This window comes from Streptomyces sp. NPDC028635, assembly GCF_040637635.1.
Classification (GTDB): domain Bacteria; phylum Actinomycetota; class Actinomycetes; order Streptomycetales; family Streptomycetaceae; genus Streptomyces.
The window spans coordinates 1-55,639 of sequence record NZ_JBEZWX010000021.1 but is presented as its reverse complement, the minus strand read 5'-3'; the positions used below and the strand labels follow the sequence as shown (position 1 = coordinate 55,639).

Genomic DNA, 55,639 nt, shown 5'->3' with positions numbered 1-55,639 from the left:
AGGGAACAGGCCAGCACGATCGCCATCGCGACCGCGACCAGGGCGCCCGGAGACGGTACGGCGCCGAAGAGGGCGAAGACCCACGGCGCGGCCAGGTAGGCGACGGTGGTGTTGCCGAACATCACGGCGAACTGCCACACCCAGCCGCCCAGCCAGCCGAACCGTGGGCCGATGAGCCGCCGGCCCCACTGATAGGGCCCGCCGGCCAGCGGCCACTGGGAGGTGAGTTCGGAGTAGACGTTGACGACCAGGCATTGTCCGGCGAGGACGACCGGGAGCGCCCAGACCCAGGCGGGCCCGGCGATCATCGTCGCGATCATCGAGACGGCATAGAGGGCGACGACCGGGGACACCACCGCGAACCCCATGGAGATGTTGCCCAGGATGTTCAGGCTACGGCGGAGTTCTTGCCGGTAGCCGAGCGCTTCCAGGCGGACGGCGTCGCTGTCGTCGGGGGGCAGGGGATGGGGCATGGGCGTACCTCGCCTTGTCGCACGAGCTAAAACTAACTTTGTTAGGCGGCGAACGTAGAGGCGTGACCGGCGTTTGGGAAGACCTTCCGGGTGAGTAACCTTGCGGGGTTGCCGAGATCGTGAGGGGGCGGGTCGTGGGCCGGCCACATCAGGCGGTACTGAACCGGACCGCCATCGCGCGCGCCGCGCTGGACTTCATCGACGACCACGGTTACGAGGCGCTCACCATGCGCGCCCTCGCCGACCGGCTGGGCGTGCGCGGCGCCTCGCTCTACCACCACGTCCGCTCCAAGGACGACATCCTGGACGCCGTCGGGGAACTGCTCGACGCCGAGATCGACGTCAGCCCGCTGCGGGACCGGCCCTGGCAGGAGGGCATCACCGCCTATGCGCGCGGATACCGCCGCGTCTTCCTGCGGCACCCCAACGCGATCTCGCTCGTCGCCCGGCGCGGGGTGCGCGGCACCGACGCGCTGCGCGAGTACGACACCTTGCTGGGCACCCTGGTCCGGGCCGGCTGTGAGCCGGCGCAGGCCCTCGAGGTCGGTGCGGCCATCGACTTCCTGGTGCTGGGCTCGGCCCTGGAGACCTACACGGCCGGCTTCACCCGCCCGCCCGGGGAGTACCGGCCCGCGTATCCGGCGCTCGCCGACTCCCTCGAGGCCGCGACCCGGGTGGACCCGGATCCGGCGGCCCTGGACGACCGCGGCTTCGAACGGGGCCTCGCCCTGCTCCTGACCGGCCTGTCCCACGAACTGCCGCCCCGCTGAACGACCGGGCGGTCGCCCCGCCCCACAGGGCCGGGGGCCGGTGCCGTCGCCGCCCTGCAAGCAGGGGGCGCCGCACATGCGTGCGGCGCCCCCGGTTCAGGGCGATACGACTGGCTGCGCCTCCGCACCCGCGGTCAGATGAGCCCTGGCCCGGGTGACGGCACGCTGCCTCAGAGGACCGCGGTGGTGGTCTCCTCCTGCGTGCCGAAGGCACCGTTCTCGTCCCAGTAGAAGACGGTGACCTTCACCTTGTCGCCCTTGACGAAACCGGTGCCGGCCGCGCGAAGCGGCATCCGCACCGTGCGGCTGACGTAGTCGCAGGTGACCTTGGAGGCGTCGATGGTGCCGGTCGCGTTCCGCTTTCCGGCGGCCGACTGGGTGACCTTGGAGGCGTAACCGGTCATCTGCAGGTCCACACCGGTGTCACAGGAGTACGTGATGTCGAGCCGCAGCCCGGTCTTGTCGAGCGAGACCTTGGTGATGTCCAGCAGATTGGCCTTGGCCGTGGCCGTCGGCGCCGTGGCGACCGTACCGGCGACGGCCAGCGCGGCGACGGCGGCGGCGACGCCGGCGCCGCGCCGGACGCGGGATGCCTTCATGTGGTGTTCCTTCCCCCTGGGCAGTCACCTCGCGGCGACTGCAACAGTTGTTCGTTTTTGGTCAGGGAGAACCTTACGCGATCTTTCGAGAGCACCCTGAGTCACCGAGCCGCGTGAGGCCACCGTGGTTTCGAGGTGAACTGCCCGCGCTGCGGGGAGAGGTGAGGAAGCGTCACGCACACACCGCGGACCTCGAGAAGAGCTTCCCGGTCGAGACGGGAGGCGCCGTGCTGCGCCCGACCGGACGGGGCAACCGGGTGGCGTCGTGGGGAGTGGCGTCCGGAAGCCATCAATGCAGACAGTGAGGGTAAGCGGTAGTGACCCCGACCGCCCGCAACGAAAGCAGGTGCCCCGCCATGTCCCAAGCGCAGGACGTCGTCGAGCTCATCCTTCAGGACCACCGGCGCATGGAGGACCTGTTCCGGCTGATGCGCAGCGTCGAAGCCGACCGCGCCGCCGCGCTCCAGGAGTTCGCCGACCTGCTGATCGCCCATGCGCTGGCCGAGGAGGCCAAGGTCTATCCCGCACTGAAGAGGTACAAGAACATCGACGACGAAGAGGTCGAGCACGGCGAGCACGAGCACGACGAGGGCAACGAGGCCCTGCTGGCCCTCCTGGAAGTGGAGGAAGTCGGCTCCGACGAGTGGGACTCCAAGCTGGAGGCACTGGTGGAGGCCGTCACCCATCACGCGGACGAGGAGGAACGCACCATCCTCAACGGGGCGCGTGAGAACGTGGCCATGGAGCGGCGTGAGGAACTGGGGGCGGCGTTCCTGGAGGAGCGCGAGCGCCGGCTGAAGGCCGGCTGCGGCTCACTCGACAACGTGCGCCGCATCGTCAAGTCCTGACCCCGTCCCGGTGCCCTCGGCCCGGGCCCGCACCCAGGACAGCGGGCCCGGCCGACGCCTCGGCCCGGGCCGCGCCCGGACACCGGGCCCGGTCGAGGGCGGTCCGGACACGCCGTCGCTGCGCCGGCGCGGCGGACGCGTCGTGCTGCACCACGTGCCGAAGCGCCGCGACGGCGGTGTGCCGGCAGAGCGCGCGACTGGCGCACCCCATGGTGCGCCTTCGGGCGCGCCGCGGGAGGCTGGCTCCATGTTCACGGTGATCATCTATCCGCCGGACAACCAGGGCGGCCGACGCGTGCGCGCGGACGGCACGATCCTCGGACGCGCGTACCGGCTCCGGGACGTCGTCGCGTTCTTGCAGGAGGCCGGCATGGAGGGGATCGACGACCTCGACGTCATCCGGTCCGACGACATCGAGTGGCGCGGCGGTGGGCCAGAGGTGTGGGCCCACTGAACGCCTGAGCCGCCGGTTCAGGGAACAGCACACCGACCCGGCACACATGGGCTGCCCGAGCGCGGTGGTCGCGGCGATGCGCTGTCGGCGCCGCTACGGGCTCACGCTGCCCGCGACCTCGTGGGCCTGCCCGGCGTCCTGGCCGGCCCGGATCTCCTGGCGGTCGGTGATGCCGGAAGCGACGTCTCGGCGACGCGCCTCGGTGGCGGCCGCCGGGGCCGTGCTGCGCTCCGTCTCGTCCTGCACGAGCAAGGACAGCAGGGAGGCCACGGGGAGCCCCGCTTCGGCCGGGTGGCGCAGCACCTTGTCGGGCTCGATGCGGTAGGTGTTCGTGCGTCCCTCGCGGGTGTGGGAGAGGTAACCGTCCCGCTCGAGATCGGAGATGATCCGCGCCACGGCCCGCTCGGTGAGCCGGCAGTGGGCGGCGAGGTCACGGATGCGGACGTTCGGGTTGTCGGCGATGGCCGCCAGGACACGCGCGTGGCTGGTGATGAACGTCCATCCGGAGTGCGACTCAGGTGCTCCAACCATGCCCGTCATTTTAGAGGACGGTTGTTGCAGGAACCCACTTACATGACATAGTTTTCATGCAATGCCTGACGTAGGCTCCTGCCGGGAGCCACAGAGAGGAGCCCGAAGGTGGTGTGGGACGAGGCCCTGAGGCCGGCCCTCATGAGCGACACCGGCGCAACGCCGCCGGCGGATCAGGCCACCGGGCGTGCCTCGCACGGCGGTGACCTGCAGCAGTACGAACGGCGTGGAGCCTGGGTGATCGCCGCTCGCGGCGCCTACGACATGCAGTCGATCACGCCCTTGGCGAAGGCGCTGGAGTCGGCGGCCAAGGACCATCCCAAGGTGGTCCTGGACGCCTCCGGAGTCACCTTCGCGGACTCGACCTTCCTGAATCTGCTGATCCTGACCCACCAGGCGGGCACCCTGCGCCTGGTCGCGCCGTCCGCCCCGGTCAGGCGGCTGTGCGAAATCACCGGAGTCGACCGACTCCTGGAGATCCGGGACACACTCGACGAGGCCGCCCTGTCGTGACGGGCGCCAGGGCGGTGCGCCTCTACAGGGGTGAGCGTCCGGAGACCGCACCACCGGGGTCGTCGGCCAGGGCGAGACGGGCCGTGACACGTTTGCCGACCGGCTCCCGCTGGGCCTCGAAGCCCTGGGCGACGGCCATCACGATCTCCAGACCGTGCTGACCGACCCGGCCGACGTCCGCGGCCCGCGCCACCGGCAGCACCGGATCGGAGTCCCACACCGCCACCTCGACCAGGTCGCCGCGGATACGCAGGTCCAGCAGCACCGGGCCCGGGGCGTACTTGCGGGCGTTGGTGACCAGTTCGCTCACCACGAGTTGCGTGAGGTCCATGGCTCGCTGCGAGACGGGCAAGCCGTGGTCGGTCTGCACACGGGTGAGGAAGTCCACGGCCAGCCGACGGGCATGGGCGATGTCCGTTCCGTCGCCGTCGAGGGCGACCGCGGTCTGCATGCCCCGTTTGTCGGGCATGGTGCTGTCCTCACCCACAGGTGCTGTATCCGTCCAAGGCGCGTTCACTGACCCGTTCACGGCCCGCGCCTACCCGATTCCCCGCGAATGAGTCCTGAGATCTGCTGTTGGCTGCACCACGCCCGGCTCTGCCCGCACCCCGGCGGAAGTCGGCGCCGACCCCGTACCCGAGTCCCGCCGACCCCGTGCCCGGGTCCCGCAGAGCCGGTGCGCGTCCCCTACGGGGCCATGAAGCGGGCGGTCATCGGGCGGTTCTGCGGTGGCGGGTGAGGACAGCGGCGCCGACCTGCTCGGCTGCCAGGCACTCCAGCTCGGTGTGCGGACCCTCGGCCGGGAAGAGCCGCCGGCCGGTGCCGAGGACGGTCGGGAAGGTGAGCAGCCGGTACTCGTCGACCAGGTCGGCTGCCATCAGCCGGTCCACGACGCTCAGGCTCCCGGTGACGACCACGTCCCGTCGTTCACGCTTGACGGCGTCCACCAGGTCACCGTCGAGCAGCTGGGAGTTCGCCCAGGCCGAGGTGTCGGTCAGGGTGCGGGAGGCGACCAGCTTCGGCACGGCGTTCATCCGCGCGGCGAACGGATCGCCGCGGCCCGGCCACAGCCGGGAGAACAGCTGCCAGGTGGCGCGGCCGAGCAGCAGCACCCCGTCGTCCAGCGTGCGGCCGAGCCGGAACTTGTCCCCGCCGACCGCCTCCGGGCCGTACCGGAAGGCCCAGCCGCCCAGCGGTGTGCCGGCGGATCCGTCCGGGTCGGCCACGACCCCGTCCAGGGTGATGAACTCGATGACGATGACACTCACGATGAGATTCCCTTCGGTTCGGTGTTCACCGGTACGTACCGGCCGCACCGCCCGGACTCATCGCTCCCGGCGGAACTCTTCCGCGGGCATCTCGCGCGGCAGCTCGAAGGCGTCGAAGACACGCGGATCGGCGAACACGACGTTGTGTGCGACACGGCCGTCGCCGACGGCGAGGACCTGCACGGTGTGCAGGCGGTGCCCGCCGCTGGGCTCCGGCGCGTACGCGGCGAACGCGGCCTGCCCGTTCGCCGTGAGCCGGCGCAGGCGCCAGCCCGTGCCACGCATCGCGAACACTCGTTCCATGAACCGTCCGTAGTCCCGGCTGCCCCGGTACCACAGCGGCACGGGCGGCATCTCCAGCACCGCGTCGTCGGCGAGCAGCCTCACCAGCGCGGGGACATCCGCCGCCTCGAACGCCTCCATGTACCGCTGGACGACGGCCCGTGCCTCGGGATCGTCCGGCTCGGTGACCGTCCCGGCGTCGCCCACGTCGGCCAGGGCGGCACGGGCGCGCTGCAGCGCGCTGTTGACCGCCGCGACCGTGGTTCCCAACTGCTCGGCCACCTCGGCGGCGCTGAACGCCAGCACCTCGCGCAGCACCAGCACCGCCCGCTGCCGCGCGGGCAGCACCTGCACCGCGGCCACCCACGCGAGCCGCAGATCGGCCCGGGCGTCGATGTCGTAGCGCGTGCCCGGGAACGGCTCGAGCCAGGGCACCTGGAGCGCCGGCACCAGCGGCGCCCCGGGATCGTCGCTCGGCGCCCCCAACCCGGACGGCAGCGGCCGCCGTGCGCGTCCCTCGAGCGCGGTCAGACACACGTTGGCCGCGATCCGGTACAGCCAGGTCCGCACCGACGCGCGTGCCGCGTCGTACCGGTCACGGGCCTTCCAGGCGCGCAGCAAGGTCTCCTGCACCAGGTCCTCGGCCTCGTGGTACGAACCCGTCATCCGGTAGCAGAACGCCACCAGCTCGCCCCGATACGGCTCGACATCCACGGGCCCATCATGCCCCACCCCGGGCCGGCGGGGTGCGGGGCAGGACCGTCACAGCGGGGCGGATCCGCCGCTCCCCGTCTTCCATCCGTTGCCTGCGGGGCGGCCGTGCCCGTCCCACCGGTTGACCTGACACCGTCGTGCCCGGGCATGTGTCGTTACGCCCACAGCTCGCTGCTGGCACACACGTGGGCGCCCATGTTCCGCTCCATCATGCGCAGCGCCGCGTCGGCGAGGTCGGCATGGATATGGGCCACCGCGTCACGGGGAATCACGACATGGAATCCGCGGATGTGGGCGTCGAGTGCCGAGTAGAGCACGCACTGCTCCGTCACCTGACCGCACAGCACCAGCTGGTCGAATTGCTGTTCCCGCAGCAGGTAGTCCAGCGGCGTCTCGTAGAAGGCCGAATGGCGGGCCTTCACCACGAAGAGGGACGAGTCATCTGGCCGCAGGGGCCGCACCAGGCCGGCGTGCGGACCGGAGAGGGCTTCTTCGAGGAGTTCGCCGTGGTGAGAGCGCCACTCTCCGAAGTTGTCGTTCACGTAGATCACGGTGATGCCGGTGCGCCGCGCCCGCTCCAGCAGGTCGGTGAGCACCGGCACCACCGACTCGACCGAGGGAATCAGCAGCTCGGCGTCAGGGTGGTCGTACGTGTTGATCATGTCGATGACGATCAGTGCGGTCTTGCCCATGGCGCCCAGGTTCCCATCGCCCGGCATTCGAGGCCCGCAACCGGGCCGCGACTCCCGGCGGCCGGGGTGCCGGCCACGCCCTCGGCGCCACGCCGGTCCCCTCCGCGCTCCCCCGGCCGGCCTACCGCATGAGAACGTCGCGGATCGTGAGGCCGTAGTGGACGCGGAGCCGGTGCAGTTCCCACAGGCCGACGGCGGTGACCGACACGGGGGCGCCCAGCACCAGCACGGCGCGCAGCGGACCGGGCACACCGGCGTACGCCCCCGTGAACAGGTCGATGAGCGTCATCTCCCACACCACGATCATCGCGAGCAGGGGCGGGACGGTCTCATGAATGTCGGCCGTGCGGAAGACGTGTACGAGGGCCAGTCCTACGCCCCAGACGATGAACGGCAGGACCCAGACCAAGGTGAACAGAATCCCGGCGAACGTGACCACGGTCATCGCCGGATTGGTCGCGAAGCGTCCCTCCACGAATCCGGTGAGGACGGAGGCGGGGAACACCGCGACGGCCGCCACGATGGCGACGATCGCCCCGAAGGACCTGGCGGCCCGGCGCAGCAGTTCACCGCGCGCGGACGGCGCGGCGACGACGAGCAGGACACCCACGACGACCGGGAAGGTGACCGACAGCACCAGCATGCTGATCCAGGACTGGTCGACGCGGTCCCAGGCCACCTCCCCCATCGACTGGGCCAGTTTGTACGACACCGACACCCACACCACAGCCCCGAGGCCGACCGCCGTGCGGATCTTCTGCATGCGGGCGACGGCGGCGTCCTCGACGATGCCCGGACGTGACGGTTTGAAGACCCTGCGCGCGGTGTGGATGGGACCGATCCGCCGGCGCAGCCGTTGCATGGGGCCGGGCGGGGGCGCGGGAAACGGAAAGCCGGGGTGGGGCGGCTGGGGATGCGGGATGTACGGCGGATGACCGCCGTTGGCCGGGGGCGGCGGCGGATACGGGCCGGGCATGTGGGGCGGACCTGATGGCGGCTGCGCGCCGGGGTTCCAGTTGCTCACGAGTCTCTCCCCCGAGGTGGGCACAGGAAGCGGAACGCACTCAGCATAGGGGCGCCGACAGCTGCTGGTGGCCCGTCGGCCACGGGTCCACACGTCCGGGCTGCGCCAGCGTCTCCACGCCGGACCGCACCGTCATCTGCGCGGCCGTGGCGGCCGGTTCACCTCCCGTGGCCGCCGACCGGTTGACGCCCGTGCATCGGCCTTCCCTCGCGTGGGGGAGGCCGGATGATCCGCCGGACGGATGTGACCGACATGGGCGACGGGACATCGTGGGGCGTCGGCCACGCGCACCTACGGAGGTAACGGTGACTGTTCCCGCACGATCCAGGACAGGCGGGGTTCCCGGAGCACCGCTCGCAAGCCGGGAACGAGCGTCGTGGTGGCGCCGGTGGCCCGTGTGGATGCCCGTGGCCGCCGCTTCGTGGGCAGTGTCGTACGCCGCCGTCGAGGTGGCGTGGGCGGCGGCGGGGGTCACCGTGCCGTGGAAGGAACACTCCTCGTACGCACCGGCGGTCCAGCTTCTCCTGGCGGCCTTCGCCGTCCTGGCCGGTGGTGCCTGCCTGGCCGGAGCCCGGACACGTGGCAGAGCCGGCCGGGTCGCGGTGGCGGCCGTCCTGACCGTCACCGTCCCGGTGTTCGTGGTGGGGACGAACGGCCTGCCGATCTACTTCGTGACGCTGGTGACGCTCTCCGGAGGCTGGAGTGCCGCCGGCCTGGCCCAGGTGCTGTTGAACACCGTCGGCGCCGCGCTTCTGGTCCTCTTCACCTTGTCGTACCGCCGGCGGCTGCGCGGTGACTGCCCGCGATGCGGACGCGGGCACGCCGGTGCCGGTGACGGCCCGCTGGCCCACCCGGCCGCGTCTCGGGCCCCGAGGCGGACCCGCAGGACGGTGTACCTGCTCATGTGCGGACTCCTGCCGTGGGCGGGGGCCAAGAGCATCTGGACGCTGGGTGGCAACGCGCTCGGCGTCTCGGGCGACGACTGGCGAAGGACGACGAGCGCCGTGGCTTCGGGGCCGTCCGAGGCGACCGCGGAGGCGGGGATCGACGTGACCGTACTGGCCGCGCTGGCCGGGGTCTTCCTGCTGCTGGGGCTGCTGTACAGGTGGGGGCAGGTGTTCCCGCGCTGGACGCCGGTCCTGTCCGGACGGCGGGTCCCGCGCCTGCTGCCCCTGATCCCGGCCTGGCTGACCGGCATCCCGCTGACGATGTACGGGGCCGTCCTCACCGTCATGGCCCCGCTCATCGGCGTCGGCGTACTGCCCCGGATCGAACCGTCCCCGCCGTTCACCACCAGCTCGGGGATCACCTGGATGATCGAGTTCGGCGGGCTGGCGTTCGCGGGGCTGGGCATCGGCCTCGTCGTGGCGGCTCGCTCCTACGCCGCCCGCACCCGCCCCGTCTGCGCCACGGCGGGAAAGCGACCCGAGTAGACGGGGTCGGCGGGCCGACGCGTAGGCAGCGGCTCTCGTCAGTCGAGGATCTCGGCGATCCCGCGGCGGCGAAGGTCGGCCAGCCCGTCCACCATGGCCTTGATCTGCTCGGGGGAATGTCCGACCCAGTCCTTGAGCTCCGACACGACCCGCACGGGCTCGCTCGTGCGGTAGGAGCGCGTGGGGTTGCCCGGGAACTTCTTGTCGGTGACGTTGGGATCGTCCTCCAGGGCGCCGGTCGGCTCCACTACGTAGATCCGCCCCGGCCCGTCACCGGTCGCCAGCTCGGCACCCCAGGCGGCGGCGTCCAGGGTCTCGGAGACGTAGACATGGCGGGAGGTCCGCCCTTCCTCGTAGTTGGAAGCGTAGCCGGGGACCAGCAGATCACCCGGAACGAGATGCGCCTTCGTGCCGTGCAGGTACGTTCCCGCCTCGTACACCTGGAAAGGGACAGGGGCGTTGGTCATGGGCTGCTCCTTCGGCGCCTGGGCACTGGCTGGGTCAACAGGGAACCACAAAGCCACGTGTGCCTGCGCGGCGAAGCCGGCGACCGATCGAGCGCCGCGCGGTTGAGACGGTGTCAAACACCGTGAGAGCGAAGGAGGTTGAGGCATCGGTTGGCCCGGCGTACCGGGCCATACCTCGATGGGGGGAACGCGTCCACGGCGCTCCCTGGCCGCGGTGACCCGGCGGTCGCGCATGTCGTGCTCAGAGCCGGGCGTGTGCGGTGATGTCGGCGGTGAACTCCTCGATCATGCTGCGGGTCACCGTGGGACGGCACTGGCCGATGGCCGTGAGGTAGTCCGACGTCGTCGCTCCGGCCCGCTCTTCGGCGACCGTCGTGTCGCCCGCCGACAGGTCGCGTTCGAACGCGGCCTGGGCGGCGGCCCGTGCCGCCTGCTCGATGTCCGCCGGGGTGAACAGGTCACTGGCCTTCACCAATGTGTCGAGGTCGACGTCGGTGCGGTCCTCGGTATGGCGGGACCAGATCGCCCGGCGCGCCTCCGGGTCCGGGGTGCCGATCGGGATCACGTAGTCGAAGCGGCCCGGGCGCAGGAAGGCGGGGTCGAGCGAGCGGACGGAGTTGGTGGCACAGACCAGCAGCCGCTCGTCACGTTCCCGGAAACCGGGGATGAGCTTGAGCAGCTCGTTGGTGACCGCGTGCATGCCCGCCGGTGTCCCCCCGCCGCGCACCGGGGCGATCTCCTCCACCTCGTCGATGAAGACCAGTACCCGCTCCAGTTGCGCGATCCGGGTGAACGCGGCACGCAGCGCGGCGGCGAGGTTGCCGCCGTCCGCCAGGCGGGAGGGAAGCAGCTCGACGAACGGCCAGCCCAGGCGGGACGCCACGGCTCGGGCGAAGGTGGTCTTGCCCGTGCCGGGCGGCCCGAAGAGGGTGATCGCCCGTGGCGGCCGTACGCCGTGCCGGGCCGCGCGCTCCGGTTGCGCGAGCGGCATCACCACGCGGCGTTCGATCAGCTCCTTCTCCGCCCTCATCCCTGCCACCCCGTCCCAGAGGTGACTCGGCAGCCACTGGCCGCCCAGCTCGTCGAGGGAGTGAGCCATCGGGCCGGTCGGCGGCTCGACGCGCTCGTAGTAGGCGACGGCGGGCCTTCTCGCGTAACCCGCGTTGGCCAGCCCCTCGCCGAGCAGCTCCTCCGTGGGCAGGACATACGCGATGCGCTGCACCCGGGCTGCCACCAGACGCCGTTCCAGCTCGCGCAGCAGCGCGCTGGCCAGCCCCCGCCCACGCCAGACGGGCTCGATCGCGATACGCATCACCCAGGCACGCTCACCCGCGAGGCAGGCGAGTGCCGAGCCGATCACCGCGCCGCCGTGAACCGCGACGACGGCCGGCTCCCTGGCCGTCAACGCGGCGATGCACTCGGCGAAGGAGAAGACGGACTCCTGGCCGAGTTCAGCTGTGGTGTCGATCAAGTGCACAACCGCCGCCAGGTCGCCCTCGCGGTAGTCGCGGACAAGCCAGTCCATGGGGTGCCGCCCTTCGCCTGTGGCCGTGAAGCACCGAGACTAGGGAGCGTGCGACAGCACCGGCTTGCTCCATCATGGACAAGACGAAGCCGGTGAACCGACCAAGAAGTCGTTGACTGCTCCACGTCGGGTCCCACGCTCGGCCGGCCCGACGGGCAGCGTCACCGAACGGGCAGGCAGCCCCGGCACGGCCCGTGTCCCGGCCAGGGCACACCCCAGCTCGTTTTCTCCACGTGGTGTGGCTACGCTGCCGCTTCATGATCACAGCGGCAGACACGCGTACCGGCGGCTCGTACGTCCGGATCGGCGCTCTCGCACCGTTGACCCGGCCGGGCTGGGTCGAGGCAGGTCAACACCTCCTGGCGGGCATGGAGTTGGCGGCGCGCGACGTCAACGAGGCCGGCGGTGTCGGCGGCAGGCCGCTGGAACTGGTGGTGCGGGACACCGCGGCTGATCCGCAGCGGGCCGCGGCGGCCGTGGACGAGTTGGATCGGCTGGGCGTGGCCGCGCTGGCCGGGGAGTATCACAGCGTCGTGGCGCGCGCGGCTGCCGCCAGGGCCGACGCCCTCGGCCTGCCGTACCTGTGCTCGTCCGCGGTGCTCGACGCGCTGACCGATGAGCCGACGCAGCACATCGCGCGCCTGTGCCCGGCGCAGTCGCACGGCTGGCGGATCTACGCCGACTTCCTGCTCGGCGCGGGCCACCGGCGCATCGCCGTGGCGACTCAGCCCAGTGTCTACTGGGCGGCCGGTACCCGCCTGCTGCGGGAGTACCTCGCTCCCCACGGCGGTACCGTCACCGAACTCGACCTGAGCGAGCTGACCGCCGCAGCCGTCTGCGACGAACTGGCCGCCCATGGGCCGACGGCCCTCCTCCTTCTGGTCGGCCACCCCGAGCCGGCCGTACCGATCGTCACCTCCGTCCGCCGCGACCCGCGGCTCGCCGAGATCATGATCGGTGCACCGGCCGGGCAGCCGGAGTTCGCCGAATGGGCGGCGTTGCTGGGCGACGACGGCACCGCGGTGCCCTTCCTGCGCTACCTGCCCGAGCACCTCACTCCCCTCGGCGCGCGAGTGCAGAACACGCTGCGCGAACGGCTCGGCCGGGCGCCTTCGTTCGTCGCCTTCGAGGGCTACGACACGATCGCCGTCCTCGCGGACGCCCTGCGCGCCCACGGCACGGACGGGGCCCGCCTGGCCGACGCCTGGCCGCGCGTTGCCGTGGACGGCACCCGCGGGCGGATCGAGTTCTCCCGCGCCGCGGGCATCACCGTGTGGCAGTGGGCATGGCCACCCGTCCAGGTCGTCGACCGGGACCCCGCGAACCCCGACCGCTTCCGGATCCTGCACACCGGCTGAGTGCGCCCGGCCCCGTCCTCTCGCGGCTAGCGGCTGACGCGCCCCGCGCCTTCGTGGCCTGTCGTTCGCGCCGGGCCGGGCGACGCCGGGACGGTCCGAACGGCGGACCCTAGCGGTTCACGGAGCGCATCCCCGCCTCGTCGTACCGCTCCCCCGCCGCCTCGGGCAGCTCCGCGTCGATGCGGGCCAGGTCGTCGTCGGTCAGCACGATGTCGACCGCGGCGGCGTTCTGCTCCAGGTAGGTGCGGCGCTTGGTACCCGGGATCGGGACCAGGTCCTCACCCCGGGCCAGCACCCAGGCGATGGCCAGTTGGGCGGGAGTCACGTCCTTCTCCGCCGCGATCTCCTTCACCTTGGCCGCGAGCCGCTGGTTCGCCTCCAGGTTGTCGTCCTGGAAGCGCGGGTTCTGGCGGCGCCAGTCGTTCGCGTCCAGATCGTCCGGCGAGGTGAACCGCCCGGCGAGGAAACCGCGGCCGAGCGGCGAGTACGGCACGAAGCCGATCCCGAGCTCACGGCAGGTGGGCAGCACCTCCGCCTCCACGTCCCGCGACCACAACGAGTACTCGCTCTGCACCGCGGTGACCGGATGAACGGCGTGGGCGCGCCGGATGGTCTGCGCGCTCGCCTCGCTCAGCCCGATACAGCGCACCTTGCCCTCGGCGACCAGCTCGCCGAGCGCCCCGACGGTCTCCTCGATGGGCACGTTCGGGTCGACGCGGTGCTGGTAGTACAGGTCGATGTGATCGGTTCCCAGGCGCTGCAGCGAGCCGTGGACCGAGCTGCGGACGTGCTCGGCGGAACCGTCCTGCGGGCCGACCGTGCTGATGTCGCCGGGTACGGCGTCGTCCATCCGGTAGTTGAACTTCGTCGCGATCACGTACTGATCGCGGTGTCCCTTGATCGCCTCACCGACGAGCGACTCGTTGGTGAGCGGTCCGTACATCTGTGCGGTGTCGAGAAAGTTCACCCCGAGGTCGAGGGCGCGCCGGATGGTCGCGATGCCCTCCTCCCGGTCGGCCGTTCCGTAGAAGGCGGACATGCCCATACAGCCCAGGCCGATGGCCGATACCCGAAGCTCCCGCAGACTGCGCTCCTGCATGCCGTGTCCCAGCCTTTCCGTGCACACTCGTTCATCGTTCGGACGGCGCGAAGCCCCTCATCCATCCAGCAGCAAATTCCGCCGCCCGGCATCTCAGGAGAGAGAGCGGGCGGGACGGGCCTCGCGCCCCGGTGTCTGCGACGCTACGACTTGGAGCGCACTCCAGCGCAACCCGACCGCCGAAGCTGCCGGTCCTTTTGCCGGGACGGCCTCCGGGCGGGGGGGGGATGCCGCCTGTCCGGCGCCTGCCGCGTCACGATCGCGCCGTGTTCGCGGTCGCGGTCGCGGTCGCGGTCGCGGGTGCCAACGGTCGCGCTGCGTCAGTGGTCGCGCAGGGGGTCGATCAGCACCCCGGGGTTCAGGATCCCCGCCGGATCCAACACCGTCTTGGCGGCTCGGAGGGCGGAGCCGAAGAGGTCGGGACGCTGCCGGTCGTACCACGGCCGGTGGTCGCGGCCCACCGCGTGATGGTGGGTGATGGTGCCGCCGCTCGAGATCAGGGCCTCCGACACCGCCTGTTTGATCTCGTCCCACTGCTCCACGGTCTTTCCCCACTCTCCCGCCGCGTAGATGCCGAAGTACGGCGCGGGGCCGTCGGGGTAGACGTGGGTGAACCGGCAGGTCACTACGCCGACGACACCGACCTGACGCATGGCGTCCCGCGCCGCCTCGTCGACAGCCGCGCGCAGCGAGTCGAACCGGTCCCAGGTGCAGGCCGTCTCGAAGGTCTCCACGATCATGCCCTGGGCGGCGAGCGCGTCGCGGTGATAGGGCATGCGCATGAAGGAGGAGCGCCAGGCGTCGGCGGCCGCGGTGCGCGCGGACCGGTCCGCTGTCCCGGTGTGGCGCGGCGGCTCGGTGAGGGTGCCGCCGTGGTCCCGGCACAGTTCGAGCGCGCGTTCCATCCAGGCGTGGACGGGGTGGTCCGCCGATTCGAAGCCGAGGACCAGGACAGCGGTGGGCGAGCCGGCGTTGATCAGCGCCTCCATCGGGTCCAGGAGCCGGCAGTTCGCCGGGTTCAGCCCGGACTGGGACAGGGCGCGCACGGCCCGTACGCCCGCGTCGTGGTCCGCGAAGCCCACCGAGGCGCCCGCCCTCCACCGGGGCCGCTCCTGGAGGCGGACCCAGGCCTCGGTGATCACGCCGAGCGACCCCTCCGAGCCGAGGAACATCCGATCGGGGGACGGCCCGGCGCCCGAGCCGGGGAGCCGGCGGGTGGTGACGGCGCCGGAAGGGGTGATGACCCGCACGGCTTCGGTCAGGTCGTCGATGTGGGTGAGGTGCGTGGCGAAATGGCCGCCCGCCCGGGTGGCCAGCCAGCCGCCGAGGGTGGAGAACTCGAAGGACTGCGGGAAGAAGCGCACGGTGTGGCCCGTGGGCCTCAATTGCTCTTCCAGGTGCGGTCCGAAGACCCCGGCCTGGACGAGAGCGGCCCGGCTGGCGGTGTCCACCTCGAGAACCCGGTCCATCGAGGTGAGGTCCAGGCTGACCACGCCGGCGTATGCGTCGCCCACTCGTGGTTCGACGCCTCCGACCACCGAGGAGCCGCCACCGAAGGGTATGACCGCGATGTCGGCGCCGGTGCACCAGTCGAGCACGTCCACGACCTGCTCCTGCGATGCCGGGCGCACGACGAGGTCGGGCACATGGGGCAGCCTTCCCAGCAGGGCCCGCACGACGTCACGGAAGGCCTGTCCATGACTGTGCGCGAGCCGGTCGCGGACGTCCTCCGAGACGATGGACGCCAGCGCCCTCGGCGCCCGGACCCTGCTCGCGCCCACACCGAACGACGCGACCGGAGGGGCTTCGTGCACGGTGAGGTCCGCTCCGGGCAGCAATGCCGCGGTACGCCGGGTGAGTTCCGCCCGTTCCTCGGCCGTCACGGCGTCCTCGACGTATCCCCATCCCCACCATGAGCGCGTCTTGCTGTGCACCGGCACACCGCCTATCTGAACGCAGGGTAAGTTACCTGGCAGTCACATTTGCATGGGATGGCAGCATGAGCAAGCAGCAGAACGCCCCGCGTACGGTGGGCACCAAGGGGATGCCGCGCAAAGAGCGGGAACGGCTGATCCTGGAGGCGGCGGCCGAGGAGTTCGGCAGCCGGGGCTACGCGGGCGGGTCGACGGCGGTGATGGCCGCACGCGCGGGCATCAGCAAGCCGATGATCTACGAGTACTTCGGGTCCAGGGACGGCCTCTACCTGGCCTGTCTGGACTCCGCCGGCGCCCGCCTCGTGACGGCCGTCGAATCCGCCCAGCAGGGGCCGCCGGATCTCACGCGCGCGGTGCGAACGCTGCGGGCCGTCTTCCGGGCGCTCGAGTCACGCGTGCACGACTGGCAGCTCGTGTACGACCCCACGCTGCCGCCGGACGGTGCCCTCCACACCGCGGCCACCGGGTACCGGCGCAAGCTCAACCGCACGGGCGCGGTCGGCGTGGCGGAATTCCTGCACGCCGCCCAGGCCGACGAGCCACTCGACGAGCCACTCGACGCCGACCTCGCCACGCATCTTTGGTACGGGACGGTGAGCGCCGCGGTCGCCTGGTGGCGGCACCACCCCGAGCAGAGCGCCGACGACATGACCGCGCGATTCCAGCGGATCCTGGCAGTGTTGGACCCTCGGATCCGGTGACGCCGGGACGCGACGGCCCCTCGACGAGGTCCCGCCGCGCGCGCCGGTGCTCCAGGACTCGACTGGAGAGCGACCGCCCCGGCCACCCGGGGCACGGTCTACATGCGGGACACGCTCGTCCCGCCGTCGATCGGCACCACCGCCCCGGTCACGAACCGGGCGTCGTCGCCCACCAGCATCGCGATGGCCCTCGCGACGTCGTCCGCTTCCGCGACGCGCCCGAGCGGCGCCCGGTCCGCCAGCTGCTGCTGGAGCGCCTGCGGCATGTGGGCGCTGGCCTCGGTGCGTACGAAGCCCGGGGCGACCACGTTGACGCGGACGCCCAGGGGGCCGGCCTCGCACGCCAGGAACCGGGCGAAGGTGTTCAGGGCGGCCTTGGCCGTTCCGTGGGCGGTCATCCCGGGGGCGGGCGGTCCGTCGGCCACCGTGCTGGAGACGAAGACGATGCTTCCCTGCCCCTCCTTCTGCATCAGGGCCAGCGCGTGCTGGGCCAGGATGTAGGCGCCGGCCAGTTCGTCCGTCACCTTCGTGCGGAAGTCGGCCCAGGCCAGCTCGCTCACCGGTGTGGGCGTGAAGGCGGCCGCGGCGGCGTTGCAGACCAGGACGTCGAGGCGGCCGTCGACTGCGGCCTGCTCGATCATCCGGGCGGCCTGCTGCTCGTCACGCACGTCTCCCTGGAGGGCGAAGGCGCTGCCGCCGTCCGCCTCGATCCGCGCGACGACCTCGTCGGCCGCGGAGCGGTTCGAGAAGTAGTTCACCGCCACGCGGAACCCTGCGGAAGCGAGCCGCAGCGAGGTGGCGGCGCCGATGCCGCGGCTACCGCCGGTGACGAGGGCTGTCGGACGATCAGGGCGTGCCATGGTTCCTCCTGAGGGGTGGGCCGGCTTGCGAATCTAGGCCCCCGCGGAGCGACTGATCAAAGTTGACTTTTCTCCCGAACTCGCGTCCCACGGTTGCCCACACGGCCTCCGCAACAGCCCGCGCGGGGGGTGGTTCCGGAGGCGGTGAGCCGCGATTCCCTAAACTCCCCGTGGCTGCGTTCCGCAGCGTAAATCGCTCCCTCACTCATCCCCTGATCCGAACGAAACCGCCCCGTCCTCGCACCCTTTGACCTCGTCCTCGCATCCGTCCACGTCCTCCGCGTCGACCGCGTTGAACCGCCACGACACCAGGCCGTCGATGTCATGTCCCAGAGGCGTGACACGTGCTGTGAACGTGCTGTCGGCAGGGATGTTGAACCGATCTGCCTCGCGGTCTCCGCATGTCACGTCCCACTCGCTCCTCGCCGCGCCGCGGGTCAGGGTCAATGTGACTGTACGAGGCCCTGGAGCCTGGCAGGCGACATCGAGGGTATGCGGTCGCCCCTTGGCGGTCAGGCTCTTGTTCAGACCCTGCGCCAGGCTCTCCATCCCCTCGTCGATGCGGCGAACTCCCTCGGGTTCCGCGGCGTTGAGGGCCTGCGTGGCCCTCCGCATCGCGTCTTCCTGCTCTTCCTTGCCGTCCCAGGTGGGCGTTGAGGTGGCGCTGGTGTGCCGTCGCTCTGCTCCGTGTTCCGGTTCGGGGGCGGCACGCTGCGGGCTCGTCGGGCCGCCGCAGGCTCCCGTCAAGGTCATGGCAGAGGCGATGAGAGTGACGGCGAGGCCGTTGCGTGCGCGCATGTGACTCCAGTCGGTGGGCGGCACGCCGCGCCACGTCAGTCGGGATGCGGCGTCCATGTCGTACAGGCCTACAGGGTGTGGTGGCCCGCTGGGACCGCTGTTGTCGGTCTGATTCCGAGGGGTGTCAGGCCAGGGGCTGAGCGTCGAACTGTGGTCCCCGCCATGAGGGGGCGGCAGAGACGCCGACGTCGAGTGCCGCGGCCGCATAGGAGCCGGCCATGGTGGGGGCTCCGGACGCCTCAGCAGAGACCTCGCGTGATCAACGTGCTGCCCACGGCGAATGACAGCGCGCCTGGGATCTCCACGTGGCGCGGTGTCACATCTTGAGTTGCTGCGCTGTCTTGGCTTCAGAAGCCGAGGAAGGGATCGTCAGGATGAAGTCCGTCATCGTGTGCGCCTCCGTGTCGCACGGCAATACGCGTCGTGTCGCCGACGTCATCGCCGAGGTGCTGGGGGCCGAAGTCGTCTCGCCCGAGGAGGCGGAGCCCGCTGCGTTGGCTGACGCCGAGCTCGTGGGGTTCGGCTCCGGTGTCTTCTACAGCAGGCTCCACCCCCGCCTGACCCACTTCGTCGAAGCACTCCCCGTGGGGCGGGGCCGGGCGTTCGTCTTCGCCACCAGCGGCTTCCCCGAGATCCCGCTGGCGCCGTTCACGCGCCCGCTGGTGCGGCGCCTCGAGCGCAAAGGCTTCACGGTGGACGGGACGTTCTCGTGCCGGGCCCTCGACACGTGGGCGCCGTTCAAAGTCGTCGGCGGTGTCCACAAGCAACGGCCGAACGCCGGTGATTTGGCAGCTGCTCGGGCGTTCGCCGAGGGGCTGAGGGAGGGACGGCGGCCGATTTCGTAGCGGGGACGCTCCCCCTGGATGCCGACTCTGACGTCCGGCGCCGCCGACGCGCGGGCGCGTGGCAGCGGCCGCTCGCTGAGGTCCTGCCCGGCGATGACCTAGCGGACGGGGAAGCCGAAGGAATAGCCCTGCCCCTTGAGCCAGGGCAGGACCTGGCGCAGGGCTTCGACGGTCTGGGAACGGTCGCCGCCCGCGTCGTGGAAGAGGATCGTCGGCCCGTTGGGCACCTCCCGCTCGACGGTGGCGACGATCGCGTTCGTACCCGGCCGCTCGAAGTCCTTGGAGTCCACGTTCCAGCCCAGCGGACGCATCCCCCGGGAAGCGGCCAGGGTGCGGCTGTACGGGGTGAACGCCCCTCCGGGGGCCCGGTAGTACATCGGCTTCACGCCACCGGAAGCCTCGGTGATCATGCGCTCGGCGTCCAGGATCTCCTGCGACTGGAAGGCCTGGGACTTCTTGTCCATGGTGGTGTCGTGCGACACCGAGTGGTCGCACAGCCGGTGCCCGGCCGCGACCACCTTCTTGACGAGATCCGGGTGGGCCTGCGCCTGCCTCCCCACCATGCAGAACGTGGCCTTCACCCCGTACTTCTCGAGCACGTCGAGCACCTGGGGGGTCCACACGGGGTCGGGGCCGTCGTCGATGGTGATGTTCACACCACGGGGGCCCTTGTCGGAGGAGTGCGCGATCGTCGCCGCCACCGCCTGCGGGGCGGCGCCCGGCTCGGCCGGCACGGACGCCCGCTGCGGAGTGCGGTCGACGGTATCGGCCTGCGCCGTCCACACCGCGGCACCGGCAGCCAGCAGCGTCACTCCGAGTGCCGCCCCGACCGTCCTGCCGTACCAGCCCCGCCCGCCGCTGTGACGCGCCATGTCCGCCCCCTGCTTCCCCTGGGTTCCTCAACCGCCGTCGGCCGCTGTGCGACCACCTGACAGGACGAGGAAAAGGCGCCGTCGGATCCCTCTGTTACCGATCACGGACAATTCCAGGAACGGGCGCCGACAACTGGGCGGCCGGCGACGGCCGGAGCGCGGTCCGATTGTCCAACTCGTCCAGAGAACGCAGGACATGCGCGCTCGGTGCGTCCGGAGCCCGGGGGGCGGACTGCGCTGTCTGCCGGTGGTGGATCGGGTCGGTTCACCGGTGGGGGGCCGCGGACTGGTGTGCCGGTGACACGGCCGTAGCGCGGCGGCCCGTCCCGGGGGCGGAATGCTGCCGGACCGCCTGTCGGTCCGTCGCGCGGCGGGCCTGCGTCGCGCGGCGGAGACTGGGCGTCATGACCCACACTTGTGCGCCCGCCGCTCCTCCACCCGGCCGCCGCACCGTGCTGGCGGCCCTCACCGGTGTCGTGCTCGGCGCGACCGGCTGTTCCGCGCGGACCGCCTCGGCCACGCGCCCGGCCCAGAGGTCCACGTCCGGCGGCGGGACGGTGTCGCTCTCCCCCACCCCGTCCCGCACGGGCAGCGGGTCGCCGTCGCCCTCCCCCGCTCTGCCGCACACCACAGCCTGGCGGCCCACGTCCGCGGAGGTGCAGCCGGCGGCGAAGCTGCGGGCCGTGCAGGTGGTGGAGGCGATCGGTGCCTGGGGCGAAGGGCGGGGCGGGGCGGCCGCGGCGCGGGCGAGAGTTGCCGCGCTCGGGCTGCCTGCGGCCCTCGTCGGCCAGGCGGGGCCGCTGTTGCCGGCGGCGGACCAGGCCGCGCTGCAGGTCGTGGACGCGCAGTACGGCGGCATCCTGTCGCGGTCCGCCAGCGTGCTCGTGGTGTGCCGGCAGTGGATCCGGCGCGGCGGCAGGGTCATCGCCGGAGGGACGACGGTCGATGTACGGCTGACCCGGTCGGGGGCCGGCTGGACGGTCGACGCCCTGCACCCGGCGCACCCGGGGCCTGCCGTCCGGTCACTCGCGCCGGAGGTCCGAGCCGTGCTCTCCGACGACCGGATCGTGTTGCCGCCGGCCGCGAGCGCGGACCTGCGCAGCGGTCAGGTGCACACCAGTGTGGCGGGGGCACTGCTCGCGCTGGCGCGGACGTACCGGCTGGAGGTGAGCGTGGTGCGTTCCGGGCACCCACTGGACGTGTTCGGCACGAGCAGGCCCAGCGACCATCCGCACGGCCGCGCCTTCGACGTGTGGCGGATCGACGGTCACGCGGTCGTCGATCCGGCGACGCCGCGGAGCCTGCTCGAACGGTTCATGCGGGACGCGGCGGCGGCCGGGTCCTACAACGTCGGCGGCCCGATCCTGCTGTCGGGCGGCGGCGTCGGACAGTTCTTCAGCGACGCCACCCATCACGACCACGTGCACGTCGGCTTCCGCACCTGAGGGCGGCGAGGCGGCCGCCCTTCACCACCGCGGTCCAGCCGGGCCGCACCTCGGCGGATGATCGCTTCCGTCGGCGGCGCCCCGGTCATGGCGGCCGCCGGCACCACCGGCGCGGGCATCGTCGACGACCTCGCCGGTGGCGTCCGACACGCGTCGGGAGCACCGCTGCCGTAGTACCGCGGTACCACCCTCCCGACCTGGTTCACCCCCCGGTACCACCGGATCCGGCCGATCTTGGACCTAGCGTGAGAAGGGAGGCGCCGGGCGTTGTGGGCGCCGCAGTCCGAGAGAGAGAACGCCGATGATCGAGGCACAGCAGCTCACCAAGAGGTACGGGGAGAAGACGGCCGTCGACGGTCTGGACTTCACCGTGAAACCGGGCACGGTCACCGGATTCCTGGGACCCAACGGTGCGGGCAAGTCCACGACGATGCGCATGATCGTCGGCCTGGACGCTCCGACCAGCGGCTCCGTCACGGTGAACGGCCGGCGCTACGCCCGTCACGAGGCGCCGTTGCAGGAGGTGGGCGCGCTGCTGGAGGCCAAGTCGATCCATCCCGGCCGCTCGGCGCACAATCACCTCCGTGCCCTCGCGCTGACCCACGGCATCCCGCGCCGCCGGGTCGACGAGGTCGTCGAGCTCGCCGGTCTCGGCAGCGTCGCGAAGAAGCGGGCCGGAGCCTTCTCCCTCGGCATGGGCCAGCGGCTCGGCATCGCGGCCGCCCTGCTCGGCGACCCGCAGACCGTGATGCTGGACGAGCCGGTGAACGGGCTGGACCCCGAGGGCGTCCTGTGGATCCGCAACCTGCTCACCTCTCTCGCGGCCGAGGGGCGCACGGTGTTCGTCTCCTCGCACCTGATGAGCGAGGTGGCGCTGGTGGCCGATCACCTGATCGTCGTCGGCCGGGGGCGGCTGCTGGCCGACACGACCGTGCGGGACCTGGTCCGCGAGGCCGGTGGTGACACCGTGCGGGTGGCGACGGACGACGCCGCGCGGCTGCGGGACGTGCTGGCCGGGCCGGGCGTGGAGATCACCGGCCGCATCGGTTCGGAGGAGCTGCAGGTGACCGGGGTCTCCGCCCGGGAGATCGGCCTGAAGGCGGCCGAGCACGCCATCCCCCTGTTCGAGCTGACCACCAAGGCGGTGTCGCTGGAGGAGGCGTTCATGGAACTGACCCGGGACGCCGTGGAGTACCACGGCTCCACGACCGGCACCGAGACCTCCGGGAGCGCAGCATGAGCACCCTCACGGCAACCCACAAGACCCCTGAGACCCCCGAGACGCCCGAGACCGCCGCGGCCGCCGCGTCCCGGCCCGTGTACCGGGTGACCGGACGGCGCGTGCTGTCCTCGGAGTGGGCCAAGCTGTGGTCCCTGCGCTCCACCTGGATCACCCTCGGCCTGGGCCTGCTGTTCCTCGTGGCCTTCGGCGTCATCGCCGCGAGCCACTACAAGTCCAACCTCGGCTCCGGCCGGCACATGGACCGCGACTTCGCCACCGCGACGGCCGCGAGCCTGTCCCTCTTCGGCACGAACTTCGCCCAGCTCGCCCTCGGTGTGCTCGGCGTGCTGGTCACGGCGGGTGAGTACTCCACCGGCATGATCCGCTCGACACTGGCCGCGGTACCGCGCCGGCTGCCCGTGCTGTGGTCCAAGGCGGCGATGTACGGCGTGGTCGCGCTGGTGGTCGCGACCGCCGGCGCGTTCGTCGCCTTCCTCATCGGCAGCCGGATCGTCTCGGGCACGCCCGCCGCCATGGGCCTCGGCCATGCCGGCGTCGTCCGCAGCCTGCTGGGCGCCGGGCTGTACCTGGGCCTGGTCGGCGTGATCGGCACCGCCCTGGGCGCGCTGCTGCGGTCGGTGGCCGGGGGCATCTCGGTCCTGGTCGCGGCCCTGATGCTGGTGCCGGGGCTGGTCTCCCTGCTGCCCAGCTCGTGGCAGGGGAACATCAGCCCCTACCTCCCCAGCAACGCCGGCGAGTCGCTGTTCGCCCTGACCCACGACTCGACCACCCTCTCGCCGGGTGCCGGACTGCTGGTCTTCCTCGGCTGGACGGCCCTGGCACTGGCCGGCGCGGCGTACCGGCTGCTGCGCAGCGACGTCTGAGCGCGGCCACCCGCATCATGGTCCGGTGACCTCCATGACCACCGAAGATCTCAGCGGGATGGGACCGCTGGTCGCCCGGCTCGGCCGGGCCGGCCAGCGGCTCCGGCATGCCGACCGGGCGCGTCCGTGGGTGCTGGACAGCGCGGTGGTGGCCGGAGTCTTCCTGCTGTTCTGCCTGCCGGACCTGCTCCACGCGGTCGGCGTGATCGGCGGGGACGGCGACGGCGACGGCCCGCGCCGCTTCCGTCTGGCGTTCACCCGGTTGCCGGTGGCGGGCATGCTCGCCCTGCAGGCCGGGCTGGTGCTGCCGCTGCTGTGGCGCCGGCGGGCACCCGCCGTCGCCTTCGGCGTCGTCACGGCGGTGTTCGTCGTGCAGTGGTCCCTCGGCGCGGCACTGCGCGCGGACGTCGCCCTCTTCGTCGCCCTGTACAGCCTCGCGCTGCACGGGCGGCTACGGCAGCTGCCCTGGGCCTGTGCCGTCGCAGCGGGCGCGCTGAGCCTGGTCGCGGCGCGGGTGTCGGGGGTGGTGTCGGTCTGGGACGCGCTGTTCTTCCTGCTCAGCACGGCGACCGCCGCCCTGGCGCTCGGCATGGTGATCCGGGTCCGGCGGGCCCAGCTCGCCGGGCTGCGCGACCGCGCGACCCGGCTGGAGATCGAACGCGACCAGCGCGACCGACTCGCCGTCGCCTCCGAACGGGCCCGGGTGGCGCGGGAGATGCATGACATCGTCGGCCACAACCTGTCCGTCATCATCACCCTCGCCGACGCGGGGGCCTATGCCGCGGGCGCCGCTCCGGAACGCGGCAAGGAGGCCCTGCACCTCATCGGGGACACCGGCCGTCAGGCCCTGGGCGAACTGCGCCGCGTGCTCGGCGTGCTGCGCGAGGCCGACGACTCGACGGCCGGGCCCGAGCTGAGCCCGCAGCCCGGTGTCACGGACATCGACGCGCTGTGCGAGGCAGTGCGCGCCGCGGGCCTGGACGTCGTCTACCGTACGGCCGGGGACATCGACGCCCTCGACAGCGGGGTGCAGCTGACGGTCTACCGCATCGCGCAGGAGGCCCTGACGAACACCCTGAAACACGCGGGCAGCGGCGCGCGGGCGAACCTGGCCGTCGTCGTGGAGGACACACGGCTGACCGTCACCGTCCAGGACTCCGGGCCGCCTGCCCCGGACGGCCGTCCCCGGACGGTGAACGAGGAAGGACACGGCCTGGTGGGCATGCGGGAGAGAGCGGCGCTCTACGGCGGTCACGTCAGCGCGAGCCCCGCGGGTGCCGGCTGGACGGTACGAGCCGACCTGGACCTCACCCCCCAGGACGGTGCCCGGTGACGACGGTGCTGATCGTGGACGACCAGCCGCTCCAGCGGTACGGCTTCCGCATGCTGCTGGACTCGGTGCCCGAGACGGAGGTGGTCGGCGAAGCCGGGCACGGAGCCGAAGCCGTGCGCATGGCGGCCGAACTGCGTCCCGACGTCGTCCTCATGGACGTACGCATGCCGGGAATGGACGGCATCGAGGCCACCCGCCGGATCGTCGCCGCCGGTGACCGCTCCCGCGTCCTCGTCCTGACCACCTTCGACATCGACGAGTACGTGTACGCGGCCCTGCGTGCGGGAGCCAGCGGGTTCCTCCTCAAGGACGCCCGCCCGGACGAGCTCCTCGCGGGCATCCGCGCGGTGGCGGGCGGGGGCGCCGTGATCGCCCCGACTCTCACCCGGCGTCTCCTGAAGGAGTTCGCCCGCCTGGTCCCACCCGCCGGCGAGGGCTGTGCCGAGGACCCGAGGCTGGCCTCCCTCACCGACCGCGAGCGCGAGATCCTGGTCGCCATCGGCAAGGGCTGGAGCAACAGCGAGATCGCCGGCCGTTTCGTCCTCGCGGAGTCCACGGTGAAGACCCACGTGGGCCGCGTCCTGTCCAAGATCGGCGCCCGCGACCGCATCCAGGCGGTGATCTTCGCCTACGACCACGGCCTGACCCGTCCACAGGGAGGCACCGTCTAAGCACGGGCCGAACGCGTCACCGGGGCCGGCACTGGACGACCCGATCGGCGGCAGTCTTCCGGTCACCGATCGGCGGGTCCTGGCTTATGCCGGATCTGTGATGATTTCTCCTAGGCTCAGGGGGACGAGATGCGTATCGAGCGGAGTCGGTGTGCGTGAGCGATCGGATGACGACGGCAGGACGGCGGCCAGCCCGGGCGAGGGGCTCGCACAAGCCGGTGAGGACAAGACGCTGTGGGACATCGCGGCAGCGATGCGCACGCTCGGTCCGCAGGCGAGCATGGCCCAGATCGCCCGCGAGGCCGGGCTCACACCGGCCGCTCTCTACCAGCGCTTCCCCACGCCCGACATCCTGCGCAGCAGGCTGGCCGAGGCCTTCTACGACCGGCTGCTGGCCCACGCCGAGCAGATCCCCGGCCTGCCGGTCGAGCAGCGGCTGGAGCGCTTCCTGCGCACCGTGGGCCTCCATCTGGCGCTCAGTCACAGCGTTCTGCCGGATGCGTTCGGCGAGATGGCGTCGCCCGCGCAGCGTGAACGCATCTACGCCCTGACCGTCGACCTGCTGGAGCAGAGCAGACAAGCCGGTGTCGTGGCCGCCGACGTCGCCCTGTCCGACATCGCCGCTGCCGTGTGGGGGCTGCGGGGCGTCATCGCCACGACCGACACGCTCGCGCCCGACGCCTGGGAACGGCACCTCGATGTCGTCGTGGCCGGCCTGAGGGACCCGCACATCACTTTCAGTCGCCCGCCCCTGGACGCCGGACTCCTGGATCGCGTGATTCACAGGTCCTCGTCGTGACGACCTGACCTCGGGCTCCGGGACAGGGGTCCGACCCGACCGACAAGCGGGCCCCCGGTCCCCGCACGTGACGTGCCGGGGGCCGGGGGCCCGGGGTGTGCGGGTCAGCGCTCTTCGCCGCCGCCGCTTCCGTAGGAGCGGCGCACCGCGTCCGCGGCCTTGTCCGTCTGGGCGTCGTACTTGTCGCCGGTACGCTCGTCGATCAACCGCTCGGCGCTCTGCACGCCCTTGTCGGCCTGGTCGGGGTGGCCCTTCGCCATCTCCTTGGCCTTGTTCGCCAGGTCTCCCAGCTTGCCCATGGATACCTCCCGCGATGATGCGTGGGTCGTACCCAGCCGCAGGTACCCACTGCTCCGCCCCTCACTCCACGACCGTCGCCCCGCATGCCCGAATCGGCCGACGGCGAGCCGGCGCCGTCGGGCGCGAGGCCGGTGCCCAGGGTGCGCCGATCAGGTGGTGGTGGTCTTCGGCTGTGGCGCGACGACGTGGCCCGCGCGCAGTTGCTCGTTGATGCGCTGGGCTTCTTCGAGCTGGTCTTCGAGGATGACGATGCGGCAGGCGGCCTCGATGGGGGTGCCCTGGTCGACGAGTTCGCGGGCCCGGGCGGCGATGCGCAGTTGGTAGCGGGAGTAGCGGCGGTGGCCGCCTTCGGAGCGCAGCGGCGTGATCAGGCGGTGTTCGCCGAGGGCCCGGAGGAAGGCGGGGGTCGTGCCGAGCATGTCGGCGGCCCGGCCCATGGTGTAGGCGGGATAGTCGTCGTCGTCGAGAGGACTGACGGCGCGGGTACTGCGAGGGGGCATAGACCTCTTCTTTCGAGGGACGCGTCGGGGGGCCCGGGTGCCGTACCGGCACCCGGGCCCCGAGCTTTCAACACCATCTACCGGCGAATCGCGCCGGGCTTTTGTGTCCGCAGGTTCCGGCCGAGGGGCCGGGCTGCGGGGATCGCGGATGCGTGACCGGGGACCACCTTCCAATCCGGGGCCTGCGGTACCCGGGCGGACTGCTCCTCGCCCGGGCGATCCTGATGGCGTTCCGCTCCTTACCTTCGATTACTCGGTTGTGCTGCGGGTACTGCTCGCGGCCCCGAGGGCCGCCTTCTTCTCGACCTGCCGGCGCGGCAGTTACATGTCTGCCGCGCCCTCTTCGACTTCCTGAGTACACCAGAACAGTAACCGCACGACGTGCCAATGTCTACTGCCGCCACAACAGATTTTCTTCAAGAGCGGTCCACGAAGTCCTCTCGCACACGCATCCGATACGACCCTATCGCCTCACCCGTTGACTTTACATACGGCCGACCGCATTCTTTGATTATGACCACTGGATCCTTCACAGAGGAGACCGATCCTTTCTGCCTGGCCACCGTGGACGCCGCGGCGATGCTGTTCGACGCCCCGTGGCGGCGTTACGGCGTGATCGGCGACAGCCTCTCCGCCGGGACCGGGGACGAGAGCACGGGCTACGGCAACAAAGGCTGGCCGGATCGGTTCGCGCACGTCCTGCGGCAGGTGAGGCCCGACCTGGCCTACCTGAACACGGCCACCGTCGGCGCGACGACGCTCGACACCCTCGACCACCAGATGGGCGGCATGCGGGACTTCGCCCCGGACCTGCTGCACCTGCCGTGCGGCGCCAACGACCTGCTGCGCCGCTCGCCGGACTTCGGGCGGATCGAAAGCGACCTGCGCCGGATGTACGACCTGGCGGCCGGCACGGGCGCACAGCTCACGGTGTTCACCTTGGGCCGCGCCTACGTCGTGCCGGTCTTCACGGACTGGACGGAGCGCGTGCTCACCTTGAACGACCTCACACGCGCCCTCGCCGGCGAGTACGACGCGGTCGTCGTCGACATGTGGGACCACCCGGTCAACTCCCGCCCGGATCTGCTCAGTGCGGACCGCATCCACTTCTCCACCGCGGGCCAGGCCGTCCTGGCGAGCGAGATGGTCAGAGCGCTGGCCGCCGCCCTGGCTCACGCCACGCCCTGAACACCCATCCGACGAGCCCGCAACAGGTACGATCGACCGTATGGACACTGGGGCGCGCACCTTCGTCACCGGGGCGGACACCGTGTCGATCACCGACAAGCGCCTGCTCAAAGGCGCGCGGGCGCGTGAGACGGCCCTGCGGCGCGCCGTCGACATCGCCTCCCTCGACGGCCTGGACGACGTCAGTTTCGGACGTCTCGCCACCGACACGGGCATGAGCAAGGCGGGCATCCAGACCCTGTTCCGGTCCAAGGAAGTACTCCAGCTCGCGACCATCGACTACGCGCGCGCCATGTTCATCGACGCGGTCGTCCGCCCGGCGCGGGAAGCGGCACCCGGTCTCGACCGGCTGCGCTCGCTGATCGAGCACTGGATCGGGTACGCGACGGCACCGCTGTTCGAGGGCGGCTGTTTCCGCGTCGCGAACATCGCCCGCTTCGACAGCAAACCGGGAAGCATCCGCGACGCCCTCCTTCGCCACCAGCGGGAATGGCTCGACACCCTCGGCGAGGAACTGCGGACCGCCGTCGCGTCCCACCAGATCGCGGAACTCGACGTCGACCTCGCGGTCTTCCAGATCGATTCGGTGCTCTGCGCGGCCAACACGGCGCTGCGCCTGGGCGACGACGACGTCATCGCCAAGGTGCGCCGCACCGTGGACGGTCTCCTGAGAGCGGCCTGAACACTCCTTCCAGCGCGGCGGCGTGGGACCGGCTGCGGTGTCGGCCGCTCCCGTATGGCGCGGGCCGCCGGGTGGTGGAAGCATGGAAGTGGTGCTGTGCGCCGCTCCACGCTCTCGCGAGGAGGGATGGTCATGGCCAAGCGTCTGGTCGTCTGCTGCGACGGCACATGGAACTTCGCCGATCAGCCCAGCAAGACGAACGTGGCCAAGGTCGCTCTTTCCGTGCGCCGGAGATCCGCCTCCGGCAGGGAGCAGCGGATCTACTACCACAGCGGCGTCGGCACGCAGCGGTCCGAACGGCTGCGGGGCGGGGCCTTCGGTGTGGGGCTGTCGCGGAACGTCGAGGACGCCTACCGGTTCCTCGTCGAGACGTACGAGCCCGGGGACGAGCTGTTTCTCTTCGGGTTCAGCCGGGGCGCGTTCACCGCGCGCAGCCTCGCCGGACTGGTGCGCAACAGCGGCATCCTGCGCCGGGAGCACACCGACCGGATGCAGGAGGCGTGGTCCCTGTACCGTGACCGGGTCGAGCAACCGAACGGCGCCGCCTGCACGTTGTTCCGCCGTTCCTACGCGCACGAGACACAGATCCGCTTCATCGGGGTGTGGGACACCGTCGGTGCGCTCGGCATACCCGTGCCGGACGCCGCTTTCCTCCAGCCCGCGGTGAACCGCTTCAACCAGCGCTGGGCGTTTCACGACACCGACCTGAGCAGCTGGATCAACGGGGCGTTCCACGCGCTGGCCATCGATGAGCGGCGCTCGGCGTTCCGGCCGACGCTCTGGCACCAGCAGACCGACGCCGCCCGGGAGGGACAGGAGTTGAAGCAGGTCTGGTTCGCCGGGGTGCACCTCGATGTCGGCGGCGGGTACGAGGAGACGGGGCTGTCCGACGTCACTCTGCTGTGGATGGTCGACCAGGCCCGGCGGTACGGGCTGGAGTTCGACGACGGCGCGCTCGGCGCGGCCGGGCCGAGGGTGATGACGCCTCGGGAGAGTGTCGGCTTCCGGGTCGAGCCGAACGGTGCGGGTCCGCTGCACGAGTCCCGCAAGGGTTTCTATCTGCTGGCCAAGGACTACCACCGGCCCCTGGGCAGCGCGGTGAACGACAAGAACGAGCCCGACGGGAACGAGTTCCTGGCCGTCCCCGCCAAGGAGCGCTACGACCGCGACCCTGGTTACCGTCCGCCGGAGCTCAGGCGGTACCTGACCCGGGAGCAGGTGCGGCTGGAGCCCGTCCTGCTGCCGGACCTCGCGGCCGGGCTGCCGCCGATGCCGCCCGCCGCGCCCTCGCCCACGTCGGCCCCCTCCCCCTCGCCGGGGGCAGACAGCGCCAACTGAGCGTCGGTGCCCGGGCGCTGAAGCCACCGCGGAGTGCCGCACACGCCTCGAACGGCGCCCGCCCCCGAGTGGCGACCGCTCGCCGGGCCGGGTGACCATGGTGGGAACGACTCGTTCGGGGGCCGCACGCCTGGGAGGCGCCAGTGGCACACGGCACCAACACGGATGTGCTCGTCGTGGGCGCCGGGCCGGTCGGACTGACCGCGGCCCTGGAGCTGCGCAGGCACGGGGTGACCTGCCGGATCGTCGACCGGCTGCCCGAACGCCTCCCGTACGCCAAGGCGGTCGGGGTCCAGCCGCGCACCCTGGAGATCTGGGACCGGATGGGTCTGGTCCGTGCGGCGCTCGAGGCGGCCGTACCGCTGCGCGGCCAGTTCGCGTACGTCAACGGTGTCGAGCAGGGCCGCTACGACCTGGCTCTGCCGCCGGAGGTGCCGTACGGGTTCGCCGCGCTCCCCCAGTACGAGACGGAGCGTCTGACCGAGGAAGCCCTCGCCCGCCACGGCACCCGTATCGAGCGCGGCACGGAACTGGTCTCCTTCGAGCAGGACGCGCAGGGGGTGACCGCCCGCCTGAGCCACGCCTCCGGGACCGGGGAGGAGGTGCGGGTGCGCTTCCTGGTCGGCTGCGACGGCGCGCACAGCGTCGTCCGCAAGGGTCTCGGGCTCGCCTTCGAGGGTGGCGCGTTCCTGGAGGAGTACATGCTGGGGGACGTGGAGGTCGACTGGGACCTGCCCGCGGGGTACGGACTGCGCGCCATGCACGTGGACGGCTCCGGTGTGGTGGACGACGTCCTGGTGTGCATCCCGCTGCCGGGCGTGAAGCGGTACCGCATGTCGATGCGGGTGCCCCCGGAACTGTCGGCGCTGCGGCAGGAGGAGACGGGCCCGTCGAGGCCGCAAGCCGTCGGCGGTGACGGCGTCGCCCACGGTCTGGAGGGCCGTCGGGCGCCCGGCCTGCCGCACATCCAGGCCGTGCTGGACCGGCTTTCTCCCCAGCGCACCACGGCGTCGGCCCTGCGCTGGTCGTCGGTGTTCCGGATCAGCCACCGGATCGTGGACCGGTACGGCGAGGGCCGGGTGTTCGTCGCCGGAGACGCCGCCCACATCCACCCGCCCACCGGCGCCCAGGGCATGAACACCGGTATTCAGGACGCCTGCAACCTCGCCTGGAAGCTCGCCCTCGTGCTCGCGGGCAGGGCCTCCCGCGCGCTGCCGGCGTCCTACGACGCCGAACGCCGTCCGGTCGGCGAGGAGGTCGTGGGCCGCACCGTGCGCCACGCCACCGCAGGCGGCGTGCAGGCCGACCGGGACGATCCCGGGACGGTGATGCTCCGCGAGGCCCAACTGCTCGTCGGTTACCGGGGCAGCCCCGTCGTCGACGCGCCCGGCCACGGTCCCGGCCCGCGGCCCGGCGACCGTGCCCCGGACTGCGGCGGACTCACCGGCCCGATCGCCGCCTACCCGATGCGCCTCTACGACGTCCTGCGCGATCGCGGCACCGTGCTGCTGCTGTACGGGCGGCCGCAGTCGTACGGCACCGATCGCGTCGCCTCGTACGAGGAGCTGGTGGCGGAGGCGCGGCTGAGGTCCGGTGGGCTGGTGGACGTGTGCGCGGTGTCTCCGGCCGGCGAACCATCCGACGGCGTCCCGGTACAGGTCCCCGTTTACCGGGACCGGGACGGTGAGTTCGCCTCGCGGTACGCCCTCGGCGCGCAGGAACCGACGGCGCTCGTGATACGTCCGGACGGATACCTGGGCGCCCGGCTGGAGCAGCCCGGGACCACCCGCCTCGCCCGTCACCTCACAGCGGTGTTCGGCACCGGCGGCGACACCGTCCGCCCGGCGTCCGGTCAGGGGTGAGCGCTGGCGCTCCGCAGGTCGGCGAGCAGCAGGTGGTGGTCGGAGTACGGGGTGGGGTGCACGCGGTGCTCCAGCGGGACGATGCCGCGCAGGAAGACGTAGTCGAACGTGCTCTGCCAGTCGGTGGTCGGCTCGCAGCCGGCGGTGGGCAAGGGGTGGCACCCGGGGTCCGCGTCCGCCGCCAACGCCCACATCGCACGCAGTTCCGGGGCGGCCGGCACGGCGTTGAAGTCACCGAGGACGATCGCGCGGTCGTGCACGGCGACGGCTGCGGCGAGCACACGGGTCTGTTCCGCCCGGACCGTCTCCTGACGCCGCTGGGCGAGGTGCGTGTCGAACACCCGGACCGACCGCCCGCCCACGGTGGTGGTGACCGCCATGTAGCCGCGGTTCTCGGATCCGCCGTCGGGGTACCTCACCCTGACGACGTCGGTCATCGGGGCCGCCGACAGGAGCGCCTGCCCGAAGCCTCCCGGGCTCCACGGCGCTCCCCCGCAGCGGCCCCAGTCCCGCAGGACCGAGCCGTACGCGACGTGGTAGCGCAGCCCGTAGTAGCGCTCGAGGTCGGCCCGGATCCTCTCGACGTCGCGCACGCACGCTTCTTGCAGCCCGACGACCTGCGGAGCGTATGTGGCGATCTCCGCGGCCCGGTCGACGTTCCTCACCCTGCACGGGTTACAGAGGTTCCACGTCATGACGCGGTTCGGTACGACGTCCCTGGCGACGGCGACGGGCACCGACCCGACGGGCGCGCTGGGGCCGACGAGCACCGAGCACGCCACGATCACCGCGCCCGCGAGCAGGCGCCCGCCCCTGCCGAGCACCAGCGCCTCCCCGCAGTGGATGCCCACGCCGTACGGCGTCCTACGGGTACGAGGGTAGGGGACGCGGGCGTCAGCGGTGCCGCGTCACGGCCCCCGGGGAGAGCCCCGACGGCGGCTGGGCGGCGCCCTCGTCGACGGGCAGGGGCACGGGCTCCTCCGGCTCCCGGGCGGGACGTACCGCGGAGCCCTCGCCGTGGCCCCCCGGCGCGCCGGCCGGCGCCTCGAGCCGGCGTCGCGTGGGCGGTGCCGCCCGGCGCAGCGCCACGTGCAGGACCGGCATCAGGACACAGGTGACCGCCGCGCTCTGCCACAGCAGCGCGTCGAGCCGGCCGGCCGCGAGGTAGGCGCCCGCGGCGACCGCGGCCAGGGCGCACACCCCGCGGTCCACGATGCTCTCCACGGACAGCAGCGTGGCGCGCGGCGCGTCCGCCGGGACGGCGTCGTTGACGAGTTTGCGCTGCACCGGGTAGACGAACCCGGTGATCGCGGCGAACGCGCACAGCGCCGCCACCACGAGCCAGGGCCCGCCGAGGGTGGTGCACGCGAGAACGGCGGCGAGCGCCACGCTCAGCAGGGACACCCACCCGGTCGCCGACAGCCGGCGGCTCAGCCACTGGGGGCGCGCCGAGGCCACCGCTTCGGCCACCGTCATGGCCGCGAGCACACTGCCGTGGGTGCTCTCCCCGATCCCGTGGTCCAGGAGCACCGGCTGGAAGAGGTTGACCTGGCAGATGCGTGAGAGCGTGAACACCGCCACGCCCTGCACCATGAGCAGCGGCAGCCACGGGGAGCGGCGCAGCGCCCGCAGCGCGGCAGCCGTGTCGCGCAGGAGGGTGCCGCCACGGGTTCCGCGGGTGGCCGGCCCGATGTGGGCCGGGTGCGGTGCGAGGCGGGGCAGCGCCAGGGCGCAGGCCAGTGAACCGGCGGCGCCGGCCGCGCTGAGCACGTACGGTGCCGGCGTGGCCAGCGCCATCAGCGGGCCGACGAGCGGCCAGCAGACGACCTTGGCGGCCAGCCCGAGCGATCGCGCGGTTCCCTCGGCCCGCAGGTAGTGCGCTTCGGCGCCCTCGGCGCGCAGCCCGTCGTAGAGATAGGCGCTCGCGGCACCCGACGCGAGCGAGCGCCCCGCCGCGATGGCGAGGAAGTGCACGAGGAAACCGGTGTACGACGGGGCCAGGACCGGTGCCAGGTTCGCCGCCGTCATGACGACCGCGCCCGCGCGCAGGCAGTTGCGGGCGCCGATACGGTCGGCGACGACGCCGGTCGGTATCTCGAACAGGCAGAACGCGATGTAGTAGATGCTCTGGATGCCGAAGATCTGTCCGTCGGACAGGCCGGCGTCGCGCTGGTACGCGTAGAAGACGGGCATCCACCACAGCAGGTTGAACAGCAACTGGAAGCCGTTGTTCAGGCGGATGATCCGGCGGGCCGCCGGGGAGACGGCCCGCTCGGCACCGCGGCTCCGGTGTGCGGGCGAGCGGCGCATGCGGCCGCTCACCGGGCGTACGGGCGGATCTGGACCAGGCGGAACGCCCCTTCGTCGGTCATCAGCCACTCGATGTCCAGGGCGTCGTCGGGGTCGTCCGCGCTGAAGTGGGACTGCAACAGGCGTCCGGTGAGGGCCAGTCGGGCCAGCGCGTCCCGGGTCCGCGGAGGCAGGTCCTGACCGGAGGTGCCGACGTCGAGGGTGCGTCCGCCGCCCTCGACGGTGTTGTACAGGTACTGGTGCGGCAGCACCGTGCCGTCCACCACCCGCTCGGGTGATCCGGGCGTGCAGTTCACGTACACGGTGCGGAAGTCCTCACGCCGGGTCGGGTTGCAGGTCACCAGCACTCCCCCGAGGCTCGCGGGCAGGTACTCCTGGACGATCACGCCCATGTAGGTGTCGTCCAGGCAGATGCCGACCTGGTGCCGCAGCCGCACACTGCGCGGCGACAGCAGCGACGCCCACACCTGCCGTACGGCGTCCATGAGCTGGTCTTCTCCGCGGACGGTGGTCACCGAGTCGTAGATCCCGGCGGCGGAGAAGCCCGGCAGGTCCTCGGCGTTGGAGGAGGAGCGCACCACCATGCGGTGGCCGCCTGCCAGCAGTGCGGGCACGGACGCCGTGATCGCCCGTGTCACCTCCTCGGGCATGGGTGTGGTCCGCACCAGGTGCTGGAGGTTCAGGCACAGCGGGTCCACCACGTCGAACGCCTCGAGTTCCAGCGCCATCTTCAGCTTGCCGATGCCTTGCTGGAGGGCGGGCGAGGAGGTGAGGAACAGGTGGTGCAGGCGGAACGGCAGCGCCACGCCCTCGGGGGCGCGGACCGTCTCGGCCACGCACCGGGCCGCGGCGGCTCGCAGCTCTTCCCTGGATGCCTCGTGCTCGCCGAGCCGGGCGCCGAGATGGCCGAGGAGGTCGCGGCGCGGTGGGCGCGGGCGGGCGTAGAACTCCGTCAGGTCGGCGGTGCGGCTGTCCAGGACGTGGTGGAGTTCTCCGAGGTTGGCGGCCTTGGTGCCGTAGGTGTCGCGGTCGGTGCGGCGCAGCCGGTGCAGGGCCAGGACGGGAGCCTCCTCCTCCAGCAGCGGGGTCTCGATGCGGATGCGCTGCTGGTGCCAGGCGGGCTTGTTCAGCTCCGGTGGGGCGGCGAGCGGCTCCAGGGTGACGGAGTCCTCGCTCACCCGGTAGCGCACCCAGGCGCCGTCCAGGCCGTCGCGCCGCACGAGGGCGTCGAGGTCGCGGACGATCGCGTTGGGGATGCCCCAGCCCGAGGCCAGCACGTTGGTGTGGGAGAGCGGGGTGATGGGGGCGGTGTTGATGAATCCGGCGACCCGGGGCACGTCGTCGGGCAGGCGGGGCATCGCCACGATGTCGGCCCAGCCGAGTTCCGCGGCGGCGGCCTCGTATTCGGCCGGGGTGCGGAAGTGCCGCAGGCGGCCCTCGGCCTCGCCGGGGTTGAGGCAGGTGCGTGTCCGGTTGCCGAACAGGGTGTGGCTGAGGATGCGCGGGACGTGTGCCTCGCTGATCGAGGCGAGTTCGAGTTCCTGGCCGTGGTTGGCGGGCTTGAGCAGCAGGGGCAGCCGCCCGTCCACCCGGCTCCGCACGAAGTGGTGGAACTCCTCCAGCAGGGGGCCGGGCATGGTGTCCGCCTCGGTGGTCTCCAGCACCAGGAAGGGGCACTCGGAGCCGTCCTCGGCCTGGTCGGTGTGCAGGGAGAGCACGCCCAGCAGGAACCGGCGTTCCGGGTCCGTGTACACGGAGGCGTTGAACGCGTCGAGCTCGGCGTCGAGTTCGTCGAGGGTCATGCCGAGGACGCGGGTGGCGATGTAGTTGACGTGGAAGGGGTGGACCCGGGTGTCGAGCAGGTGCCAGGTGCCCTCGGCCCGGTCCACCACGACCTTGAGGTACGGGTGTCCGGCGAGCACCCCGGACAGGGTGCGGAACAGCGGCAGCGACAGGTTGGCGCCGACGACGGTGCGGTCCCCGCCGGCCTCGGGCAGGTCGGCCCTCTCGAGGGTGACGGTCATGCCCGCACCTCCTGCGCGGCGTGGACGGGCAGGATGTCCGGCAGGGCGTCCACGAGGGCGGTGAAGTCGCGGACGACGGTCTGCGGCCGGTCGGCGGACAGCAGGCACAGCCCGGCCATGGTGTTGGCGCCGGCGGCCGGGTCGTAGACCGGGACGGGGGTGCCGTCCGGCAGCGAGCTCTCCCCCACGACGCACAGCGTGCTGCCCGTGCTCAGCGGCGCGGACCGCACCACCGAGGCGGAGTCCCACACGTGCCGGTGCCGCCACGGCTCGCCCGAGCCGTCCACGGCGAGCACGACCAGGGAGCCGGCCGCGCCCTTGGCGTCCGCGGGGGTCAGCGCCCCGGCCGGCCAGTCGGGCGAGCCGCCGAGCAACTGCTCCGTGAACATGGCGATCAGGTCGAGTCCGAAGACCTCCTCGATCTGCGGCACGGTCATCGCGCCACCGAAGCGCGCCGCCGTCTCGATCACCCACATGCGGCCGCGGTCACCGAGCTTGATCTCGGTGTGGGTGCCGCAGTTCTCCAGGCCGAGCGCGTCCACGGCCTGCCGGGCCAGGTCCACGATCCTTGTCTGCGCCTCGGTCCCGAGGGCGGCAGGGGTGATGCCGGCGCGTTCGGTGAAGGGTGCGACGGTCGGCATCCGGCCGCTCACGCACACGGGCCGGAAGTCGCCCTCGACCACCACGCCCTCGACGCTGACGTAGTCGCCCCAGCCGGGTTGCTCGAACCATTCCTCGGCGCGGCCGCTGACGATCTCCTCCACGATGAAGTCCTCACCGGCGCCCGGGACATGCAGCTCGGCGTACCCCAGGCGCGCCGATTCCGTCATCACCGCGTACGAGCGGGCCCAGGCCGCGGGGGCGTCCGCGGGGGTGGCGATGATCTGGTGCGCGGTCGATCCGGCGCTCCAGGCCGCCTTCAGCAGGAGGGGGCACTGCATCTCCCCCGTGGCCGACGCGAGTTGCTGCGCGGTGGCGACAGGCCGGAAGCGGGGCTGCGGGATGCCCCGGCGCTCCCAGGCCGCGCGCATGAGGCGCTTGTCCCGGGCGAGGGCCGCGGCAGGTCCGGCGCCCCGCAGTCCGAGCCGGCGCGAGGCCTCGGCGACCGCGACCACCGCGTACTCCGAGAAGGTGACGACCGCGTCCGCGCCGACCTCGCGGGCGCGGGAGGCGATGACGTCGACCAGATCGTCCTCCCACGCGGCGCCGCGCGCGACGACCGAGGCGCAGTGCCCTTCGAGCGCACGGCCTGCGGGCAGTTCGCTGAGTGCCAGCAGGTGCGCCTCGGACCTCGCGCCCACCCTGGGCAGGGCGTACCCGACCGGGGGGCCGCCCTTGGCATGCACGTACAGCACCTTCGCCACGGGACTCCAACTCCTTCTGCTGTGCGGTTCCTTGTGTCGCGGTCTCTTCCAGCGAAGCAGTCCGGTTTCCCGCCGCTCGCCGCGCCGAGCACGGACGTCTCAGGCAAATGCCTGAGTAGGCCGGGGCGTTGCCGTCGTCGGTCAGGTTGCTTCACGCCACCTACGGGACACGCATGAGGTGTCACACACGGTGACGTTGGTCGAAGATTGAAGGAGTTGAGCCGTGGACGAGGCCGACCTCAAAACACTGCTGGCGACCCTGCCGGTGTCCTGGTGGGAGGCCGACGGGGGTTCGGGACTGGTCGAGAGCGGGGGCGGCGCCTTCACCGACGCGCGCACCGTCCGCCGCTTTCTGCAAGCCCTGCGCGCCGACCTCGGCGGCCCGTCGGCCCGGGGCGACGACGGCCCCCACCAGGCGCGGTTCGAAGGCCGCACCTTCGACGTCAACTGGTGGTCGCAGGAGGGCGGCGAGCGGCACCGCCGCAGCCGTGGAGTCGCGGTCGAGGTGGACGGCGCGGCGGCGGGCTCCGGAGCGTACGCGTCGTTCGCCGACCTGAGCCCGGCGGCGGTGTTCGTGCGCGACCCCGCCGGCCGCTACGTCTGGGCCAACCATGCCTACGCCCATCTGTACGGCACCACACGCGACCGCCTGATCGGCCGTCACCTGACCGCGTTCGACGACCCCGACGACGCGGCCCGCTTCCTGGCCCTCGACGAGGAGGTGCTCGCCGGCGGCCGCTCCGTGCGGCACACGCTCGTCTACCGGCGCCCGGACGGTTCTCCCGGCCATGCGGCCGGATACCGCTTCCCGGTTTCCTGGGGCGGGCAGCGCTGCGTGGCGGGGATCTACGTGGACGTCAGCGAGTACGTCCACGCGCTGGACCAGCGGCGCCGGGCCGAGGAGGACCTGCGTGCCCTGCGGGACCACAGCGGCCTGCCCTGCCTGCGGCTGTCCGGGGACGGGGTGGTCGGGGAGGCCAGCGCCGCCGCGGCGGATCTGCTGCGCGTGCGGCTGCGCGACCTGGTGGGGTCGCCGGCCGACGCCCTGCTGGCCGAGACACCGGAACGCGCCGCGCTGCACGCCATCTGGGACGACCTCACCGGCGGCCGGCGCAGAAGCGCGCAGTCCAGCGCCGTACTCGTCGACGGGGACCGGCGCCGGCGGCGCGTATGGGTCCACCTGAGCGTCGTCAGCCGCACCCGGGGCGGGGACCTGGGGGTGTGGGCGGTCGTCACCCGGCCGGCCCTGAGCCACGAGCCGCACCTCGCGCTGACCGCCGCCCAGGTGCGGATCCTCGCGCTGCTGGCCGCCGGGTACAGCAACGCCGGCATCGCCGAGACGCTGCGGCTGTCGCGGCAGACGGTCGACTACCATCTGGCCCGCCTCAGGCGCCTCCTGGGCGCCGCCACGCGTCCGGCGCTGGTGGCCCGCGCCTATGTGCTCGGCATTCTCGCCCCGCACTCCTGGCCGCCTCGCTCCGCCACGGCGGCACATCCGCTCAGCCCCGCCTGACGGCCCAGGTCCGCCGCACGGCGAAAGGTACGGTCCAGGCCGCCGTTGTGTGTCCCGCCGGTGAAGGAGGCGTGGGAGAGTTGTCGGATCTTGGAGTCGGGCATGGCGCGCGGCGTCACGACTGGGGTTGTGTCGTGTTCACCTCTCCAACCCCCCACACTTCTTGGAGACTTCATGTGCCGCGCCGCCTTCCGGCTGCCCGCCACCCGTGTGCCCGCCCGGCGCGCGGAAAGCCCCGGCTCCGCCAGAAGACCGTAGTCGCGTCGCCCGCGCTCGGCGGGCGCCCCCGTCCCTTGCGCAGGCGAGGGGCTGTGCCGTCAGCGTCCACCGACATGGGTACGGCGAAGCGCCTCATGTCATTTCAAGAGCGCCTCATGTCATGCCCGGAGCATCGCGTCATGCCCGGAGCATCGTATGTCATGCGCACGACATCTACGCCCTCGTCATGCCCGCGGCACGGCTTCGACCACCCCCCACGACCAACCGGTCGGCCCCATACCGGCCGGACCACCCCCCACACCTACCCGAGGAGTCCGCGTGACCTCCCGTTCCCAGCGTCACCAGCGCACCATGCTGGCCGTTGCCACCGCAGTCGCCGCCGGAGCGCTGCTGAGCACCACGCTCAGCGCCGCCGCGACGGCGCAGCCCGCCGGTCCGGGCCGGGCCGGCGCCGCACCGGTCGCCCTGTCCGCGACGGCCCGCACCACGCTCGTCCAGCAGGCCCGGGCGGAGGCCGCCGGCACCGCGAGGGCGATAGGACTCGGCGCCCAGGAGAAGCTGGTCGTCAAGGACGTCGTCAGGGACGCCGACGGCACCGTGCACACCCGCTACGAGCGCACCTACGCCGGCCTGCCCGTGCTCGGCGGCGACCTGATCGTGCACACCGCGAAGTCCGGCCGTACCGAGGGCGTGACCAGAGCGTCGAAGAGCACCCTGAAGCTCGCCTCGCTCGCCCCGCGCATCGCCCCCGCCCGGGCCGAACAGCAGGCGCTGGGACTGGCGAAGGCCGCCGGCTCCCCCAAGACCCGTGCGGACCAGGCACCGCGCAAGGTGGTCTGGGCCGGATCCGGCACGCCCGTCCTCGCCTACGAGACCATCGTCGGCGGGCTCCAGGACGACGGCACCCCGAACCAGCTGCACGTCATCACCGACGCCGCCACCGGGAAGAAGCTCTTCCAGTACCAGGGCGTCGAGACGGGCGTCGGCAACACCAAGTACAGCGGGAAGGTGGACCTGGCGAGCACACAGTCCGGCTCGTCCTACACCCTCACGGATGCCACGCGCGGCGGCCACAAGACGTACAACCTGAATCACGGCTCCTCGGGCACCGGCACGCTGTTCTCCCAGGACAACGACACCTGGGGCGACGGGACCGTGGGGAACGCCGCCACCGCCGCCGCGGACGCCGCCTACGGCGCACAGCAGACCTGGGACTTCTACAAGAAGACCTTCGGCCGCAACGGCATCAAGAACGACGGCGTGGGCGCCTACTCGCGCGTCCACTACGGCAACGCGTATGTGAACGCGTTCTGGGACGACAGCTGCTTCTGCATGACTTACGGCGACGGCACCGGGAACAACGACCCGCTGACCTCGCTCGACGTCGCCGGTCACGAGATGAGCCACGGCGTCACCTCCAACACCGCAGGCCTCGAGTACTCCGGCGAGTCCGGCGGCCTGAACGAGGCCACCTCCGACATCTTCGGCACCGGCGTGGAGTTCGCGGCGAACAACTCCACCGACGTCGGTGACTACCTCATCGGCGAGAAGATCGACATCAACGGCGACGGCACACCGCTGCGCTACATGGACAAGCCCAGCAAGGACGGCGGCTCCGCCGACTACTGGTCCTCCACCGTGGGCGACAAGGACGTGCACTACTCCTCGGGCGTCGCCAACCACTTCTTCTACCTGCTGGCCGAGGGAAGCGGGAAGAAGACGATCAACGGGGTCGACTACGACTCCCCCACCCAGGACGGCTCCACCGTCACCGGCATCGGGCGGGACAAGGCACTGCAGATCTGGTACAAGGCCCTGACCACGTACTTCACGTCGACCACCACCTACGCCGACGCCCGCAAGGGCACCCTCTCGGCGGCCGGTGATCTCTACGGCGCCGACAGCGCCGAAGCCAAGGCGGTCGCCGCGGCCTGGACCGCCGTGAACGTCAGGTGACACCACAGCGCTGACACCCCACAGGTGATGGGCGGCGTCCGGGGCTCGTCCCGGGCGCCGCCCCGGGTCTGATCCGGCCGGCTGTCCTTGGCCAACTTCTGCGGGAGGAGGGTAGCTTGGGCGGATGTCCGCACCACCGGTGATTCTGCTGCTGTCGGGGAGCCTGCGAGAAGGCTCCACCAACGAGACCGTGCTGCGTACCGCGCAGGACGTCGCGCCGTCCGTGAACGTGCGGGCCGTCCTGTACGACGGCCTGGCCCGGCTTCCGCACTTCAATCCCGACGACGACACCGACCCCTTGCCCGCGCCGGTGGCCGAACTGCGCGCCGCGATCGACGAGGCGGCCGGGATCCTCGTGTGCACGCCCGAGTACGCGGGCACACTGCCGGGTTCGTTCAAGAACCTGCTCGACTGGACCGTCGGCGGTACGGAGATCTGCGACAAGCCGGCCGCCTGGGTCAACGCCGCCGCCCCCGGTCGCGGAGAGGGCGCGCAGGCGACACTGCGGACGGTCCTGGGATACACCGGCGCCCATGTCGTGGAGCCCGCCTGCGTCAGGATCCCGGTGGACCGCGGCACGGTCGGCGAGAGCGGCGTGATCGGCGACCCGGGAGTCCGCGAGACGCTCGCCGACGTGCTGCGCCTGCTGGCGACCAGCGGCACGGAGGCCACATGAGGGACGGACCGAGCCGGCCGACGCGCGAGTCGTGACGGGTGACGGCGGCAGCACTGGGTGAGAGCCGGATCCGACGGCCCGCCGTTACTGCGCAGGGTTCCTGTGAACACCCGTTGTTACCGGGGCGGTTGGACGCGTAACCTGTCCCCCCGCCACTACGGCGACAGCAGCTGGCAACGGGGGCCGTGCGCATGACGCCATTCCGCAGTGACTCCGACGAGCTCTTTCCCGACCCGGACAACGCGAGGGCCGACGCCTTCGTCAGCGAGTACCCGACCGCCGTCGCACCCTCCGATCCCGCCCGGCTGGCCACCCGCCCGCCGCTGGTCGTCTTCCGGGTCGACGCCGAGGGCAGCGTGTACGAGGACGGCACGGCACGCATCCTCGAGGCGTTACGCAGGCCCCTCGACGAGCGGGGCAAGCTCGTCCCGTACGCGTTGGTCCATGCCGCCGACGAGCCCGTACTGCTCTCCGAGGAGGCCGGCCTCGCGCTCGCGGACGGCACGCCGCGCCACATGACGCCCGACCGGTACCCGCATTTCGACGTCGTGCGGTCACTCGTCACCCACATCCGGTCCAACCCCCTGCGGCCGGCCGGCGAGCTCGCCGACGAACTGCGCCGGCACGCCTGCGACCGTCAGCAGGCCGAGCGGCGCGGCCTGCTGGGACATCTGCCGCGGCCCGCCTCGACCGGCATCGCGCCCGACGGCGCCGACCTGAAGGGCTGGCTGGTCAGGGTCTTCTGGCTGTCCTTCACCAGCGCTCTCCCCCGCTGGGCCTGGTCCCGCTGGATCTCACGGAAGGTGATGCGGCGCTGGTTCGGCGCAATGCCGGATGCCGGGGGACGCACGGACCTGTACCGGGCGATGGCCCACGTCGCCACCATGCAGGCACCGCGGCTGCGCGGCGCGCCCGGCGAACCCCGCCACGAGGAGGCGTTGCAGGCCCTGGAGAGGATCCTGCTGCGGGCCCTCCTGGAGGACCTGGCCACCCCGAGGATCGGCCGGTACCTGCCCAAGCGGCGCCGCCGCACCGCACGGCCCGTACTGCTCGTCGAAGTGCCGCCGCCCGGCACGGAGGGCGCCCGCCGCGCCGAGCGTTTCCTGCGTGTCCTGCACGCGCTGCACGGCACCGCCCCACGCCCGGGACCGCTGGTCGTCGCGGTGGGCAAGCCGTCCCCCGAACTCCTCGCCGAGCTGGAGCCACGCGAGTGCACCCTCGCACAGGCCGCCGGCGCGCTCGGAACGCAGGACGGCGGCCCCGTCATGGTCGTCTTCCGCGAGCCCTCCCTGACCGGCCCGGGTCTGCCCGTCGCCCAGGTCGAACCCCACCGCCGCTTCCGCACCAGCTGGCGCACCACGGCCTCGCTCCTCGCCGCCACGGCGGCCCTCGCCGTCACCGCGGGCGGCCTCACCGTCGACCACGTCCGCGACGGCGGCGACCACACCTGCCTCGGCGGCAGCGCGTCCGTGGCCGCGGCGGCCCGCACCAGCCCCGTCCCGCTGGACCCCGAGGGCTGGTACGACGCCGCGCTGCGGGCGATCACCCAGCAGAACAAGCGGGCCGAGGACTACGCCCGCCAGGGCCGCAAGGTGCGCACCGTCGTCGCGTTCGTCTCCAGCCGGCCGCGCACCGAGGACGAGACGCGGTTCGACGGCACGATCCCGGAGCTGCGCGGCATCGCCATGTGGCAGCAGAAACTGAACTCCGACGCGTCCTCCGACCAGAACCTGGTGCCGCTGCGCGTCGACGTGCGCCCCACCGGAGAGGGCTTCCGCAACGCCGTGCCGGAGGCGCGGAAACTGGTCGCCGAGGTGCGCGCCGAAGGCAGGGCCGAGGACGACACCAAGGTCGTCGGCGTGCTCGCGTACGCCCAGAGCCGCGACGAGACGCGGGCCGCCCTCCAGGTCCTCGGCGAGGGCCAGATCCCGACCGTCGGCACCACCGCCACCGCCAACGAGATGCTGGCGGGAGCGGCCAGCCTCACCTACTGGCCGTTCACCCCGGACAACGGCCGCGAGGCCCGTATCGAGGCGGACTTCGCACGCGGCGCCAACATCATCGCCCGGGACGACGACGGCGCCGCCTGCTCCCCCGCCCGGCAGGCCATCGTCATCGAGTCCTCGGCCGACCTGTACAGCCGCAGTCTGGCCGGCCGGTTCGTGGAGGCCTTCTCCGGCACCACGCGGATCTTCAACTTCAACCAGGACGGTGACTTCGACCCGCAGCCGCCCGGCGGCGCGCCCAACCTGTCCAGCGCCGACGTGCTCGCCGAGCAGCTCTGCCAGGCGCTCGCCGAACAGCCGCAGTCGGTCGTGTACTGGTCGGCGCGGGCCAAGGACTTCACCGCGTTCATCACCGCCATGGACACCCGCGGCACCTGTATCGACCGCCCCGTCACCGTGCTCGGCGGGAACGAGCTGACCAATGTGGCGCAGACCGGCGCCTTCGCCAACAAGAACTGGCTGCGTCTCTACTACTCGGCGCACCGGCTTCCGGTCACCAGCGAGTACGCCAGCGACAGGACCCGCCTGTTCGTGTCGACGTACGACGCGTTCGTACGGGCCGGCACCCGGGGCGCCGACCCGTGGCGGCAGGACGGCCACTCCGCGGTGTCCTACGACGCCTTCCACGTCCTGTCGCAGGCGGTGGCCCAGGCGTGGCTGCGGGACAAGGACATCGACCGCCGTTCGGTGCTGGTCGCGCTCAGCGGCGGCATCCACTTCAACGGCGCGACCGGTGAGATCTCCTACGGTCAGGGCGGGAACGCACCGCCCGTCGACAAGACACTGGTGATCCTGCGGCAACTCGGCGACGAACCGAAGGCCGTCCTGGTCTGCGGTGCCTATGACGAGGGCCGGTCGAGCCGCGCGGAGGGGCCACCGTGCACTCCATAGCGGCTTGGACTCGCGGGAGTTGACGTGACGCACGGGCGCGCCCGCCCTTCAGTCGCGCCCGGTGCCGTCTCCGGTGCCGTGTCCGGAAAAAGAGATCATCATTTGCTTTACCGGACTATAAGATCGACGCGTTCCAGGTGCCGAAGCGCGTCGCCCCGATGAACGCCGCCCTGGTCGTGAAAGGACCCCAGTGAAGTTCTGCCGTACCCTCGCCGTGGCCGCCACCGTCACGGTGGCCACGCCCGTCGCGCTGCTCACCGCCGCTCCGGCCTTCGCCTCCGGGTCGTCCGCGGCGCCGGCGCCGGACCAGCCGACGTACGCGGAGCTGGTAAAGACCGCCACCGCGGCGCAGAAGGCGTACGACGAGGCCGTCGCCGCCGAGACGGAAGGGCGCAAGGAGGTCGAGGCCACCCTGAAGGCCCTGGACTCCGACACGCACCCGCTCAAGGCGGCCTCGATCGCCGCGGACAAGGCCGCCAAGGAGGCGGCCGCCACGAAGGACGCCGCCCAGAAGGCCGTCGCGGACGCCAAGGCCCAGCTCGACGCGGCGCAGAGCGACTCCGACAAGGCCGAGGCGCAGCGCGTTCTCGCTGCCGCGGAAGGGGACCTGGCGAAGGCGGTCACCGCCCAGCAGGAGGCCGACGCGGCAGCTGAGAAGGCCCACACCGCACTGGACGACGCCCGTGTGGCGGCCGCCCGCAAGTACAGCCGCATCCAGCAGGCCCTCGAGAAGGCGCGGGCGGCCAAGGAGGCCGCCGACAAGGCCCTCGCCGCCGCCAAGGAATGCGTCCGGGAGAGCGGGCTGACCTCGCAGGCGGTGGGGCTGCCCGCCGAGGTCGCCGCGGGGAGCACCGTCGGCTTCACCCTGCGCGTGACCAACGGCACCCGGCGCACGCTGGCCGTCGATCCCCTGGTGTTCTTCCACGTGGCCGGGGAGAGCCGCGGCGCGAAGAGCCTGCTGAAGGTCGAGTGGTCCAACGGCTCCACCTGGCAGGCCCTCAACGGTGAGGACCCCGAGCACATCGCGCACCTCGACGTCATGAAGCCGGGCGAGCACAGCGATGTGAAGCTGCGCATGAAGGTGGACTCCGCGGCCAGGAACGCCGAGGCCTTCGCCCTGCTCGCCGGTGACGCCTCCGACGCGTACAACCCCTGCGTCCTGGGCCCGATGAAGCGCTACGACTTCACGCTCCTGCCGGCGGGGAGCAAGACCGCCCCGTCCGGCGACGCCAAGCCCGTCCCGCCCGGCGGGGACGACGACAAGCGGCCCGGCGCGGCGAAGCCCGGCAAGGGTTCCGCTCCCTCCGCGCAGGGCGGCACCTCCGCACAGGCCACGGGGACGACGACCACGGCGGCCGGCGCGGAGGGCAGCCTCGCCGAGACGGGTTCGTCCCCGGCGATGGCGCCGATCGCCCTGACCAGCGCCGCCACCGTCGTCCTCGGTGCCGGCGCGGTCGTCGCCGCGCGCCGCCGCACGTCCACGCGCGGCGTCTGACCGCCGGCCGTCGTCACCGGCCCTGGGATTCCCCCGGGGCCGGTGGGTCTCGGGGCAGCACCCACGCCACCCTGGGGTAAACCCCCTGTCCGAGAGGGTGACTGGCAGGCTGTTTCGGCTGGTCGCAGGTGCGGAGACTCGGTGGCATGACGATTTCCCCGCAGGCCGCGGTCGCGGCCACCGTGCCCGCCGCCCGACCCCGTCCCTCCGATGCCGGAGCCGGCAGCGACTTCGCCCGGCTGTCCCGTCGCATCACCGAGGCGGGACTGCTGAGACGCCGCCCCGGCTACTACGCGGCGCGGCTCGGTCTGGTGATCGCGCTGACCGCGGGGGGATGGGGGGCCTTTCTCGCGCTCGGAGACACCTGGTGGCAGATGGCGACGGCCGCCTTCCTGGCGCTGATGTTCGGTCAGATCGCGCTCGTGGCCCATGATCTGGCGCATCGTCAGGTGTTCCGGCGTCGCGGGCCGAGCGAGATGTGGGGCCGGCTCTTCGGCAATCTCGGGATCGGCATGAGCTACGGCTGGTGGATGAACAAGCACACCCGCCACCACGCCAACCCCAACCACGAGGAACTCGACCCGGACGTCGCCCCGGACATCCTGGTGTGGTCCACGGAACAGGCCCGTGACAGCCGGGGTCTGGCCCGTCTCATCGGCGGCCACCAGGCGGGGCTGTTCTTCCCGCTGCTGACCCTGGAGGGCTTCAACCTGCACGTGGCGAGCCTGCGGGCGCTGCGCTCGCCCGGCATGAAGAGCCGGACGCTGGAGGCGGCGCTGCTGCTGCTCCACCTCGCGGCCTACCTGTCCGCCCTGTTCCTCGTGCTCTCCCCGGGCAAGGCGGTGGCGTTCCTCGCCGTGCACCAGTGCCTCTTCGGCGTCTACCTCGGGTGCACCTTCGCGCCGAACCACAAGGGCATGCCCACGTTCCGCGGCGACGAACGGCCCGACTTCCTGCGCCGCCAGGTGCTCACCTCGCGCAACGTGCGCGGCGGACGACTGACCGACGTTCTGCTCGGCGGGCTCAACTACCAGATCGAGCACCATCTGTTCCCGAGCATGCCGACGCCCCATCTGCGGCATGCGCAGGCCGTCGTCCGTGCCTACTGCGCGGAGATCGGCGTCCCCTACCACGAGACCGGGCTGATCCAGTCGTACCGCGAGGCCCTCACGCATCTGCATCAGGTCGGTGAGCCGATCCGGCAGCAGCGCCGAAGGGCCGCCTGACGTCGCCCCCCGGCCGGCGAGGGAAGCGGTCCCGCCACCGTCGGGGGGAATCGGTGGCGGGACCGCACGGTGCCCGGGGCGGGAGGGGGGGACCAACTCCCCCGAGCACGTCTGAATCTGCTGCTGCCCGGGCTCCGCAGATATATGCACGCGGGTTCCCGCCGGATTTTCCGCCCCCGAAGATCCCCGCCGCCACCGGCTGCCGGCTGCCGGCTGCCGGCTGCCGCTTCAGAGTGTGAGCATCCGTTCCCGCTCCACCAGCGTGCCGCCGCCACGACCGTCGTCGGCGCACCCCTCTTCATCGGCAGCGATGACTTTCGGCGGCGCATCGGGTCTGCCTGGTATGACCCGCATCATCGCTGACATCTCGATCTCCCTCGACGGCTTCGTCACCGGACCCGACCCGAGCCCGGAACACGGGCTGGGCGTCGGCGGCGAGGCCCTGCACACCTGGGCCTTCTCCGACGACCCCGACGACCGCCGGCTGCTGCGTGAGGCGACCGCCCGCTCGGGCGCCGTCGTCCTCGGCCGCCGTCTGTTCGACCTGGTCGACGGGCCCGACGGCTGGGACGACACGACCGGTTACGGCGCCGGCGAGGTCGGCAAGCCCGCGTTCGTGGTCGTGACGAGCTCCGTGCCGGAATCGGTGCGGCTCACCGGCCTCGACTGGCGGTTCGTCACCACCGGGGTGGCCGACGCCGTCGCCGTCGCCCGCGAGCGCGCTCAGGCGGCGTCGTCCGCCGGCGGGAAGGATCTCGACGTGGTCATCATGGGCGGCGGCGCCACGATCGGCTCGGCGTTCGACGCCGGGCTGGTCGACGTCCTGAGCCTGCACCTCGCACCCGTCCTGCTCGGCTCCGGCACACCCCTGTTCACCGGCACGGCACCGCGCACGCTGGTGCAGCGCGGCGTGACCCCCACCTCCACCGCCACTCACCTGCTGTACGACGTCCTCTGACGACGTCCTGCCGCCCGCGGCCCGGGCCACGCCTCAGCCGCGCTCGCGCAGGTAGGCCTCCAGCTCCGCGGCTCCGGCCAGCATCGCCCGCCCGCGGGCGGACAGGCGATCGTGCCAGTCGCGCAGGGTGGCCTGCAGCGGTTGCAGTCCGCCGGCCGACCGCACCTGCGCGATCACCGGTGCGATCTGCTCCAGCAGGTAGCCGCCGCGCCTGAGTTGGTGGGCGAGGCGGGCGTCGCGTACGTCGGCCTCGTCGTAGACGCGGTAGCCGGTGAGCGGGTCGCGGCGCGGACGGACCAGCCCGGCCTGCTCCCATTTGCGCAGCGTCGCGGGCCGGACGCCGAGCTGCCGCGCGAGCGGCCCGATGAAGGTGCCGCCCGGCCGGGGCGTCACGGCGGACTCCCCCGCTTTCGAGGGGCTCGGAGCGAGGTCGCGCAGGGCACTCTCCACGGCCGTGAGGGTGTGCCGGTCGGTGAGGAGCTCGGCGTGGCTCTCGTCGATGAGGCGGAACGCCTCGTCGGCCGCGCCCTCGTGCACCGCCCGCATGATCGACGCAGCCGTGTGATGGCCGTGGCCCGGCACGAGGGCGAGGAAGGCGCGCAGGGCCGCCGCGTGGAGCGGGGTGTAGGTGCGGTAGCCGTGAGGGGTGCGCGCGGCGGCCGGGAGGATGCCTGCCGCCTCGTAGTTTCTGATCGCCTGGGTGGACAGACCGAGTCCGCGCGCCAGATCGACCGGCCTCAGTCTCTCCCCGGTTTGAAGGTTTCGCCCCATGAGCCCGACGATATCGCGGCCAGGTCTCCACCGAAGGTTCAACGATAGCGTTGAGGGCATGGCTACTGACATCGGGAACCTCGCCCACACCGTCGACGCGGCCGCCGTCATGGGGCTCCTGCCCGCGAAGCCCCGGTTGCTCGCTCTGGGCGAGCCCACCCATGGCGAGGAGGCTCTCCTCGAGCTGCGCAACGACCTCTTCCGGCAACTCGTCGAACACGAGGGCTACCGCACGATCGCGATCGAGAGCGACTGCCTCATGGGCCTGACCGTGGACGCCTACGTCACCTCGGGCGCGGGTACGCTCGACGAGGCCGTGGAACGCGGGTTCAGCCACGACTGGGGCGCCCATGCGGCCAACCGCGAGCTGGTGCGCTGGATGCGCGAGTACAACGACAGCCGCCCCGCGTCCGACCGCCTTCGCTTCGCCGGGTTCGACGGCCCCCTGGAGATCACCGGCGCCGCGAGCCCCCGCCAGGCCCTGACCGCGCTCCACGGCTATCTCGCGGCCCACGTCGACGCACAGCTCCTTCCCTGCACCCTGGACGCGCTCGAGAAGCTGCTCGGCGCCGACGACCGGTGGACGTGTCCCGACGCGATGACGGACCCGGCCCGGTCCGTGGGGCAGTCGGCGGAGGCCGGTGCGCTCCGGCTGATCGCCGCCGACCTGGTGGCGCTGCTCGAGGAGCACGCGCCGCACCTGATGACGGCGACGCCACCGGACGAGTGGGATCGCGCCCTCCTGTACGGGCGAACCGCGACCGGCCTGCTGCGCTACCACCACTGGATGGCCGACACCTCACCGGCCCGTATGACCCGGCTGGTGAGCGCGCGTGACCGGATGATGGCCCACAACCTCCTCGCCCTCGCCGAACGCGGCCCGGTGCTCGTCCACGCCCACAACAGCCATCTCCAGCGGCGCAAGAGTTCGATGCGGATGTGGCAGGGGCCGGTGGAGTGGTGGAGCGCCGGCGCGCTGGTGAGCGCCCGGCTCCGCGAGGAGTACGCCGTCGTGGTCACGGCGCTCGGCACGATCCGCCACCACGGAGTCGGCACGCCACCACCGGACACCGTCGAAGGGCTCCTGTACGCACGGCCCGGGGACCTCTCCGTCATCGACGCCCGGCAGCTGGCCACCACCCTCCGCGACGCCGCACCCCCGCCCCGCACGTCCCCCTGGTTCGGCTACGCACCGCTCGACCCGGCCCATCTGCCCGACATGGACGCCCTCGTGTTCGTCAAGGACGTACCGGTCGTCGGCCCGCGCTGCTGAAGCGCCGGCGCGGGTCAGGAGCGGCGGGCGGCGCGGCGGACGGCCCACACCGCCGCCGCGAGGACGAACCCGTAGACGGACACCAGCCCGTGGCCGTTGTCCTGGGCGAACCACATGGCGAGGCCGAGTGCCGGGACGCCCGCCGCCAGGGCGATGTTCTTCGGCAGGCGGGTGCGGGTGAGCAGGGCGAGGGCGAGGGTGGCGCCGAGGAAGTAGGTGGCTCCGGAACTCCCGGCGAAGTTACGGGGGTCGGTGCTGGGGCCGTCGCCGAAGCCGAGCACGGTGTCGATGCGGCCCGGGAGCAGGATGCCGGCGAGGAAGAAGGCCAGCGTGAGCGAGCCGCCCCAGTACCACTGGGCTAGTGCGGCGACGGCGGCCAGGGTGACGAGGTTCCACAAGCCGCCGAAGAAGCCGCCGTTCTGCATGAACACCGAGGTGAACTCGCGCCACCACCCCGGCTTCGAGGGGTCCGCGTCCAGCGCGTCCATGGCGCCGGACCAGGCCAGTTGAAGAACGACGCCGGCAACGGCCAGCGCGGTCAGGGCGATCGCCGCCCACGGCAGCGGCCGTTCCCGCAAGGTGTCGCGGCCGACGACGCCCAGCCCGCAGTTGAACATCATGACCATCAGCGCGGCTGTGGTCACGTTGAAGACGATCGCCCCCATTGTCTTGCCTTTCCCCCGTTCACGGCGTTTCCAACACCGTTCGAAACTCTTGTGGCGCAAAGCTAGCACGATTTTCGAACGGTGTTGGAACGCGTTGTACGGTGGGACGCATGAAGCTCACCAAGGAGCGCATCGTCGACGCGGGGATGGCCGTCTTCGCCGAGGTCGGCTACCAGAACCTGTCCATGCGCCAGGTAGCCGTCCGCCTCGGCACCCATGCCGGCAGCCTGTACTACCACGTGCGTGGCAAGGAGGAGCTCCTCGCCCTGATGGCCGACCGGGTGTGCCACCAGGCGTACGACGCCGGCACCGCCGCCCTCGCCGCCCTGCCGCCCACCGCCTCCTGGGAGGACCGCGTCGCGGCCCAGGCCACCTCCCTGCGCCTGAGCATCAAGGAGCACCCCGGCGGCGCCCAACTCCTCGCCGAGAGCCCCGGCATGCTCAGCCCCGGGGCCCTGTCCCTGATGGAACGCCTGCTGCGCACCCTGCTCGACGCCGGCCTGCCCGCCGCCCACTGCGGCATCGCCGCCGACACCCTGCTCAGCCATGTCACGGGATTCGTGCTCCAGGAGCAGAACCAGCCGGCAGCGCCACCGGATCTCACCGCAGAGCTCCACGCCGACCTGTGCGCCCGGTTCCCGCTGGTGACGGGCCCGCTGATCCCACGCCTCGACCCGGACGAGAAGTTCGCGCGGAGCATCCGCCTGCTCTGCACCGGCTTCACGGCGCTCTGCTGAACAACCGCGGTGGCGAAAGCGGCCGCCGGCACGTCGGCGTGCGTCCTATGCTGCTCGGATGATCAAGCCGATCGAACTGGTGATATTCGACTGCGACGGAGTTCTGGTCGACAGCGAGCGCATCGCCGCGCGGGTCCAGGTGGCCCTGGGCGCGGAGTTGGGCTGGCCGCTCACCGAGGACGAGGTGGTGGCCCGGTTCATCGGACGCTCCCACGCCGCCATCCGCGAACAGGTTGCCGAACGGCTCGGCCGGGAGACCGCCGCCGTCTGGCACGAGCGGTTCGAGCAGTTGCACCGTGAGGCCGTGGACGCCGGACTGGCGCCGGTCGAGGGGCTCGTCGAAGCGCTGGACGAGATCACGCTGCCGACCTGCGTGGCCTCCAGCGGCTCCCACGAGAAGATGCGGCACACCTTGGGCCGCACCGGCCTCTACGAGCGGTTCGAGGGACGCATTCACAGTTCCACGGAGGTCGCGCGCGGCAAGCCCGCCCCGGACCTCTTCCTGTACGCCGCCGAGCGGATGGGGGCCGATCCGGCCGCGTGTGTGGTGGTGGAGGACAGCGGCCCCGGTGTCCGGGCCGCCCGGGCCGCCGGCATGCGCGCCCTCGGCTACGCGGGTGGCCTCACCCCGGCCGAGCGCCTCGAAGGCAGCGGCACGGTCGTCTTCCACGACATGCGCAAACTGCCCGCGCTGCTGCGCGAGATGTGAGGAGGGGGCCGGGGATGCGCTGATCCGGCCCCTACGGTCAGCGGTCCACGGGCGGAAGGCGGTCGAGGCCGGTGTCGCGCAGGATGCGCTCGACCGTGGCGGTGAGTGCGCTGTCGGCGCCGATGACGGTGTCCGCGCCGCCGGGCAGCAGATCCCGCTCCCGGTACCAGGCGCGCAACTCGGCCTCGCCGAGCTCGTTCGCCAGGGGCTTGGTCGCGTGCCGGGCCGGCGTCTCGGCGAACGGTACGTCCAGGTCGGTGCCGTCGCGGCAGGTGCGCGCAACGAACGGCGGCACACCCACGGTACGGAGCGTGCCGTGGCCGGTGGGTGCCGCGCCTCCGGGTATCGGGCTGCGCCGCGCGGGCAGCGGGTCACCGGTGACGGGGGTACCGCTGGCGCACCCTCCGTCGGCGTACAGGTCGTACCGTCGAGGTGTGGACAACCATGACGAGGTCCGCGAGTTCCTCACCTCGCGGCGAGCGAAGATCACCCCGGAGCGGGCGGGCTCCGCCTCGGAGGAGGGTCCGCGTCCGCCGGTCTCCTTGGCGGCCACCTCGGAGGTGCGGTCATGAGCCGGGTCCTGGTGACCGGTTCCGCCGACGGACTCGGTCGTGCCGCCGCGGACTCCCTTCTGTCGGCCGGGCACGAGGTCGTGGTGCACGCCCGGAACCCGGCGCGGGCGGCAACGCTCCGGGAACTGGCCGATCGCGGGGCGTCTGTGGTCGTGGGCGACTTCACCGAGCGCGACGCGGTACGGCGGACGGCCGCCGAGCTGAACGACACGACACCCTTCGACGCCGTCATCCACAACGCCGGTGTGTGGAGCGGTCCCGCCGTCATGCCGGTCAACATCATCGCGCCGTACCTGCTCACGGCCCTGCTGCGGGGGCCGCGCCGCCTGGTGTACCTCAGCAGCGGCTCGCACTTCGGCGGGCGCGACTCTCTCGCCCGCGTCGACTGGCGCGGTCGCGGCCCGGGCTCGTACGCCGACAGCAAGCTGTACGTCACGACGCTCATGGCCGCGGTGGCCCGGCTGCGTCCCGGGGTGCTGAGCAATGCCGTGGATCCGGGCTGGGTGCCGACGAAGATGGGCGGCCCGAGCGCCCCCGACGATCTCGAGCTCGGCCACCGGACCCAGGAGTGGCTCGCCGTGAGCGACGAAGCCGACGCCCTGACCAGCGGCGGGTACTGGTACCACCGGGAACGCCGGCAGCCGCATCGCGCGGTCCACGACGTGGACTTCCAGGACCGTCTCCTGCGGGCCCTGGCCGAGGAGACGGGCACGCCGCTCGACTGACGCCGGCGCCCGGAGCACAGTGCTCCGCCGGGCCTGCCCGCGCTGATCGCGGGGTACCTGCGGCGGCATGGGATCTCTGAGTTCACCAGTGCTGCTGGTGCTGTTCCTCGTGAGCGCCGCGGTGATCTGGTACGCAGGCGTCAAGTTGTCCGACACCACCGACGTACTGAGCGAGCGGCTGCATCTGGGCAGCGCCCTGGGTGGTCTGATCCTGCTGGCCATCGCCTCGAACCTGCCGGAGATCGCCATCACCGCCAGCGCCGCCATGGCCGGTCAGCTCGATGTGGCCGTGGGCAACATCCTCGGTGGCATCGCGGTCCAGACGGTCGTGCTGGTGGTCCTGGACGCCGCCGGGGTCCGGCCGCGCGCGCCGCTCACCCGCCTGGCCGCGAGTCTGGTTCTCGTCCTGGAGGGCGCGCTGGTGGTCGCCGTCCTGGCCGTCGTGGTCATGGGTACGCAGTTGCCGGGTGATCTGTTCTTCGCCCGGCTCGGCCCCGCGCCGCTGGTGATCGCGGCGATGTGGGTCATAGGCCTGGTGCTGCTGGACCGGGCGGGCAAGGGGCTGCCGTGGCGGGAGGGCGGGGACGCGCCCGGGGCACAGCCGGAGCCGCGCGGCCATTCCAAGGGCAAGAAGGAGAAGGCCGCCACCGACCAGGGCGTCGGTACGGCTCGTGCGGCTCTGGTCTTCACCGCCGCGGCGGTCGCGACACTGGTCGCCGGTGTCGTGATCGAGCGCAGCGGTGAGGAGTTCTTCGCCCGCCAGGGGCTCGGCGGCGTCCTGTTCGGCGCCACCGTGCTCGCCGTGGCGACCTCGCTGCCCGAGATCAGTACCGGGCTGACCTCCACGAAGCTCGGCGACTACCAGCTGGCCATCAGCGACATCTTCGGCGGCAACGCCTTCCTGCCGGTGCTGTTCCTCATGGCCACGGTCATCTCGGGCAAGCCGGTCCTGCCCGGCGCGCACGGCACCGACATCTACCTGACCGCCCTCGGCATCGTGCTGACCACCGTCTACATCGCGGGGCTGATCTTCCGGCCCCGGCGCCAGTACCTGCGGATGGGCGTCGACAGTCTCGCGGTCCTGGTGCTCTACGCGCTCGGCATCGCCGGGCTCACGGCCATCGCCGGGTGACGGCACCTGCCGGACACGCCGGTGGGCCTCGCAGCAGGAGGTGGCCCGCACCCGAGCGGCGGGGGGGGGGCCCCAACAAGGGGGGGGGGGCCCAAAACCAAGCAGGGGGTGGGCGGCCGGTGAAAGGAAAAAC

The 55,639-nt window shown here is 72.0% G+C and carries 54 protein-coding genes and 3 pseudogenes (1 of these 57 cut by a window edge); 32 read left to right on the top strand and 25 right to left on the bottom strand.

Translation table 11 applies throughout. From position 1 onward, the window contains the following. Positions 1-473, bottom strand: partial view of an APC family permease gene (locus AB0E88_RS22265; RefSeq protein WP_361632951.1) — the beginning only. The gene continues 1,066 nt to the left of window position 1, outside the view; only the first 473 of its 1,539 coding nucleotides appear in the window; its start codon is at positions 471-473; the stop codon falls past the left edge of the window. Positions 474-607: 134 nt separating this feature from the next. Here AB0E88_RS22265 and AB0E88_RS22260 point away from each other — a divergent pair, with 134 nt between their 5' ends. Further along, complete coding sequence (locus AB0E88_RS22260; protein ID WP_361632949.1) at positions 608-1,243, top strand: TetR/AcrR family transcriptional regulator C-terminal domain-containing protein; 636 nt, start codon at positions 608-610, stop codon at positions 1,241-1,243. A gap of 170 nt (positions 1,244-1,413) precedes the next feature. Here AB0E88_RS22260 and AB0E88_RS22255 read toward each other — a convergent pair whose 3' ends face one another. Beyond that, entirely contained in the window at positions 1,414-1,842 is a 429-nt protein-coding gene (locus tag AB0E88_RS22255; protein WP_361632947.1) for a hypothetical protein, read from the bottom strand. Between the two features lie 356 nt (positions 1,843-2,198). Between AB0E88_RS22255 and AB0E88_RS22250 the strand changes: the two genes are divergently transcribed. Both AB0E88_RS22250 and AB0E88_RS22245 read left to right on the top strand, forming a co-directional pair. Beyond that, positions 2,199-2,690 (top strand): hemerythrin domain-containing protein, encoded by a 492-nt coding sequence (locus AB0E88_RS22250; RefSeq protein ID WP_361632945.1) that lies wholly within the window; start codon positions 2,199-2,201, stop codon positions 2,688-2,690. A gap of 247 nt (positions 2,691-2,937) precedes the next feature. After that, positions 2,938-3,144 (top strand): hypothetical protein, encoded by a 207-nt coding sequence (locus AB0E88_RS22245; protein WP_361632943.1) that lies wholly within the window; start codon positions 2,938-2,940, stop codon positions 3,142-3,144. Positions 3,145-3,237: 93 nt separating this feature from the next. On the opposite strand, the gene AB0E88_RS22240 is transcribed toward AB0E88_RS22245, so the two are convergent. Beyond that, complete coding sequence (locus tag AB0E88_RS22240; protein ID WP_361632941.1) at positions 3,238-3,675, bottom strand: helix-turn-helix domain-containing protein; 438 nt, start codon at positions 3,673-3,675, stop codon at positions 3,238-3,240. Between the two features lie 108 nt (positions 3,676-3,783). On the opposite strand from AB0E88_RS22240, the gene AB0E88_RS22235 reads away from it, so the two are divergent. Beyond that, the gene (locus AB0E88_RS22235; RefSeq protein ID WP_361632939.1) at positions 3,784-4,188 is read left to right on the top strand and encodes an STAS domain-containing protein; all 405 of its coding nucleotides are present in this window, start codon (positions 3,784-3,786) and stop codon (positions 4,186-4,188) included. Positions 4,189-4,210: 22 nt separating this feature from the next. Here AB0E88_RS22235 and AB0E88_RS22230 read toward each other — a convergent pair whose 3' ends face one another. The 5 genes from AB0E88_RS22230 to AB0E88_RS22210 form a co-directional block, all read right to left on the bottom strand. Beyond that, positions 4,211-4,657, bottom strand: a complete 447-nt coding sequence (locus tag AB0E88_RS22230; protein ID WP_361632937.1) for an ATP-binding protein — start codon at positions 4,655-4,657, stop codon at positions 4,211-4,213. 241 nt (positions 4,658-4,898) lie between these two features. Then, positions 4,899-5,456, bottom strand: a complete 558-nt coding sequence (locus AB0E88_RS22225; protein WP_361632935.1) for a dihydrofolate reductase family protein — start codon at positions 5,454-5,456, stop codon at positions 4,899-4,901. A gap of 57 nt (positions 5,457-5,513) precedes the next feature. Beyond that, positions 5,514-6,452, bottom strand: a complete 939-nt coding sequence (locus tag AB0E88_RS22220; RefSeq protein ID WP_361632933.1) for an RNA polymerase subunit sigma-70 — start codon at positions 6,450-6,452, stop codon at positions 5,514-5,516. A 155-nt stretch (positions 6,453-6,607) separates the two neighbouring features. Then, the gene (locus AB0E88_RS22215; RefSeq protein WP_361632931.1) at positions 6,608-7,144 is read right to left on the bottom strand and encodes an isochorismatase family cysteine hydrolase; all 537 of its coding nucleotides are present in this window, start codon (positions 7,142-7,144) and stop codon (positions 6,608-6,610) included. 121 nt (positions 7,145-7,265) lie between these two features. After that, a complete protein-coding gene (locus AB0E88_RS22210; protein ID WP_361632929.1) occupies positions 7,266-8,006 on the bottom strand; it encodes a hypothetical protein in 741 nt (246 codons plus the stop codon). 569 nt (positions 8,007-8,575) lie between these two features. Here AB0E88_RS22210 and AB0E88_RS22205 point away from each other — a divergent pair. Further along, positions 8,576-9,601 (top strand): hypothetical protein, encoded by a 1,026-nt coding sequence (locus AB0E88_RS22205; RefSeq protein WP_361632927.1) that lies wholly within the window; start codon positions 8,576-8,578, stop codon positions 9,599-9,601. 38 nt (positions 9,602-9,639) lie between these two features. Here AB0E88_RS22205 and arr read toward each other — a convergent pair whose 3' ends face one another. After that, positions 9,640-10,068, bottom strand: coding sequence for an NAD(+)--rifampin ADP-ribosyltransferase (arr, locus tag AB0E88_RS22200; protein ID WP_361632925.1), 429 nt, complete (start codon positions 10,066-10,068; stop codon positions 9,640-9,642). 241 nt (positions 10,069-10,309) lie between these two features. Next, positions 10,310-11,593, bottom strand: a complete 1,284-nt coding sequence (locus AB0E88_RS22195) for a bifunctional GNAT family N-acetyltransferase/ATP-binding protein (protein ID WP_361632923.1) — start codon at positions 11,591-11,593, stop codon at positions 10,310-10,312. Positions 11,594-11,850: 257 nt separating this feature from the next. On the opposite strand from AB0E88_RS22195, the gene AB0E88_RS22190 reads away from it, so the two are divergent. Continuing rightward, positions 11,851-12,951 (top strand): ABC transporter substrate-binding protein, encoded by a 1,101-nt coding sequence (locus tag AB0E88_RS22190; protein WP_361632921.1) that lies wholly within the window; start codon positions 11,851-11,853, stop codon positions 12,949-12,951. A gap of 109 nt (positions 12,952-13,060) precedes the next feature. Here the strand turns inward: AB0E88_RS22190 and AB0E88_RS22185 are convergent, their stop codons facing one another. Both AB0E88_RS22185 and AB0E88_RS22180 read right to left on the bottom strand, forming a co-directional pair. Then, positions 13,061-14,050: an aldo/keto reductase gene (locus tag AB0E88_RS22185; protein ID WP_361632919.1), complete on the bottom strand. Its 990-nt coding sequence runs from the start codon at positions 14,048-14,050 to the stop codon at positions 13,061-13,063. A gap of 320 nt (positions 14,051-14,370) precedes the next feature. After that, positions 14,371-15,984, bottom strand: a complete 1,614-nt coding sequence (locus AB0E88_RS22180; RefSeq protein ID WP_361632917.1) for an FAD-binding oxidoreductase — start codon at positions 15,982-15,984, stop codon at positions 14,371-14,373. A 65-nt stretch (positions 15,985-16,049) separates the two neighbouring features. Between AB0E88_RS22180 and AB0E88_RS22175 the strand changes: the two genes are divergently transcribed. Continuing rightward, entirely contained in the window at positions 16,050-16,685 is a 636-nt protein-coding gene (locus AB0E88_RS22175; protein WP_361632915.1) for a TetR/AcrR family transcriptional regulator, read from the top strand. Positions 16,686-16,783: 98 nt separating this feature from the next. Here the strand turns inward: AB0E88_RS22175 and AB0E88_RS22170 are convergent, their stop codons facing one another. From AB0E88_RS22170 to AB0E88_RS22160, 3 genes and pseudogenes are all read right to left on the bottom strand, one after another. Next, entirely contained in the window at positions 16,784-17,545 is a 762-nt protein-coding gene (locus tag AB0E88_RS22170) for an SDR family oxidoreductase (protein ID WP_361632913.1), read from the bottom strand. A 201-nt stretch (positions 17,546-17,746) separates the two neighbouring features. Then, positions 17,747-18,400 carry a hypothetical protein gene (locus AB0E88_RS22165; RefSeq protein WP_361632911.1) on the bottom strand — a complete coding sequence of 218 codons (654 nt, stop codon included), beginning with the start codon at positions 18,398-18,400 and terminating at the stop codon, positions 17,747-17,749. A gap of 89 nt (positions 18,401-18,489) precedes the next feature. Then, positions 18,490-18,648: pseudogene (locus tag AB0E88_RS22160) on the bottom strand (chloramphenicol efflux MFS transporter); the annotation flags it as partial. 69 nt (positions 18,649-18,717) lie between these two features. Here AB0E88_RS22160 and AB0E88_RS22155 point away from each other — a divergent pair. Continuing rightward, positions 18,718-19,188, top strand: coding sequence for a flavodoxin family protein (locus tag AB0E88_RS22155; protein WP_361632909.1), 471 nt, complete (start codon positions 18,718-18,720; stop codon positions 19,186-19,188). A 98-nt stretch (positions 19,189-19,286) separates the two neighbouring features. Here AB0E88_RS22155 and AB0E88_RS22150 read toward each other — a convergent pair whose 3' ends face one another. Continuing rightward, entirely contained in the window at positions 19,287-20,060 is a 774-nt protein-coding gene (locus AB0E88_RS22150) for a polysaccharide deacetylase family protein (protein WP_361632907.1), read from the bottom strand. A gap of 404 nt (positions 20,061-20,464) precedes the next feature. Here AB0E88_RS22150 and AB0E88_RS22145 point away from each other — a divergent pair, with 404 nt between their 5' ends. The 6 genes from AB0E88_RS22145 to AB0E88_RS22120 all read left to right on the top strand — a co-directional run bounded on the left by AB0E88_RS22145 (position 20,465) and on the right by AB0E88_RS22120 (position 26,414). After that, the gene (locus AB0E88_RS22145; protein ID WP_361632905.1) at positions 20,465-21,505 is read left to right on the top strand and encodes a hypothetical protein; all 1,041 of its coding nucleotides are present in this window, start codon (positions 20,465-20,467) and stop codon (positions 21,503-21,505) included. 301 nt (positions 21,506-21,806) lie between these two features. Beyond that, positions 21,807-22,745, top strand: coding sequence for an ATP-binding cassette domain-containing protein (locus AB0E88_RS22140; protein WP_361632903.1), 939 nt, complete (start codon positions 21,807-21,809; stop codon positions 22,743-22,745). Then, positions 22,742-23,611, top strand: coding sequence for an ABC transporter permease (locus tag AB0E88_RS22135; protein WP_361632901.1), 870 nt, complete (start codon positions 22,742-22,744; stop codon positions 23,609-23,611). Before AB0E88_RS22140 ends, AB0E88_RS22135 begins: the two co-directional genes overlap by 4 nt. 34 nt (positions 23,612-23,645) lie before the next feature. Then, entirely contained in the window at positions 23,646-24,944 is a 1,299-nt protein-coding gene (locus AB0E88_RS22130) for a histidine kinase (RefSeq protein ID WP_361632899.1), read from the top strand. Further along, a complete protein-coding gene (locus tag AB0E88_RS22125) occupies positions 24,941-25,615 on the top strand; it encodes a response regulator transcription factor (protein ID WP_361632897.1) in 675 nt (224 codons plus the stop codon). Before AB0E88_RS22130 ends, AB0E88_RS22125 begins: the two co-directional genes overlap by 4 nt. Positions 25,616-25,766: 151 nt before the next feature. Next, the gene (locus tag AB0E88_RS22120; RefSeq protein WP_361632895.1) at positions 25,767-26,414 is read left to right on the top strand and encodes a TetR/AcrR family transcriptional regulator; all 648 of its coding nucleotides are present in this window, start codon (positions 25,767-25,769) and stop codon (positions 26,412-26,414) included. A gap of 104 nt (positions 26,415-26,518) precedes the next feature. Here the strand turns inward: AB0E88_RS22120 and AB0E88_RS22115 are convergent, their stop codons facing one another. Both AB0E88_RS22115 and AB0E88_RS22110 read right to left on the bottom strand, forming a co-directional pair. Further along, the gene (locus tag AB0E88_RS22115) at positions 26,519-26,713 is read right to left on the bottom strand and encodes an antitoxin (RefSeq protein ID WP_361632893.1); all 195 of its coding nucleotides are present in this window, start codon (positions 26,711-26,713) and stop codon (positions 26,519-26,521) included. Between the two features lie 150 nt (positions 26,714-26,863). Next, a complete protein-coding gene (locus tag AB0E88_RS22110) occupies positions 26,864-27,214 on the bottom strand; it encodes a MerR family transcriptional regulator (RefSeq protein WP_361632891.1) in 351 nt (116 codons plus the stop codon). Between the two features lie 513 nt (positions 27,215-27,727). Here AB0E88_RS22110 and AB0E88_RS22105 point away from each other — a divergent pair. The 4 genes from AB0E88_RS22105 (at position 27,728) to AB0E88_RS22090 (ending at position 32,284) form a co-directional block, all read left to right on the top strand. Continuing rightward, a complete protein-coding gene (locus tag AB0E88_RS22105) occupies positions 27,728-28,402 on the top strand; it encodes an SGNH/GDSL hydrolase family protein (RefSeq protein ID WP_361632889.1) in 675 nt (224 codons plus the stop codon). A gap of 40 nt (positions 28,403-28,442) precedes the next feature. Then, positions 28,443-29,084, top strand: coding sequence for a TetR/AcrR family transcriptional regulator (locus AB0E88_RS22100; RefSeq protein WP_361632887.1), 642 nt, complete (start codon positions 28,443-28,445; stop codon positions 29,082-29,084). A gap of 132 nt (positions 29,085-29,216) precedes the next feature. Beyond that, positions 29,217-30,422: a DUF2235 domain-containing protein gene (locus tag AB0E88_RS22095; protein ID WP_361632885.1), complete on the top strand. Its 1,206-nt coding sequence runs from the start codon at positions 29,217-29,219 to the stop codon at positions 30,420-30,422. A 143-nt stretch (positions 30,423-30,565) separates the two neighbouring features. Beyond that, positions 30,566-32,284 (top strand): FAD-dependent monooxygenase, encoded by a 1,719-nt coding sequence (locus AB0E88_RS22090; RefSeq protein WP_361632883.1) that lies wholly within the window; start codon positions 30,566-30,568, stop codon positions 32,282-32,284. Here the strand turns inward: AB0E88_RS22090 and AB0E88_RS22085 are convergent. Then, positions 32,275-33,069, bottom strand: a complete 795-nt coding sequence (locus tag AB0E88_RS22085) for an endonuclease/exonuclease/phosphatase family protein (RefSeq protein ID WP_361633060.1) — start codon at positions 33,067-33,069, stop codon at positions 32,275-32,277. The two genes, AB0E88_RS22090 and AB0E88_RS22085, sit on opposite strands and share 10 nt — an antisense overlap. On the opposite strand from AB0E88_RS22085, the gene AB0E88_RS22080 reads away from it, so the two are divergent. Then, the gene (locus tag AB0E88_RS22080) at positions 32,978-33,166 is read left to right on the top strand and encodes a hypothetical protein (protein ID WP_361633068.1); all 189 of its coding nucleotides are present in this window, start codon (positions 32,978-32,980) and stop codon (positions 33,164-33,166) included. The two genes, AB0E88_RS22085 and AB0E88_RS22080, sit on opposite strands and share 92 nt — an antisense overlap. A 12-nt stretch (positions 33,167-33,178) precedes the next feature. Here the strand turns inward: AB0E88_RS22080 and AB0E88_RS22075 are convergent, their stop codons facing one another. The 3 genes from AB0E88_RS22075 to AB0E88_RS22065 are packed head-to-tail and all read right to left on the bottom strand — an operon-like array spanning position 33,179 to position 37,982. Then, a complete protein-coding gene (locus AB0E88_RS22075) occupies positions 33,179-34,594 on the bottom strand; it encodes an MFS transporter (protein WP_361632881.1) in 1,416 nt (471 codons plus the stop codon). Between the two features lie 8 nt (positions 34,595-34,602). After that, a complete protein-coding gene (locus AB0E88_RS22070; protein ID WP_361632879.1) occupies positions 34,603-36,618 on the bottom strand; it encodes a PEP/pyruvate-binding domain-containing protein in 2,016 nt (671 codons plus the stop codon). After that, positions 36,615-37,982, bottom strand: a complete 1,368-nt coding sequence (locus AB0E88_RS22065) for an ATP-grasp domain-containing protein (protein ID WP_361632877.1) — start codon at positions 37,980-37,982, stop codon at positions 36,615-36,617. The genes AB0E88_RS22070 and AB0E88_RS22065 overlap by 4 nt, the downstream gene beginning before the upstream one ends. A 223-nt stretch (positions 37,983-38,205) precedes the next feature. Between AB0E88_RS22065 and AB0E88_RS22060 the strand changes: the two genes are divergently transcribed. From AB0E88_RS22060 to AB0E88_RS22030, 7 genes are all read left to right on the top strand, one after another. Then, positions 38,206-39,495 (top strand): PAS domain-containing protein, encoded by a 1,290-nt coding sequence (locus AB0E88_RS22060; protein ID WP_361632875.1) that lies wholly within the window; start codon positions 38,206-38,208, stop codon positions 39,493-39,495. A gap of 570 nt (positions 39,496-40,065) precedes the next feature. After that, entirely contained in the window at positions 40,066-41,670 is a 1,605-nt protein-coding gene (locus AB0E88_RS22055; protein WP_361633058.1) for a M4 family metallopeptidase, read from the top strand. A 124-nt stretch (positions 41,671-41,794) separates the two neighbouring features. Further along, positions 41,795-42,346: an NADPH-dependent FMN reductase gene (locus tag AB0E88_RS22050; protein WP_361632873.1), complete on the top strand. Its 552-nt coding sequence runs from the start codon at positions 41,795-41,797 to the stop codon at positions 42,344-42,346. Positions 42,347-42,537: 191 nt separating this feature from the next. Then, positions 42,538-45,243 (top strand): ABC transporter substrate-binding protein, encoded by a 2,706-nt coding sequence (locus AB0E88_RS22045; protein ID WP_361632871.1) that lies wholly within the window; start codon positions 42,538-42,540, stop codon positions 45,241-45,243. A gap of 190 nt (positions 45,244-45,433) precedes the next feature. Continuing rightward, complete coding sequence (locus AB0E88_RS22040; protein WP_361632870.1) at positions 45,434-46,738, top strand: hypothetical protein; 1,305 nt, start codon at positions 45,434-45,436, stop codon at positions 46,736-46,738. A gap of 146 nt (positions 46,739-46,884) precedes the next feature. Further along, positions 46,885-47,964, top strand: a complete 1,080-nt coding sequence (locus AB0E88_RS22035) for an acyl-CoA desaturase (protein WP_361632868.1) — start codon at positions 46,885-46,887, stop codon at positions 47,962-47,964. A gap of 343 nt (positions 47,965-48,307) precedes the next feature. Continuing rightward, on the top strand, positions 48,308-48,922 hold the full coding sequence (locus AB0E88_RS22030; protein WP_361632866.1) for a dihydrofolate reductase family protein: 615 nt from the start codon (positions 48,308-48,310) through the stop codon (positions 48,920-48,922). A 33-nt stretch (positions 48,923-48,955) separates the two neighbouring features. Here the strand turns inward: AB0E88_RS22030 and AB0E88_RS22025 are convergent, their stop codons facing one another. Further along, positions 48,956-49,693 carry a TioE family transcriptional regulator gene (locus AB0E88_RS22025; protein WP_361632864.1) on the bottom strand — a complete coding sequence of 246 codons (738 nt, stop codon included), beginning with the start codon at positions 49,691-49,693 and terminating at the stop codon, positions 48,956-48,958. A 58-nt stretch (positions 49,694-49,751) separates the two neighbouring features. On the opposite strand from AB0E88_RS22025, the gene AB0E88_RS22020 reads away from it, so the two are divergent. Beyond that, on the top strand, positions 49,752-50,966 hold the full coding sequence (locus AB0E88_RS22020; protein WP_361632862.1) for an erythromycin esterase family protein: 1,215 nt from the start codon (positions 49,752-49,754) through the stop codon (positions 50,964-50,966). Positions 50,967-50,980: 14 nt separating this feature from the next. On the opposite strand, the gene AB0E88_RS22015 is transcribed toward AB0E88_RS22020, so the two are convergent. Further along, positions 50,981-51,610, bottom strand: a complete 630-nt coding sequence (locus AB0E88_RS22015; RefSeq protein ID WP_361632860.1) for a hypothetical protein — start codon at positions 51,608-51,610, stop codon at positions 50,981-50,983. 131 nt (positions 51,611-51,741) lie between these two features. Between AB0E88_RS22015 and AB0E88_RS22010 the strand changes: the two genes are divergently transcribed. Together AB0E88_RS22010 and AB0E88_RS22005 are read left to right on the top strand one after the other, a co-directional pair. Then, positions 51,742-52,368, top strand: coding sequence for a TetR/AcrR family transcriptional regulator (locus AB0E88_RS22010; protein ID WP_361632858.1), 627 nt, complete (start codon positions 51,742-51,744; stop codon positions 52,366-52,368). A 58-nt stretch (positions 52,369-52,426) separates the two neighbouring features. Continuing rightward, positions 52,427-53,077 (top strand): HAD family hydrolase, encoded by a 651-nt coding sequence (locus AB0E88_RS22005; protein WP_361632856.1) that lies wholly within the window; start codon positions 52,427-52,429, stop codon positions 53,075-53,077. A gap of 37 nt (positions 53,078-53,114) precedes the next feature. Here the strand turns inward: AB0E88_RS22005 and AB0E88_RS22000 are convergent. Then, a pseudogene (locus AB0E88_RS22000) lies at positions 53,115-53,330 on the bottom strand (kinase); the annotation flags it as partial. Positions 53,331-53,511: 181 nt separating this feature from the next. Here AB0E88_RS22000 and AB0E88_RS21995 point away from each other — a divergent pair. From AB0E88_RS21995 to AB0E88_RS21985, 3 genes and pseudogenes are all read left to right on the top strand, one after another. Beyond that, positions 53,512-53,607: pseudogene (locus AB0E88_RS21995) on the top strand (transcriptional regulator); the annotation flags it as partial. Between the two features lie 38 nt (positions 53,608-53,645). Beyond that, the gene (locus AB0E88_RS21990) at positions 53,646-54,374 is read left to right on the top strand and encodes an SDR family NAD(P)-dependent oxidoreductase (protein WP_361632854.1); all 729 of its coding nucleotides are present in this window, start codon (positions 53,646-53,648) and stop codon (positions 54,372-54,374) included. A gap of 67 nt (positions 54,375-54,441) precedes the next feature. Then, positions 54,442-55,506 (top strand): hypothetical protein, encoded by a 1,065-nt coding sequence (locus AB0E88_RS21985; RefSeq protein WP_361632852.1) that lies wholly within the window; start codon positions 54,442-54,444, stop codon positions 55,504-55,506. The last annotated feature ends 133 nt before the right edge of the window (positions 55,507-55,639 follow it).

Excerpts from the sequence above, each read along its gene's own strand:
- AB0E88_RS22255 (WP_361632947.1), bottom strand. The coding sequence starts at position 1,842 with ATGAAGGCATCCCGCGTCCGGCGCGGCGCCGGCGTCGCCGCCGCCGTC.
- AB0E88_RS22250 (WP_361632945.1), top strand. The coding sequence starts at position 2,199 with ATGTCCCAAGCGCAGGACGTCGTCGAGCTCATCCTTCAGGACCACCGG.
- AB0E88_RS22245 (WP_361632943.1), top strand. The coding sequence starts at position 2,938 with ATGTTCACGGTGATCATCTATCCGCCGGACAACCAGGGCGGCCGACGC.
- AB0E88_RS22240 (WP_361632941.1), bottom strand. The coding sequence starts at position 3,675 with ATGGTTGGAGCACCTGAGTCGCACTCCGGATGGACGTTCATCACCAGC.
- AB0E88_RS22230 (WP_361632937.1), bottom strand. The coding sequence starts at position 4,657 with ATGCCCGACAAACGGGGCATGCAGACCGCGGTCGCCCTCGACGGCGAC.
- AB0E88_RS22215 (WP_361632931.1), bottom strand. The coding sequence starts at position 7,144 with ATGGGCAAGACCGCACTGATCGTCATCGACATGATCAACACGTACGAC.
- AB0E88_RS22210 (WP_361632929.1), bottom strand. The coding sequence starts at position 8,006 with ATGCAACGGCTGCGCCGGCGGATCGGTCCCATCCACACCGCGCGCAGG.
- arr (WP_361632925.1), bottom strand. The coding sequence starts at position 10,068 with ATGACCAACGCCCCTGTCCCTTTCCAGGTGTACGAGGCGGGAACGTAC.
- AB0E88_RS22195 (WP_361632923.1), bottom strand. The coding sequence starts at position 11,593 with ATGGACTGGCTTGTCCGCGACTACCGCGAGGGCGACCTGGCGGCGGTT.
- AB0E88_RS22190 (WP_361632921.1), top strand. The coding sequence starts at position 11,851 with ATGATCACAGCGGCAGACACGCGTACCGGCGGCTCGTACGTCCGGATC.
- AB0E88_RS22185 (WP_361632919.1), bottom strand. The coding sequence starts at position 14,050 with ATGCAGGAGCGCAGTCTGCGGGAGCTTCGGGTATCGGCCATCGGCCTG.
- AB0E88_RS22175 (WP_361632915.1), top strand. The coding sequence starts at position 16,050 with ATGAGCAAGCAGCAGAACGCCCCGCGTACGGTGGGCACCAAGGGGATG.
- AB0E88_RS22170 (WP_361632913.1), bottom strand. The coding sequence starts at position 17,545 with ATGGCACGCCCTGATCGTCCGACAGCCCTCGTCACCGGCGGTAGCCGC.
- AB0E88_RS22165 (WP_361632911.1), bottom strand. The coding sequence starts at position 18,400 with ATGGACGCCGCATCCCGACTGACGTGGCGCGGCGTGCCGCCCACCGAC.
- AB0E88_RS22155 (WP_361632909.1), top strand. The coding sequence starts at position 18,718 with ATGAAGTCCGTCATCGTGTGCGCCTCCGTGTCGCACGGCAATACGCGT.
- AB0E88_RS22150 (WP_361632907.1), bottom strand. The coding sequence starts at position 20,060 with ATGGCGCGTCACAGCGGCGGGCGGGGCTGGTACGGCAGGACGGTCGGG.
- AB0E88_RS22145 (WP_361632905.1), top strand. The coding sequence starts at position 20,465 with ATGACCCACACTTGTGCGCCCGCCGCTCCTCCACCCGGCCGCCGCACC.
- AB0E88_RS22140 (WP_361632903.1), top strand. The coding sequence starts at position 21,807 with ATGATCGAGGCACAGCAGCTCACCAAGAGGTACGGGGAGAAGACGGCC.
- AB0E88_RS22135 (WP_361632901.1), top strand. The coding sequence starts at position 22,742 with ATGAGCACCCTCACGGCAACCCACAAGACCCCTGAGACCCCCGAGACG.
- AB0E88_RS22130 (WP_361632899.1), top strand. The coding sequence starts at position 23,646 with ATGACCACCGAAGATCTCAGCGGGATGGGACCGCTGGTCGCCCGGCTC.
- AB0E88_RS22115 (WP_361632893.1), bottom strand. The coding sequence starts at position 26,713 with ATGGGCAAGCTGGGAGACCTGGCGAACAAGGCCAAGGAGATGGCGAAG.
- AB0E88_RS22110 (WP_361632891.1), bottom strand. The coding sequence starts at position 27,214 with ATGCCCCCTCGCAGTACCCGCGCCGTCAGTCCTCTCGACGACGACGAC.
- AB0E88_RS22105 (WP_361632889.1), top strand. The coding sequence starts at position 27,728 with ATGACCACTGGATCCTTCACAGAGGAGACCGATCCTTTCTGCCTGGCC.
- AB0E88_RS22100 (WP_361632887.1), top strand. The coding sequence starts at position 28,443 with ATGGACACTGGGGCGCGCACCTTCGTCACCGGGGCGGACACCGTGTCG.
- AB0E88_RS22095 (WP_361632885.1), top strand. The coding sequence starts at position 29,217 with ATGGCCAAGCGTCTGGTCGTCTGCTGCGACGGCACATGGAACTTCGCC.
- AB0E88_RS22080 (WP_361633068.1), top strand. The coding sequence starts at position 32,978 with ATGACGCGGTTCGGTACGACGTCCCTGGCGACGGCGACGGGCACCGAC.
- AB0E88_RS22075 (WP_361632881.1), bottom strand. The coding sequence starts at position 34,594 with ATGCGCCGCTCGCCCGCACACCGGAGCCGCGGTGCCGAGCGGGCCGTC.
- AB0E88_RS22070 (WP_361632879.1), bottom strand. The coding sequence starts at position 36,618 with ATGACCGTCACCCTCGAGAGGGCCGACCTGCCCGAGGCCGGCGGGGAC.
- AB0E88_RS22055 (WP_361633058.1), top strand. The coding sequence starts at position 40,066 with ATGCTGGCCGTTGCCACCGCAGTCGCCGCCGGAGCGCTGCTGAGCACC.
- AB0E88_RS22050 (WP_361632873.1), top strand. The coding sequence starts at position 41,795 with ATGTCCGCACCACCGGTGATTCTGCTGCTGTCGGGGAGCCTGCGAGAA.
- AB0E88_RS22045 (WP_361632871.1), top strand. The coding sequence starts at position 42,538 with ATGACGCCATTCCGCAGTGACTCCGACGAGCTCTTTCCCGACCCGGAC.
- AB0E88_RS22035 (WP_361632868.1), top strand. The coding sequence starts at position 46,885 with ATGACGATTTCCCCGCAGGCCGCGGTCGCGGCCACCGTGCCCGCCGCC.
- AB0E88_RS22030 (WP_361632866.1), top strand. The coding sequence starts at position 48,308 with ATGACCCGCATCATCGCTGACATCTCGATCTCCCTCGACGGCTTCGTC.
- AB0E88_RS22025 (WP_361632864.1), bottom strand. The coding sequence starts at position 49,693 with ATGGGGCGAAACCTTCAAACCGGGGAGAGACTGAGGCCGGTCGATCTG.
- AB0E88_RS22020 (WP_361632862.1), top strand. The coding sequence starts at position 49,752 with ATGGCTACTGACATCGGGAACCTCGCCCACACCGTCGACGCGGCCGCC.
- AB0E88_RS22010 (WP_361632858.1), top strand. The coding sequence starts at position 51,742 with ATGAAGCTCACCAAGGAGCGCATCGTCGACGCGGGGATGGCCGTCTTC.
- AB0E88_RS22005 (WP_361632856.1), top strand. The coding sequence starts at position 52,427 with ATGATCAAGCCGATCGAACTGGTGATATTCGACTGCGACGGAGTTCTG.
- AB0E88_RS21990 (WP_361632854.1), top strand. The coding sequence starts at position 53,646 with ATGAGCCGGGTCCTGGTGACCGGTTCCGCCGACGGACTCGGTCGTGCC.
- AB0E88_RS21985 (WP_361632852.1), top strand. The coding sequence starts at position 54,442 with ATGGGATCTCTGAGTTCACCAGTGCTGCTGGTGCTGTTCCTCGTGAGC.